This is a genomic window from Devosia sp. Leaf64 (assembly GCF_001421945.1).
Taxonomy (GTDB): domain Bacteria; phylum Pseudomonadota; class Alphaproteobacteria; order Rhizobiales; family Devosiaceae; genus Devosia.
In genome coordinates this window covers 197,976-254,306 of record NZ_LMLO01000024.1, presented here as the reverse complement: position 1 = coordinate 254,306, position 56,331 = coordinate 197,976, and the positions used below count along the sequence as shown (strand labels likewise).

Sequence of the window (56,331 nt, the reverse complement as noted above, 5' to 3'; positions counted from 1 at the left end):
CATATCGAGTTCAATTGGCTGACCTCGGGCCAGATGGACTATTCCTTCGACGGCGGCCCCATCACCGTTGGTGCCAACCGCCTCGTCGCCTTCTGGGCTGGCATTCCCCACCAGACCGTAGCCCTTCACGACGTCGCCGATGCGCGTCAGCTCAATATCTATCTGCCGATGGACGCCTTCCTCGAAATGCCCCATCTCGGCCGCCTCACCGAAACCCTGATGGGCGGCGGCGTCATCCAGCTCACGCCCGAATGCATCGGTCTCGACACGCTCGAACGCTGGCATGCCGATTATCGCAGCGGCAATTCGCTCCGCGCCGACCTCGTCCGCACCGAAATCGGCACCATGTTCCGCCGCGCCGCCATCACCGGCTGGGATACTCTCCTCCCCGCCTGGCTCGAAAAATCCGGCATCCGCACGCGCACCACGACGCCAGTGCGCTACGTCGTCCGCATGGTCCGCCATATAGTTGAAAACATTACCGATCCCCTCTCCGCCGAGGACATCGCCAAGGTTGTCGGGCTCCACCCCAATTACGCGACCAACTTATTCACCAAGGTGATGCACATCTCGGTCCAGAAATTCGTCACCCGCATGCGCCTCATCCGCGCCCGCTCCCTCCTCTTCGACGGCAGCCTCTCCATCGCCAACGTCGCCTTCCAGTCCGGCTTCGTCAGCCAGACCCAGTTCTACGAACATTTTCGCAAAGCGTATGGGATGACCCCGAGCCAGATGCGGAAAGACACTATCGAGGGCTAGGGCCCGTCCCGCAGGGCGGGCAGCTCTCGCGCTGCGCCAGTCTCACACTCGATTGTCACCCCGGCCTTGAGCCGGGGCCCATCCTGAGATCTCAAAATGGATCCCGGCTCAACGCCGGGATGACATCCGCTTAGCAATCAACTCTCCGGCGTCTGCTGCCGAAACCGCAGCGGCGAGACCCCCATCCGACGCTTGAACCGTTGCGAAAAGTAGAACTGGCTCTCAAACCCGGCACTCGCCGCCACCTGCTTGATCGGAAAACTCGTCCGCCGCAGCAAATCCGCCGCCAGCTGCATCCGCCGGGCCTCGATATGTCCCTGCACCGTCTCCCCTGTTTCCTCCCGAAACAGATGCGCCAATCGCGACGCCGACAAGCCCACCGCCTCAGCCACATCATCGATAAGCAGCTTCTCAGTCAGCCGATCTTGGATGAAATCCAGTGCCTTGCGCACGCGCCCATCGCCCGCCTGATCCTTCCGCCCATTATAGGCGTCACACCCGAGCAACACCGCCTCCAGCGCATTGAACGCGAGCGCCTCCCGCCGCCGCTGTGAACCACTGAGCATCGCATGCACTGCCGCAAACTGTGCCGCCAAACCGGCGTCCTCGATCCGTAAATGCATCAGCCCACCCGACACGACCGGCCAAACGAGCCAGTCCAGCCATTCCGTCCGCGGTTGAAAATGCGCCCAGACTAACTCCCATCGTTCGAGCGTCGCCTCGACCCCATAGTCATGCGGCGTTCCCGGTCGCAAAAGCACCCAGTCTCCCGCCTCGGCGATCAATTCACCACCGGCATACCCAAACCGCCCACGCCCACCCGTCGTCTGCACCAGCAGCCAATCGCTCACACCGCGCCGCCGAACGGCGCGATAGCCCGATGTCTCATCAAAATGCCCCGTAAGAAGCCGCCGCGCCGACTGATACGGGCTTTCTGCCATTTCGCTCATAGCAGGATATTACATATCATCGGCAGCATGTTCCATGGCCAGCAGCCTGCTCTCGGCCTAATCTTCCTCAAAAAGGGAGGTCGGAATGACACATGCTTTTCTCAATGACACGCAGGCAGCGCAGTTCGAACGCGACGGCTTCCTCGCCGTCCGCGGCCTGATCACCCCCGAGGAAATCGCCGAAATCCGTGAGGCCTTCATGGACGCCGCAGCCGATGGCCCCGTCCCTGGCCTATCCGACACGCCGCGCGGCAACACGCCCAACGACCCGCTCAGCCGCTATCCCCGCATGATGCATCCGCACAAGCACCCCGACAAAGAGGTCGGCCAGCTTGCCATGCGCTACATGCTCGATCCGCGTTTGCAGCCAGTCCTTACCGATCTCTTCGGCGAAGAACCTTTTGCCTGCCAGTCCATGTTCTACTTCAAGCCCCCCGGCGCCCGCGGCCAGGATCTACACCAGGACAATTTCTACCTGCGCGTAAAACCCGGCACCTGCATGGCCGCTTGGATCGCCGTCGACGACGCCGATGCCGACAATGGCGGCATGATGTGCGTACCCCAAACGTCCATGCTCGACATCGCCTGCCCCGAACCGTCAGACCCCACCCGGTTCTTCACCACCGAACACGTCGAGCCCCCACCGGGCCTCGAACCGCAAATGATGCAGCTCAAAGCCGGAGACGTGCTCTTCTTCAACGGCAGCGTCATCCACGGCTCGACGCCCAACACCAGCCCCGACCGCTTCCGCCGCTCGCTGATTTTCCACTACATCCCAGCCAGCACCAAAGAGATCAGCCACTGGTACGAAGCCCTCAGCTTTGCCGGCGACAAACAAGACATCGCCATCAACATGGACGGCGGCCCCTGCGGCACCAACCAGCCGGCAATGGGCCCGCACTAAACCAGCGCGAGCCGGTGGGTCGCGTGCCCACCGCACTCAAGTGGCACAAACCCCATGCGCTCGTAGAAGGCAAAAGCCGTCTCGGGCGCATTGGTATTGAGATAGTCAAAATGCTCGGCGGCGCCGTCCCGGATCGCCGAAATCAGCGCCCGTCCAACACCATCCCGCCGGGCCCTCTGGGCCACATAGAGATGACGCACCCGCCCCGCTCGCTCGTCATCGTCATAGGGATCAACATTCCGCCCGCAGACGCCAACAAGCCTATCGCCTGACCAGGCGCCGAGCATGATTTCACCGGGAAACGCAAAACGATTGGACCCATTGGCCCAATTTTCGGCAAGTCGCAAAAGCATGCGATGCCCTTCGCCCTGGCTCTCGGCCAGCAGAGCGGAAAAGCCGGCCGCACCCGGATCGAATGCGGCCAGCCTGATCATCAGGTATTAAACTTGAACAGCATCACGTCGCCATCCTTGACGACATATTCCTTGCCTTCATCGCGCGCCTTGCCCGCTTCCTTCGCCGGAACTTCGCCGCCGAGGGTGACAAAGTCATCAAAGCCAATCGTCTGCGCTCGAATAAAGCCGCGCTCGAAATCCGTATGGATGACGCCTGCCGCCGCCGGCGCCTTGTCGCCCTTGTGGATGGTCCACGCGCGCGTTTCCTTCGGCCCAACCGTAAAATAGGTCTGCAGCCCCAGGAGGTCATAGGCCTCGCGGATCATGCGGTTGAGGCCCGGCTCATGCAGCCCCAGCGATTCCAGATATTCGGCCTGCTCGGCATCCGGCAACTGCGCCAGCTGCGATTCAATCTCGGCCGAAATGATCACGACACCAGCATCATTCGCCTTGGCATAAGCCTCAACCAGCTTGCTCATCGCATTGCCGTTTTCAGCCGACCCTTCGTCGACATTGCAAACGTAAAGCACCGGCTTCGACGTCAGCAACTGCAGCTCCTGAAACGCCTTCTCTTCCTCGGCGGACCGCTCGACAAAGCGCGCCGACTTACCATCGCGCAGCAGCACGAGCGACCGATCGATCAGGTCGAGCGTGACCTTGGCGTCCTTGTCATTGCCCTTGGCCTTCTTTTCCACGCCATTGCGGCGCTTCTCGAGGCTTTCGAGATCGGCCAGCATCAGCTCGGTCTCGACGACTTCCGCGTCCGCCAGCGGGTCGACCTTGTTGGCAACGTGGATGATATTGCCGTCTTCAAAGCAGCGAAGCACATAGGCGATGGCGTCGCATTCGCGGATATTGGCAAGGAACTGGTTGCCCAGCCCTTCACCCTTAGACGCGCCCTTCACGAGGCCCGCAATATCCACAAAGCTCATGCGCGCCGGCAGGATCGTCGCCGATTTGCCGATCGTCGCCAGCTTCTGCAGCCGCGCATCAGGCACCGGCACATCGCCCACATTGGGCTCGATGGTGCAGAACGGGAAATTGGCAGCAGCCGCCGCAGCGGTGCGGGTCAGCGCATTGAATAGCGTCGACTTGCCGACATTCGGCAGGCCGACGATGCCCATCTTAAAGCCCATGGGAAACTCCGGGAAATTGTTGGGTTTCAATTGGGTCGGTTTGAGGTGGATGTCAATGCTTCGAGGTGCCCCACAGGGTAAAGCGCCCCGGTGGAGCGCTTTAAGGCGAGAAGGCCATGAGAACTACGCTCGAAAGGCACGACGCCCGAGAGTCCCCCTCACCCGTCTCGCTCTGCGGGCGATCCACCCTCTCCCCGATGGGGCGAGGAATAAGGGGCACCCTGCCTACGCAAGCACCGATCCATTCTTCTCCCCCTCGGGGAGAAGGTGGCCCAAAGGGCCGGATGAGGGGGATGCTAGTGGCTGGCGCGATACCTACCTTCTCTGCTCAGCCCAAAAACTGAAGCGTCTGCACCGCCAACACCGTCCCGAACACCGCCAGCGCAACCGCAGTAATCTGCTCCACCCGCGCCGAGTTCAGCCACCCCGCCGCCCCGCGTTGCGCCAGCGCCCCCAGCGACATCCACCCAATCGCCGTCCCAATGACGAGCGCCGCGAACACGGCGTCATAGGGCAATCGCTCGACAAACCCCACGCCCGGAAAAATCGCAAAAGCAAACACCAGCGCCTTGGGATTAATCAGCGTCGTCGCGAACACCCGCGAGAGCGTAATTCCCCGCGCGCCCAAATCCGCCCGCCCCGCATTCCGCCAAAGCTTCCAGGCCGACCACAGCAAAAACGCCACGGCAATCAGCTTTGCGGCGACTGCCACCATCGGCTCTCGCGCCGCCACCGCTCCCACAACCTCGATCCAAACCGTGATCGCAATCGCGTAACCCCCGAGCTCCCCAACCAGCAAATGCAGCGATTGCCGCACGCCTCGTTGCGCCCCGCTTGCCGCCATCAGCGTATTTGTCGGCCCCGGCACGGCCAGCAATCCCAGCACGGCCAGGACAAACCCCGTCCAATCGCTCACGCCATGCCCTGCACGATATCCAAAAATTCCCGATGTCCCAGCGCCTGGTTCGCGGCCGCCCGATATTCCCTCACAAGGCCATCAAATGTCTGCTGCGCAAAGCGCCTGAGCTTTGGATCAGCCGCCATCTCCCTGCGCGCCAAGTTCTGGTCCAGGAGCCCCAGCCCATTCAGCACCGGATAATGCAGCTGCGTCTCGATATGCGGCAGGCCACCAAGATAGTTCGGAAAATCCCCATGCCGCGGCATCTGCTTTTGCCAGCGCGCCAGCCGCTCCTTAGTCTCGAGGTGGATGCGATTGGCCCGCACCTCACGCCAAAACGGCGTATCGTCTCGCTCGGTCATGTAGTGCGTATTGACGAACGTCCGGAAATCATCGACCTGCCGCCCTACCCGCGCGTTATAATCGTCCCGCGCCTTTTGGCTGATCTTGCTCGGCTGATCCATATAGCGCTGCGCAAACAGCATCATCTGCACGATGGTCCCATGGATCGACGTCGATTCCAGCGGCTCCAAAAAACTCGAACTCAGCCCGACCGCAACACAGTTCCCGATCCACGCCTTTTCCAGCCGCCCGATCTGGAACCGAATATCGCTCCGCACCTCGATCTCGTGGCCCAGCACCCGCTCGACCTCTTCCTTGGCCTGTTCCGGCGTCGAAAACTCATCGGAATAAACATAGCCGCAGCCAAAGCGTGTACGCGTCGGGATCTGCCACATCCAGCCCGAACTCTGTGCCCAGGCGCGCGTGTAATTGGGAAGCTCCTCCCCCTCCTTCACATCGATCCAGAACGGCAGCGCCCGATTGACCGGCAGTTCATGCGCATAGCTCTTCCAAGGGGCATCGAGCGCCTTGACGATGATCTGCTTTCGGAAACCCGTCGCGTCGATAAAGAAGTCGCCCTCAAGCCGCGAATTGTCGTCCAGCACCAGCGCGGAAATATCCCCGCTCTCGCCATCTCGCTCGACCCCGGCCACCAGCGCATCGACCTTCTCGACACCTTTCGATTTGCTGGCAAAAAACTTCCCCACCAGTGCCTGATCGAAATGATAGGCGTGGTGAAATGGCCCGAGCGGAATGAGCGACCCATCGGCCTTCAGCGCATATGGCGCCTTCTTCTGCTCCAGCAGCGGCTGGAACATATGCATTTCCTGCACCCCCCTGCCGGCCGCCACCGCATAGACATTGAGATAATCCGAAGGCGTCCCCGGCGGCGCCTGGATCACCTGATGCGGATCATCGATCGGCCCATAATAGGTGTAGCCTTTCCGCCGCCAGTCCTCATGCTTGATCCCGAGCTTGAAGCTGGCATCGGTCTTGCGGAAGAATTCGAACTCATCGATCCCAAAGTGCTTGAGGAGAACACGAAAAGCCGCCGTCGTCGCTTCGCCGACTCCAACAGTTGGAATCTTCGAGCTCTCAACCACCGAAATCCTGAAATCAAACCCGCGCCGCCGCGCCTCATCCTGAATGATGAACGCCGCGATCCACCCGGCCGTCCCCCCGCCCACAACCACAAAATGCGCTGGCTTTGCCATGTGTTAGTTCTCCCAAGTGAGAGGCTATGTGGCAACAGGCAAGCGGGCAAGTCGGACAAAGAAAACGCCAAGCGTTTTCTTGGAAAGCAGGAAGAAAGTCCGTGATGAGCGGACACGGCGCCTTATGGAGAACCGATCTCTCGCTGGTGTCGTATTGCGACGACATAAACCGTTTCCGTCGAAGGGTCGTACCGATATCGCGCCAGATAGCCACCATCGCCAAACGGGATAAGAATTTCTCGAAAGGGATCCAGATTTGGCACCGGACGCCCGGCCTGGGGTGTCTCAGTGACCGCGATGAGCCGATCGCGAATGGCAGCCACCGCCCGCTGGGCAGCACGCGGATTTTTATCAATCAGGAAGCGCCTCAGGCGGCTAAGATCAGCGATGGCCGCGTCGGTGAGCCTCAGGTGTGGCAAGGCGGAGCGTCCGTTTCCTCATCGGTACCCCATGTCTCCATCCACGCAAAAACCTCTTCGCCTGTCAGATGCAGACCAGTCTCCTGATAATCTTTCCAAGACGCCAGCGTCGCTTCATCCAAGCCAAGTCGCGCCTCTTCCTTCTCAACATAGGTGCGGATAGCCTCACGCATGACCCAGTGCGCAGAGCGCTGCTTGCTGTCTGCCAGCGACTGGATGCGCTCCCGCATCTCATCATCAAGTTTGACTGAAACCGCCATGGCGACCTCCGGTAGTACCTTTCGATACCATACACCCGTCAGGGCCTTCAGCAAACGCTGAAAAATACGTACACACCCTCAACGAAAATGGCCCCAGCTTTCGCCGGGGCCAAAATGACGCTTGGGAGGTCGCGTCAAACTTGATGGAGGCTAGTGGTGTGCGCCGCTCATTTCGCGGAGTTCTTCCACCGAGCGAACCTTCTTGCGGGCAGCACCTTCCCAGTCGCGCGTCTTGACCGTCGACTTGGCCACGCGCTCCTGGGCCGCCGGCACGGCGTCGGCATATTGCGGCAGCCACTTGGCTTGAGCGACCACCATCTCGTCGACCATGGCCCAGACTTCGTCCGGGGTGCAGATCGCCCCGACCAGTGGGTCGTGCAATACGGCAAGCTTGAGCGTATCGAGATTGCCCGTCATCGCAGCCTCGACCGAAAGACGCTGCACCGAAACCGAAACCGAGCACGTAGCGGCGCAAGCCGTCGGCAGGGTAATGCCCTCGATCATGTTGATCCCGAAGCGGTCGACATAGCCCGGGCTTTCGATGATCGCATCATCGGGCAGGTTGGTGATGATGCCATTGTTGCGGCGGTTGAAATGCCCGCGATAGGGCCGCCCGGTTTCCAGCGCTTCGATGATGTAGCTTGCGTGTTCGCTGGTCCGCTTGTGTTCGGACAGCGGCTTGTTCGCCTGCTCCTTGAACATCGGAAAATCGGTCTCGAACCAGTTCCGGCGCTCGGTCGAATAGCGCAGATAACCGCCCGTCTCGCCATGAATCCAGTCGCTCATGTCGATCCAGCGATTGATCTCGTCCGGACGCTTCCGGTACCAGGGCAGGTATTCGGAAAGGTGCCCGTTCGACTCGGTCGAATAGACGCCAAACCGCTTCAGCACGTCGATGCGCACCTTTTCGGTCTTGGAATAGATCGGGTGCTTCTCAAAGCCCGCGATCAGTTCTTCCTTCTCGATCTTCCGGCCCTTGGCGCGAATATCGATATACCAGGTCTGGTGATTGATGCCGGAGCAGACATAGTCGAGCTCGTCATCCCTCACCCCCAGCACCTCGGCAATCTGGTGTGCGCCATGCTGCACGCCATGGCAGAGGCCCACCACATTTACGCCGCCATAGAGATCGGCCGCCCAGGTGTTCATCGCCATCGGGTTGGCATAGTTGAGGAACAGCGCGCCCGGCTCGGCGACTTCGCGGATATCCTTGCAGAAGTCGAGGATCACCGGAATGTTGCGCTGGCCATACAAAATGCCGCCGGCACAGATGGTATCGCCCACGCACTGGTCGACGCCATATTTCAGCGGAATGGAAATGTCGGTCGCGAATGCCTCAAGTCCGCCGACGCGCACGCAGCTCATGATGTAGCGCGCGCCAGTCAGCGCTTCGCGACGATCGGTGGTCGCCGTCACCTTGGCCGGCAGATTGTTCACCGACACGATCGTCTCGATGATCTGCTTGACCATATCGAGGTTGTGCGGATTGAGGTCGGTCAGCGCAAATTCGCAACCGACAAATTCCGGCACCTTCAGCAAGTCCGAAATCAGCGTTTTGGTGAAGCCGACCGACCCAGCGCCGATCACAGCAACCTTGAATGACATATTTCCTCCCGTGCACCGCTCAACGGTAACGTAATGTTACCAATAGCTAGCTGCTGCGCACCCATTGGTGTAGAGAAAGCTTGTGCCATCATGGGTAATTTTGTGCTCTCCCAGCTTCTCGACCACGGCCACGATATTCGCTCGCTCAATCTGCCACGCAGTGCCGCGCCGCTGCATTGCATGAGTGTCAGCGCTGGTTACGAGCAGCGACGTAACGAGGTCTATTCCTGGGATGGCACCAAGCGCGGCACCGCCCCTTTCCTCGTTCTTCAGCACACGACCCTGGGCGAAGGCCGCCTTGATTATGCGGGCACGCGGCACCGGCTAACTCCCGGAAAAACCATGATAATCACCATCCCCCACGCGCACCGCTATTGGCTGGAGCGCGGTGGTGAATGGGAATATTTCTGGCTGCTGCTCAATGGCCGCGAAGCCCTGCGTCTTGCCCGCGAAATCATCGAAACCGCCGGCCCAGTCCTCGAACCCGCCACAGCGCAAGTCGACCGGCTAGCTGCCGCCTGTCTCGACGTCCTCGAAATGACCGACCCGTCACCCGGCCTCGCGTCAAACGCCGCCTATGCCGCCATGACCAGTCTCCACGACACCGTTTTCGGTAGTAGGCCGCCGGCGGAAAAGTCTTTTCCCTCAAGCGTTTCGCGCGTTCTCTCTCACATCGAAACCCACATTGCGGCCCCTCTCCCCATCGAGCGCCTCGCGGCAATAGCCGAGCTCAGCCGCGCCCATTTCGTCCGCATGTTCAGTGCCGAAATGGGTCTCGCACCCTCCGATTACGTCCTCGAAAAACGCCTAGAACGCGTCGAGCGCCTCCTCCTCGCGACCGAAATGTCAGTGGCCGAAATTGCTGGCGCAACTGGCTTTTCGGACGGCAATTATCTCGCTAAAGTACTGCGACGCCGCCGCGGTCTTGCACCGCTGGAATTCAGGGCGGCCGGCCGCCAGGCAAGTCTTTAGACCGCTCCCTGGTGGAAGTTGCGCATAAATACGATAGACACGGATCACCGCCCGTTAAGCCTGTAGTGATGAAGTTGTGGACCTTAACGGGTCTTAAGAACTCCCATTGCAATCTGGGGATGACAGAGGAACTCTTCCATGACTCTATTTCGTCTTCTTGCAGCATTCGGACTTGCCGCTTTCGCGGCCGCAGCCACGCCCTCCATGGCCCAGGATCTGCCCACCCTGACCGTGGTTGGCCCAGCAGGCACAGTCACTTACGACCGCAACGAGCTTGAGGCCATGGGCCTCGTCTCCGTCAAGACAAAGACCCCCTGGAATGAGGGCGTGGTCGATTTCGAAGGCGTGCCGATCGCGAAAATCCTTGAAGCCGCCAAGGCCGAAGGCACCACCGCCACGGTCGTTGCGCTCAACGACTACAGCGTTGATATCCCGACCTCGGATTTCACAGATTTCGGCACGATTCTCGCTGTTAAACGCAATGGCGACTATATGCCTGTCGACGATCAGGGCCCATTCTTCGTCATCTATCCATTTGATTCGGATACCAAATTGCAGGGACAACCCTATTACGGGCGCGCGGTTTGGCAGGTTAAGGAGATCGACGTCGAATAGGCAGAACGCCGTCTGACGCGACATTACACCATGGGATAAAGTCGCTCACCATGCGCTTCCTTCGCATAGCGCTGACCGTTGTGATCCTGGGCTTTCTGGCCTCGGCGATCTACATTTCCGCGCTATTTTTCCAGCGGCAAGCTGCGCTCGAAAGCGTTGGCCTGAACAATGTCACCTGGACCATTGCCCAGGTGCCAAGCGAATTCGCTCGCCTCCAGCAACGCGTCAGCGCCTATGGCATGGGCGACCCTGCAATCACCGAAGCCGAGGTGAAGCTCCGCTTCGACATCGTCGTTAACCGCATCAAGACTTTGCGCGATGTCGCCGTTCAGGAACTGATCCGCACAGACGATCGAGCCGCGAAAATCCTTGCCGATCTGAGCACGGCCATCGAGACGGTGCGGCCGCTGATCACGACGATCTCGGCACCGGACGCGCCTGCGCAAATCTCCACCATCCTAGAGCCGGTTTATCCCAAGCTGGTTCGTCTATCGACCGACGCCAACGTCTGGAACATCGATCGCATCGAGGCGGCACGCGCTGAGCTTTTCACCCTGCAGCAGGCTCTCGCATACGTTGCTCTGGGCATGTTCGTTTGCGGTTGCGCTCTGATTGCGCTTTTGCTGGTCCACAATGGCTTGTTGGGCCGCGCTCAGAAAGTACTTGAGCAAAGCGAGAGCAGTCTGGCGCTACAAAACGCGCGCTTCGACGCTGCGCTCGATGCCATGTCCCTCGGCCTCTGCCTCATCGATGGGCAAGAGCGCGTCATCGTCTGCAACCCGCAATTTCTCAGCCTATTCGGCCTGACCGAGGCGGAAGCCGCGCCTGGAATGGCCCTCCGCAACCTTATCGATTCCGATCTGCTGACAGACTCGGTCCATGAGCCCGGCGCCGCTGCCCGCGGCGACATTGCGCTTCTCAACGACCACACGCACCACCTGCCCAATGGCACGGTGCTGGTGGTCTCCCGTGAGCCGACCTCCGAAGGCGGTTGGGTCTGCACCTTTGAGGATGTCACTGAGCGCCATCGCGCACAAAACCGCATCTTCCATATGGCGCACCATGACAATCTGACGGGCATGCCAAACCGCCTGCTGTTCTGGGAGAACATCACCCAGGCGGTGCACGCCCTCTCCAAGAACCAGAAGCACTTCGCTGTGCTTTATCTCGATCTCGACCGCTTCAAGGAAGTCAACGATACCCTGGGTCACCCGGTCGGCGACGTCCTGCTGCGCCAGGTGGCTGAACGCCTGCGCCACGCGGCCTCAGAGCGCGACATCGTCGCCCGGCTCGGCGGCGACGAGTTCGCCGTGCTGCACTATTGCGAGAACAACACGACTGAGAGCACCGAAACGCTGGCGCATGCGATCATTGCGAGCATCGGCCAGCCATATCACGTCGATCAGAATGAGATCATCATCAGCACCAGCGTCGGCATCGCGTTAGCGCCCAAGGACGGTGTCGAGACCGACCATTTGATGAAGAATGCCGATCTCGCGCTCTATAGTGCCAAGAGCGAAGGCAAGAGCACTTATCGCTTCTTCTCGTCCAAGATGGATGAGGACATGCAATACCGGCGCCAGCTCGAAACCGATCTGCGGCGCAGTATCAAGCTTGGCCAGTTCCAGCTCTATTATCAGCCGCTGATCAGGCTCGACACCGGCCGCATCGTTGCCGGCGAAGCCCTAATGCGCTGGCGCCATCCCGACCATGGCATGATCTCGCCCGCTCAGTTCATCCCGCTCGCCGAGGAAACCGGCGCCATCGAAGTCCTTGGCGAATGGGCGCTCCATCAGGCCTGCCAGGACGCGCTGAACTGGCCTGAGCATGTTCGCGTTTCGGTCAATCTCTCGCCGGTCCAGTTCCGGCGCCCTGGCCTCATCGACATCGTCAAAGCTGTCCTTGCCACCAGCGAGCTCGATGCGCGGCGCCTCGAACTCGAAATCACCGAATCCGTCCTGCTCCAAAACAATGCCGTCAATCTTGAAGCGCTGCACCAGCTTCGCGCCCTCGGCCTCACCATTGCGCTCGACGATTTCGGCACTGGCTATTCCTCCCTGAGCTATCTGCAGCGCTTCCCCTTCGACAAACTCAAGATCGATCAGAGCTTCGTGCGCGATCTCGAAAATCGCCCCGATAGCCTCTCGATCGTTCAGTCGATTGCGACCCTCGGACGCAATCTTCGTATGCGCACCACGGCCGAAGGCGTCGAAACACTCGCCCAACTCGAAACCATCACCGCCGCAGGCTGCACCGAAGCGCAGGGTTATTATTTCGGCAAACCCATGCCGGAAGCCGAGTTCCGCAGACTTCTGACCGAGGATATGCGCGTCAAGGCAGACGCCTGAACCGCGACTGCTGCACCCTTGCCCATACGCCAGCGTCATGCGAAAAGGCGGTTGACGTATAGGGAAAGACGATGACCAATCCTGTCACGCGCGACCGGCGGCATTTTGAAGACCTGACCGTTGGCGAGATCATCACCCTTGGCCATGTGACCGTGACCAAGCAGATGATTTTCGATTTCGCCCACGAGTTCGATCCCCTGCCCTTCCACATCGATGAAAAGGCCGCCAAGGCAAGTCTCCTCGGTGGTTTGGCCTCAAGCGGCTGGCAGACGGGTGCCCTCAGCCTTTGCATGCTGGTGGATAGTTTTCTGGGCAACGTTGCCTCGGCCGGCGGACTGGGATTTGAAAATCTCAAATGGAAGAACCCCTTCATGGTTGGGGACACCATCGGCGGCAAAGTCACCATTGCCGAATTGCGCCGCTCCACCAGCCATCCGCAATGGGGCATCGTCACGCTCGATTTCGATATCCGCAATCAGAAGGACAAGCCGGTGATGACCATGCGCTTGGCCAATCTGGTGGAATGCCGCGAGGCCCTCGCATGACGCGTTGGTTCGAAGATATCGTCATCGACGAAATGTTTCCGCTCGGCAGCCACACCTTTAGCGAAGAGGAAATCATCCGCTTCGCCAAACTCTACGACCCTCAATATTTCCACGTTGATCCGGACCAGGCACGCCATAGCCACTTCGGCGGTCTCGTCGCGAGCGGCTGGCACACCGTCAGCGTCGGCCACCGCAAGATGGTCGATGCTCTCTTTGACGAGGCCGAACGTTTGCGCGGACTGGGGCAGGAGCCTGGGGTTTCAGGCCCGTCGCCCGGCGTCAATTCCATGGAATTCAAAGTGCCAGTACGCCCCGGCGACACCGTCACTTATGAATTGATCGTGACCGACAAGCGACCATCCAATTCGCTTCCGGGTTGGGGCCTCCTCTTCAATCGTTTGACCGCCCGGAACCAGCGCGACGAAATAGTTTATCGCGCTGAAATCGTTGGCTTTTCGAAGCTCCGGGATTACCGCATGCCCATGAAGCTGAAAGTGTTGCTGGCACTCACCAGCTTGCCCATCATCGGACCCAGATTGCGGCGCAGCACTTGAATATGGCTTAGGCCATCGGCACTCTCACGGCATGCGCCGATTCGCCCTTGCCCTATTGCTGTTCCCCGCCCTGTCCGTGCCATCGATGGCGCAGATCTACCAAGGCAATTGGAGTTGCCGCGACGCATCGACCAATCGCGTCGGCATCCTGACCATCTATGGCAGCGTCTACGGCTGGGCCTCGCGCACCGCCGGCGACCCCAATTCCGGAACCGGGACACTGACGCCCTACGAAGACGGCGCCGGTCTCAATGATGGCAATCTCCGCGGCAATGCCGGCATCCAGACAGCCCGCACCGTAAATGACCCGGTCAACGGCGTTGCGGTCCAGCTCGAAACAGCCGACGCCATTGTGATGCTCTGCACGCCGCGCTGAGCGCCGGCTGTTCCTTGCCAAGATTTCATCTGCCGGTAGCCATCCTGTCAGGCGCTGGCGGGTAGTTGAATTGCAGATCAAGGCATAGACCTTGACTGTATCAATGGCCCCACGGACAGGATCCCGAAGATGATCCATGACCACGACGACCACGATCTCGGCTTCCGGCACGATCTTCCGCGCCTTGTCAGCCGCCGAAGCCTACTGGCCCTTTTTGGTGGCGTTGGTGCCGTTGCGCTCACCGGTCTTCCCGCCTCCGCTTTGGAATGCATCGCCCTGCCATGGGAAACGGCGGGGCCCTACCCCGCCGATGGCTCCAATGTCCGCAGCGGCCAGGTGGTCAATGCCCTGACGCAAGAAGGCGTCATCCGCACTGATCTCCGCCCATCGTTCGGCACGTTGACGCCCGTTGCTGAAGGCGTCCAGCTCGATCTTGAGCTGACCTTGGTCAATGCCGACGGCTGCACGCCGCTCGCCAATCACGCCATCTACATCTGGCACTGCGATACGACCGGCCTCTATTCGCTCTACGACACACCCGATGCCAACTATCTTCGCGGCGTGGGCATTTCCGATGCCGAAGGCAAGGTGCGATTTACGACGATCTTCCCCGGTTGCTATGACGGGCGCTGGCCACATATCCACTTCGAAGTCTTTGAAAATGCGGAGAAAGCCGTTTCCGGCGATGCTTCTCTTCTCACCGCCCAAATCGCCTTGCCGCACGACATCTCGGCTGACGTCTATGCAGCCGACAGCCGCTACAGCAACGGCACCAGCAACCTCGGTCGCATCACCATCGCGACGGATATGGTGTTTCGGGATAATTCCGAAGCGGAAGTCGCCCAGCAGACGCTCGCGATCACGGGTAGCCCGACTGGTCCGCTCGCTGGAACGGTGACGATTCCAGTCGACCTCACCGCGACCAGAAGCACGTCTGGCGGCAGGCCGGCGGGTGCACCGCCGAGCGGCAATCCGCCGCCCATGCCCGGAAATTAAGGCGTTCAGCGCATTTACAGGCCCCCTCACAAGGGGGCTTGAACTTTTCTACGGTTTGAGCATTTTAGAGGGGCAGCGCCGGGCCCCTCTGGTCATGGTCCCCCATGACGATGTCGGAGCTGCTCCAACTTTCACATGGAGAAGGTCCGGCGAAATGGATTCGCTTCTTGCCGCCCTGACGGGCGAGTTCCTCGGTACACCCATCTATTTCTGGGTTGCCTTTATCACTATCGTTATAGCTCTGCTTGTTTTCGACCTCGGCATCCTGCACAAGGACGAGCACGAGATCGAAGCCAAGGAGAGCCTGCTGCTCTATGGCTTTTACGTTGCAATTGCCCTCGCCTTCGGCGGCTGGGTATGGTGGCAGCGCGGCGCGACCGCGGGCCTCGAATTCTACACCGGCTACCTGCTCGAACAGAGCCTGGCGATGGACAATATGTTCGTCATCGCCACGATCTTCGGCTTCCTCGGCATCCCCCGTCTCTATCAGCACCGCGTGCTGTTCTGGGGCATTCTGGGCGTCATTCTCTTCCGCGCCGTGCTCATCGGTGTCGGTGCCGCGCTCGTCAATCAGTTCAGCTGGATTTTGCTCGGCTTCGGTGCCTTTCTGGTGTTCACCGGCATCCGCATGTTCAAGCATCAGGACGAAGAACCGAACCTGGAAGAGAACAAGGTCTACCAGTTCATCTCCAAGCGCTTCCGCGTCACCAAGAAGCTGCATGGCCGAAATTTCACGGTCAAGGAGCCCGATCCCAAGACCGGCAAGATCGTCACCTTCCTGACCCCGCTTGCCGTGGCCTTGATCATGGTCGAAGTCGTCGATCTGATCTTCGCCGTCGACTCGGTTCCGGCCGTGTTTGCAGTCACCCAGGACACGTTCATCGTCTATACATCGAACATCTTCGCCATCCTTGGCCTGCGTTCGCTGTACTTCGCCCTTGCGGCGGCGATGAACCGCTTCCGGTACCTGCAGACATCGCTCGCCATCATCCTCGTGCTGGTCGGCATCAAGATCTCGCTCGTGCCGTTCCACATCCATATCGACACGCTGCTCTCGCTCACGGTCACCATCGCGATCCTGGCCGGCGGCATCCTGTTCTCGCTGTGGAAGACCCGCAACGAGCCTAATGTCAGCGCTCAGGAAGACCCCACCCAGGGTCAGCTCGAGCCTTGATCTAAAGCGTCGACAATCAAATCAGGACGGCCCGGTTGACCCGGGCCGTTTTCTTTTTGTAGACTCCGTCCTGCAATCGCCCAGGAGGCCCCGTCCAGAAATGAACATCTGAACCCGCACACCGGACGCTACTGACCGCTCTTGGCGCCCTCGCATCGAGGTCCCGCCGGTCATGTTTGCGCGTGTTGCGACGGATGATTTTCGGACGGCTTTGCTCTTCCCCTAATCCCAACTTTCCGCGCTGACGGCGTCGTCACTTCATTTCACTCGCGTTTGGTCTTCTGCACGCTTTGCACGTCTTCAACTGCCTTTGGCTTTCGCCGAGGCGGACAGGATTACTCATGCCTAAAAACCAATTCCAGCGCCCCCAGCCGATCAATCACACCCACAATGTGCCGCGGCATGGCCAACAACAGCCGCGGCCACCACAGCGCCCAAGCAGCAAGACCAGCGCGCAGACCCCGCCGACCGGCCTGCCCTCGCTTGGACAACTGCTGCACACCGATAAACGCCACTAACCAATCGGGCCCGGCGCATCAGCGCCGGGCTCTACTACAGCGACAATCGTTCAGCAGCAGGGCCAAACACCCGCGCTCTAAACTTGCCGCATTTGCTGTCTAACCCGAGAGAGACAACGACAAAGGATAAACGCAAATGGGTGTGATCCACGAGATCGTCTTCGATTGCGACAAGCCCGCCGTTCTGGCTCAGTTCTGGGCTAAAATTCTCGATGGCTATGACGTTCGTGCCTATGACGAAGACGAAATTGCGCGCCTCGCCGCCCTTGGCCTGACGCCCGAGACTGACACGACTGTCATGATTGATGGCCCCGGTCCGTCAATCTGCTTTCAGAATGTCGATGGGCGCGTCTTCGACAACAATCGCGTCCATCTCGATATTGAAGTCACCGATCGCGGCGCCGAAGTCGAGCGCCTCAAGGAAGCCGGCGCGACGGTCGATCGCGTCCTCCCCACCTATACGGTCATGCGCGATCCCGAAGGCAACCAGTTCTGTCTCGTCGACCCACGCGTCGTTCTACAGGCGGCTGCAGCTTAGGACGGTACTGACAGAGGCTGTCAGCGTCCGTGTCTAAGGTTTTCTCACCCTAGAGGAGATCCATCATGTCACTGACCGCGTCCTGCCATTGTGGCGCCACCCGCATCACCCTGCCCCGCATACCGACCGAGGCAAAAACCTGCAATTGCAGCTTCTGCCAGCGGACCGGTGCGGTATGGGCCTATTTCGAGGAGGGCGAACTCGGTTTCGATCAACTCAATGGCGACACGACCTATTCGGCCAGTGGCGGCATGAACCAGCACCACTTCTGCAGCCATTGCGGCATTCAGACTTGGGGTAGCTCTCCCGATTGGGCCTCGGCATATAATGCTGACGGCACTCCCAAGGGCGAACCCGGCGTCGTCCCCGAACGCCGCACCTATGCCATCAATCTCAACACGATCAATGAGCTTGATTGGTCCAAGGTCAGGGTCGAAAAGATGGATGGCCGCAGCAACTGGTAGCCGAAATAAAAATCCCCGCTTTCGCGGGGATTGTTTTGCGCAGTCTAGTTGGCCTTAGTGCCCGTCAAAGGCCATCAGCGAGCTAACCGCAACCTTCTCGGCCTGCAGTTTCGCCGCCCCGCCCAGTGCCGGCAGATCGATGACGAAGGCAGCGTTGTCGCAGGTGGCGCCGGTTCGACGGATCAGGCTGACGGCCGCAATTGCCGTCCCGCCCGTCGCGATCAGGTCGTCGACGATAAGCACCTTATGGCCGGCATGAAGCACGTCGGCATGGATCTCGATCGTGTCGACACCATATTCGAGCGCATAATTCTGGCCGATGGTTGTGCCAGGCAGCTTGCCGCGCTTGCGGACGGGCACAAAGCCGACGCCAAGGGCGATAGCCACCCCTGCCCCGAAAATGAAGCCGCGGGCTTCGATACCGGCAACATGGGTGAACCCCATGCCGCGATGGGCCGCCGCGATTTGCTCGACGCTTTCCTTAAAGCCTTCCGGATGCTCGATCAGCGTAGTGATGTCACGGAACAGGATACCCGGCTTGGGATAGTCCGGAATAGTCCGGACGAGCGACTTGAGGTCGATCGACATGGAAGGCCTTCAAAGAGAGAATGGGCTCAGGGGGTGCGGCGGCCGGCAATATGGCGGGCAATGACGCCGGCATTGTAGGCTGCCGAGCGCGTCGCGCTGATCGCAGCATCGCGCGCCTTCGGATTATTCGCCACGGCGTGAATGCCGGCGCGAACAACGGGATGGCGGCTGATGGTCATGGCAGCGGACACGACGGTGACAGCCAGGCGAATGGCGGACAAGGCAACCTCCTCCAAAGAACCGGTACGGTTCCATATTGCGGCTGACGGCGGGAATGACAAGACCCTTGCGTCGATGTGAGAGAAAAAGCCGCGCCATCGCCTCAAAAAGAAAGGGCTCCCGGAGGAGCCCTTAATCGCTAATCGCGGTGTCGAACTTAGTGCTCGATACCAGCCCAGATCTTGCGCTTTGTGCCATACATCAGGCCGGCAAACAGCACGAGGAAGATCAGCACCGCAAAGCCCGTCTGCTTGCGCGACACGAGGTGCGGTTCCGCAACCCACATCATGAAAGCGGCAACGTCGGTCGAGTACTGCTCGAGCGTCTCGGGAACAGCAGTGCCATTCTCGGCTTCGGCATAGTCGACAACACCATCGGCGAGCGGCGGAGCCATGCCGATAGCGTGGCCGGGGAAGTAGTCGTTGTAATGCTTGCCTTCAGGCAGCTGGAACGGCGTGCCGTCGCTGCTGTGCGGCGCATCTTCCGGCACTTCCTCGTGGTAGCCATTGAGCAGCGCGTGGATGTAATCCGGGCCGCCTTCCTGGTACGCGGTGAAGTAGTTGAAGATCCAGGTCGGGAACGGATCCTTGACGCCACGGGCCTTGGCAAGCACCGAGAAGTCTGGCGGCAGCGCGCCACCGTTTGCGTCGCGGGCTTCCTGATCGCTGGCGAAAGGCGAAGGCCAACGGTCGGCCGGCACCGCCGGACGGCGGCCACCATCAGCCGTCGCATCGTTCACTTCATATTCGAGCGCAAGCGCACGAACCTGAGCTTCGGAAAATTCCGGGCCGCCCTCATCCATCAGGTTACGGAAAGCGAGGAGGTGCGCACTGTGGCAGCTCGAGCAGACTTCCCGGAAAACCTGGAAGCCGCGCTGGAGCTGATTGGTGTCATAGGTGCCGAAGATACCGCCAAACGACCAGGCCTGACGTTCCGGGTGCGGGCCCGCTTCTGCTGCCTGGGCAACAGGAGCCATGGCAAGACCTGCGACAAGCGCGGCAGCGGCAATGATGAGCTTATGCATGTTCATGTTACCGGCCCCGATCACGCGTGTGCCTTGTTTCCGAGAACGCTCTCGGAAATGCTGGTTGGCAGCGGCTTTGGCGTCTCGATCCGCGAGAGCACCGGCAGAATGACCAGGAAGTAGAGGAAATAGAAGGCGGTGCAGACCTTGGCGAGCGTGGTGTAGGGCTCAGCTGCTTCCTGCGCACCGAGATACATCAGCGCGATGAAGTTGATCACGAAGAGACCGTAGAACCAGCGGAACATCGGACGGAACACACCCGAACGTACCTTCGAGGTGTCGAGCCACGGCACGACCAGAAGGCAGGCCATCGCACCACCCATGGCGATCACGCCGCCAAGCTTGGAGTCGATGAAGAGGATGTTGAAGTCGATGGCGCGGAGGATCGTGTAGAACGGCAAGAGGTACCATTCCGGAACGATGTGGGACGGCGTCACCTGGCTGTTGGCCATGATGTAGTTGTCGGGGTGGCCGAGGATATCGGGCGCAAAGAACACGAACCACGCAAACGGGATCATGAACAGCACCATCCCGAACAGATCCTTCATCGTGTAGTACGGATGGAAAGGAACGGTATCGCGGCTATCCTTGACGTCGACGCCGATCGGGTTGTTGTTGCCCGGAACGTGCAGCGCCCAGATGTGGAGCGCGACGACGGCTGCGATGATGAACGGCAGCAGATAGTGCAGCGAGAAGAAGCGGTTCAGCGTCGGGTTACCCACGGCAAACCCACCGAGAACGAGCTGCTTGATGCTGTCGCCGACGAGCGGAATAGCCGAGAAGATGTTCGAGATAACCGTCGCACCCCAGAACGACATCTGGCCCCAGGGCAGGATGTAGCCCATGAACGCGGTCGCGGTGGTGAGCAGGAAGATCACGACGCCGAGGATCCAAAGGATTTCGCGCGGCGCCTTGTAGGAGCCGTAGAAAAGACCGCGGAACATATGGATGTAAAGCGCGACGAAGAACATCGAAGCGCCAACGGCGTGGGTGGCCTGGATGACGCGGCCGCCGCTGATATCTCGACGGATATGCTCGACCGAGTCGAAGGCCAGCGCCACATTTGGCACATAATGCATGGCAAGGATGATGCCGGTGACGATTTGCACGCCAAGGCACATCACGAGAATGGCGCCGAAGGTCCACCAGTAGTTGAGGTTCTTCGGCGTCGGGAAGTCCATGAGATGTTCTTTGGCGAAACGCACCACCGGCAGGCGGTCGTCCAGCCACTTCTCAACGGCAGTTCCCGGAACGTAAGTCGAATGTTCTGACATCGGAAATGCCCCCACTAACCGATCTGGACCAGCGTATCGCTGAGGAATTCATATGGCGGCACGACCAGATTCTTGGGCGCGGGACCGCGACGGATACGGCCGGCAGAGTCGTAGTGCGAACCATGGCATGGGCAGAACCAGCCATCGAAATCACCGGACTGACCAACAGGGATACAGCCCAGATGCGTGCAGTTGGCGATCATGATCAGCCACTGTTCGTGGCCCGGCTTGGTGCGGGCCTCATCGGTTTCCGGATCCTTGAGGTCGGCCATCGGAACGGCTTTGGCCTCTTCGATTTCCTTGGGTGTACGGTGACGCACGAAAACCGGCAGGCCGCGCCATGTGATCGTGACCGACTGGCCCTCTTCGATCGGCGCGATATTGTACTGAATGCTGGCGAGCGCCAGCGTCGATGCGTCGGGATTGAGCTGATTGATCAGCGGCCATACCACCGCGGCAGCACCGACGGCGCCGACTGCGCCGGTGGCGATATAAAGAAAATCCCGCCGGTTTGTGGATGAGTGTTCTGCTTGCGTGGACAAGTCCGTTTCCCCGTACGAATGCATAAATGACGGAGCCGGCACCAGCCTACGACTACATAAGCAGAATCGATAGCCGGCCGCCCTCAAGCGGTCCGTCAGTTGCGGTTCTTTTTGCACTCTCGGCTGGCCTTGTCCAGTGTGCGCCCGATGACAGTTTGCCTTCGCGCAACTATATCTCTGCGCCAGACATGTTCACTGGACCCGGCGACGGCCGGGAATGATGCCCTTGCCCATCGATCTCGCGCTCTATCAGCCTGATATCCCTCAAAATACGGGGACGCTCATCCGGCTGGGCGCCTGCATGGGCATCACCGTCCACATTATCCACCCGGCAGGCTTTCCGATCACGCCCAAGGGCCTTGCCCGTGCGGGCCTCGATTATATCGAGCACGCCAGCATGCGCGAGCACGACAGCTTCTCCCAGTTCGAAGAGTGGCGCGCCGCCGAGGGCCGGAGATTGGTGCTTCTGACCACCAAAGCCAGTCAGTCTGCCTATGACGCGGCCTATGAGGACACCGACATTCTCCTTCTCGGGCGCGAAAGTGCCGGCGTCCCTGATTCTGTTGCCGAGCGCGCCGACCTCCGCGTCCGCATTCCCATGCGTCCCGGCTTGCGCTCGATCAATGTCGCCCTAGCGGGAAGCATGATCATAGGGGAGGCCATGAGACAGATTGGCCGCTTTACAGAGCTGAGTTAAAGGTCCATTTCCCCCGCCATGACCCTTCCTGCCGATATAGAAACCAAGAAAACCGCAGCCTCCGCCTGGTTCCGGAGTATTCGCGACCAGATCTGCCAGTCGCTCGAAGATCTCGAAACTGCGGTCAGTGGCCCCAACGCCAAAATGGCACCGGGGCGCTTCGAACGCACGCCTTGGGATCGCGCGGCCGGGGGCGGCGGCGAAATGTCGATGCTCCATGGTCGCGTCTTCGAAAAGGCCGGCGTCCATATCTCGACCGTCCACGGCAATTTCTCCGAGGATTTCGCGAAGCAAATGCCCGGCACCGAAGCGGGCACCGGTTTCTGGAGCTCCGGCATCTCGCTGATCATCCACCCCTGGAACCCCCACGTTCCGGCGGTGCACATGAACACGCGCATGATCGTCACTGGAAAGCAGTGGTGGGGCGGCGGCGCCGACCTGACCCCCGTGCTCGACCGTCGGCGGACGCAGGACGATCCCGACACGATCGATTTTCACGCCGCCATGCGCGCAGCCTGCGAAACCGCTCCAGGCGCGGATTACGACCGCTTCAAAGCCTGGTGCGACGAGTATTTCTACCTGCCCCACCGCAAGGAACACCGCGGCGTTGGCGGCATCTTCTATGACCAGTTCAACTCCGGAGATTGGGACGCCGACTTCGCCTTCACGCGCTCCGTCGGCGAAGCGTTCCGCACCATCTATCCGGAAATCGTCCGCCGCAACTTCGAAACACCTTGGACCGAGGCCGATCGCGACGAACAGCTTGTGCGCCGCGGCCGCTATGTCGAGTTCAACCTGCTCTACGATCGCGGCACGACCTTTGGTCTCAAGACCGGCGGCAATGTGAATTCGATTCTCTCCTCCATGCCGCCCGCGGTGAAGTGGCCCTGACATGACCCTCGCGGCGCTAGAGATCATCGGTTATCGATCGGTGCGCCGCATCCGTTTCCCCCTGCGCCAATTGACCGTCCTCGTCGGCGGCAATGGCGTCGGGAAAACAAATCTCTACCGCTCGCTCGAATTGCTGCAGAGCGCCGCCAAGGGCACGCTGGCCGACGAATTGGCCCGCGAAGGCGGCCTCTCCTCGGTCTTTTGGGCGGGCGGCAAAAACCTCACGGAAGACGGCAGTTTCGACCCCAAATTCCGCACCGACGGCTATCGCTCCGGCGAGCCCCAACGGCTGGCGCTCGAAGCGGAATTCAGCGAACTCGATGGCTTCCCGGACGGTTTGAACTACCGGCTCGAGGTCGGTTTCGCACCCGCCGAAAGCGCCGCGGCCTTCCCCAATGAAGCGCAGGTGAAAACCGAACTGGCGACGATGCGCCATCGGGGCAAGCCGGTCATGCTGATGGAGCGCAAGGGCAACATCGCCTGGGCGCGCGACGCCGATGGACGCCGGGAAGTCGCCGATGAAGACTTGCTGCCCAGCGAACCTGCCCTCTCCCGCCTGGGCGGACGTCCTGAAATCGCCCGGCTGCGCGACGCCATCCTCGGCTGGCGCTTCTTTCACGGCTTCCGCACCGACCCCGATTCGGCACTGCGCCGCCCCGCCCGCGCCGTGACCTCCCCGACCCTCGCCCCGGACGGCAGCAATCTCGGCGCCGTCTTCGCCACCCTCCGCCACATTCGGCAGGACACCACCGACCTCGACCGCGCCATCGCCGATGCCTTCCCCGGCGTCGCGCTCGAAGTCCCCCCAGTCGGCGAGCACGCGACCTTCGGCCTCCGCTATCCCGAAATGCCCAAGCGGGTGTTTCTGCCCCACGAACTCTCCGACGGCACGCTGCAGTTTCTCGCGCTCGCCGGCGCCTTGCTGTCCTATCGCCTCCCGCCCCTCATCGCCCTCAATGAACCCGAAACCAGCCTCCACCCGTCTTTGCTGCCGATCCTTGCGCGCATGATCGTCAAGGCCGCCGAGCGCAGCCAGATTTGGGTGGTGACGCATGACCGCGACCTGGCCGAATCCATCGCTCAGGAAAGCGGCGTCCTCAGCCGCGAAGTCATCCGCAACGACGACGGCACCTGGATCGACGGCCTCAACATCCTCGGCGAGTTCACCGACGACTAGGTGCGCCGCTGCAACCTATAAGTTTCTGAACCGTTTACCTTCTCCAATAGAGACGAAGGAGAAAACGACATGAAACGTTTTGAATCCGGTACGCTCATTCCCGGCTCAACCTGGAAAGCCGAGGCCGAAAGCGAAGCCGAAGTTGTGCGCCGCGCGGTCGAAAACCTGAAAAATTACCACGGCGAAACCGAAGTGCGACCCGACATGGTCGAGCGCATCAAGGAGCGCATCGTGGACGTTGATAGTGCCTGGGACACCAAGCACTAAATTTGGACGAGCAACTCGTCCTTACTCAAACTGAAGCCGCTCTCGATCCAGAGCGTTTCAAGCCGAGCCAGGGTTTTTCCAACCTCTGGCCCGGCTTTTATGCCTGAATCCAAAAGGTCCTTTCCCGAAACTGGCATCGTCGGGTCAGGCAAACGCCCCAGTTCCCGCGCTGATTCCATCAACCGCTCGCGTGGCCAGTTTTCCCTCGCAGCGGCCACGGCCAGCGCCTCGATGGCATCTTCCCGAAACGCATAGACCGCTCTCGCGATTTGATCCGCCGACGCCAGGCTCGCTGCAGCGGCTATGCGCTTTGCCGTATCGACCACAGCGTTAGACAACCGCCACCGCTCCTGAAATGCATCGAGATCGCCACCGGCCACGATTGACAGCCGCGCCGCCGCCCCTGCCCCACCCAGCGCCTCATATCGCACCAAAGCCGCCAGCGTGTCTCGCGACAGTGCCAGCAACCCGATCTCGCTCATCACTGCCAGCGTCAGCGCCACCTTGGCCAATCCAAGCATGCGCCACATCTCGGCGCCCACCCGCTCGGCGGAAATATGATCGAGCCTGCCCGCCGCATCCTGGCACGCCGCCAACCCCTCCGGATCAAGCCGCTCGCCCCCATGGCTCGCCGTGAACCGAAAGAACCGGAACACCCGAAGGCCATCTTCCGCAATTCTTTCAGTGGCTTGGCCGATAAACCGGACTCTCCCATTGAGCGCATCGCCAGCGCCGCCCAATGGATCGAACAGCGCACCATCCGACCCGCAATAAAGCGCGTTCATCGTGAAATCGCGACGCTTGGCGTCTTCCGTCCAGTCCGTCCCGAACTGCACCTGCGCGTGCCGGCCATCGGTTTCGACATCGCGCCGCAGCGTCGTCACCTCGACACTGGTCTCATTGAGTCGCAGCGTCACGGTCCCATGCTCGATGCCGGTAGGATAGGCCGCAATGCCATGCGCCTTGGCCCGCTGCATCACCGCGACCGGCAGCAGCTCGGTTGCCATATCAATATCGGAATCCGGCCGTAGCCGCCCCATCAGCGTATCGCGCACGATACCGCCCACCGCCCGCGTCTTGCCCTCGGCTCCATCGAGCGCGGCAAAAATCTGCTGCGTCTCTGACCGCTCGAGCCATTCCGCCGCCGGCAATCGGTCCGGAATCACGCCGCAACCTCGCCCAGCACCAAGTCCCGGAATTTTCGCGTCAGGTTCGCCGTTATGCCCCAGATCACGTGCCCATCGTGGTCGATCTGCCAGGTCGAATGTTCCTTGCCGCCGCGGCTGATGCGAAAGCGGCCATAGCTGCCGGAATCCAAAATCCGCTGCAGCGGCACTTCGAACACCGAATGCACCTCACCCGGATTGGGCACGAATGGCCCCGTCGGCGTCACCTCGGCAATAACCGGCGTGATCAGATAATTGCTGCCGGTAAAATAGGGCTCCATATAGCCGAGCACCTTGGCTTCGGCGGGGTCGAGCCCGATCTCTTCATTGGCTTCCCGCAGCGCCGCAGCCCCGGCGTCTTCATCGTCCGCATCGACCTTGCCACCCGGAAAGGCCACCTGCCCCGAATGCGAACGCAGATCCGGCGAGCGCTCGGTATAAAGCACCGTATGCCCCTCTGGCCGCTTCACCAGTCCAATAAGAACCGCCGCCAAAACAGGCGGCCGCGAAAATGGTTCGAGCGGCGCCCAATCGGGCACGAGATCACGCCCCTGCGGCAGGCTCGGCGGCGACGGCAATAGCCGCCCCGCGAGCATTTGGGCAATTGGGGTATCAGAAGACAAAGGGACGTCCGGACAATTGTGCATCGCTGGCCGCAGCTTACGCGACGGTATCAGCCGATGCACCCGTTTTTGCGCTCTACTTGCCGGCGTCGAAGGCCGCGATCGAGCCCTTAAGCGTCGTCGCCAATTCAGGATCATCGGCCAGCAGCAAAACGCGGCTCGTATCGACCGGGCCAGGGAACTGGATATTGCCCGGGGTCGTCGGCACCCAGCCGAGTGGGCAGTAATAATCCTGATCACCAACCAGCAACACGAAGTGTCCCTCGCCCCGCGCCAGCGCCCGCTTGCTGACTTCCCGCGCCAAAAGCTTGCCGGCGCCCCGCTTGCGGAAATTGGGATGGGTCGCGAGCGGCCCAAGGAGATAGCCCTTCATGCCGCCGACGCTGATCGGGGTCATCCACACCGAACCGCAAGCGGTGCCGTCGACCTCTGAAATCAGGCTCAGGCTCTGATCGATCGGAAACCGTTCGCGCACACGAAATGCGGTCCGGGCAAACCGGCCAGGGCCGAAGGCAATGGCCTGCAGATCGTCGACGAAAACATCGTCGGCTGGCGTCGCGGGCCGCACGGTGAGTTGACCGGAAAGAGGGGCAGCAACGGCCTCAGCCGCAACAGGCGTGTTCATGGGTCTGATCCAGGAAAGATTTCGTGCAGAAGAACAAGCGGTAGCCCCTCGGACACCGCGCGAAAACGACCAACTAGGGTCGTCGGAACATCTGCAAAACCTTCACCATCCTGGACGCCTCCACGTCTGAATCCGCATTAGCACCAGCGTGGTCACGCGTAAATGGGAATATCTGCGTCATGGCCGAAATTCCTCTCTCCAATGGATCGGTGTATCCCAAATGCACAACGCATTGTTGCGCGCGCGGTGCCTTATCGTTGTTGCCCCCCGCCTTTAAGTATCGGCCAGACGCAACGATTACCCCCACATGAGCGTAGAAAACCGACAGCAAGATGACCGAAAGGGACCAAAGATGGGACAGTTGATCGACGGCGAATGGTCGGACAAATGGTACGACACGAGCAAGACGGGCGGCAAATTCGTCCGCTCCCAATCCGGCTTCCGCAATTGGGTCACGGCCGACGGCAGCCCTGGCCCGAGCGGTGAAGGCGGCTTTGCCGCCGAAGCCGGCCGCTATCACCTCTATGTCTCCCTCGCCTGCCCCTGGGCTCACCGCACCTTGATCTTCCCCAAGCTCAAGGAACTCGAGAGCCTGATCTCGGTCTCGATCGTCTCGCCCAAAATGCCCGACGAAACCGGATGGAGTTTCAAGACCGACGAAGGCTCGACCGGCGACACGCTGCTGAACAAGGATTATCTCTGGCAGGTCTATACCGAAGCCGATCCGCACTATACCGGCCGCGTCACCGTCCCTGTCCTCTGGGACAAGAAGACCAAGACCATCGTCTCTAATGAAAGTGCGGAAATCATCCGCATGTTCAATTCGGCTTTCAATGAGCTGACCGGCAACACCGACGACTACTATCCCGAAGCCCTGCGCGGCCGCATCGACGAGATCAATGCCCGCGTCTATGACGACATCAACAACGGCGTCTACAAAGCCGGCTTCGCGACCACTCAGGAAGCCTATCAGGAAGCAGCCAGGAAACTTTTCGACGCCCTCGATTGGGTCGAAGGCCTATTGGGCGACAATGCTTACCTGACCGGTGACAGCATCACGGAAGCCGATTGGCGCCTGTTCACGACGCTGGTGCGTTTCGACGCCGTCTATTTCGGCCACTTCAAATGCAATCTCAGGCAGATAGCGGATTATCCGAATCTCTCGCACTACCTGAAAGCGCTCTATGAAGTGCCGGGCGTCAAGGAAACTGTCGATATCGGCCATATCCAGACGCACTACTACTGGAGCCACACGACGATCAATCCACACCGGATTGTGCCCATTGGCCCCAAGCTGGCCTTCATGGACTAAGCCGAGTTCGAGAAAGGATCGTTTGCAGAAAAGGGACGTTGTGCCACCGACACTTTTTCGGAGCACACCCCCATGTTGCGGTCCTTTCTCATCGGTCTCGTCGCAGGACAGCGCGGCATTAGCCCGCTTGCGGCAATCGCCATTGCCACTAATCGCCAGGAAATCGACGCTAGCCTGCCGTTCCAGAAACTCTTCCGCAATCCGGTCGTCACCGCAGGCGCGACAGCCTTCGCTGCCGCAGAAATGGCCGGCGATAAGATGAAATCGGCCCCTGACCGAATTGTGCCCATTGGCCTAGCCGTCCGGAGCATCACCGCAGCCTATGCCGGTGCCGCCCTTGCTCCGAGAGATCAACGCACCACGGGCGCGGCCCTGGCTGTCGTTACCGCCCTTGCATCATCCTATGTCGGCTGGCGCATTCGCTGCGCCGCCATGGAGCGCTACGGCCAGACTAAGACCGGCTTGGTCGAAGACGCTATCGTTTTTGGCACGGGCCTCGCCGTGGCCAACCCAAGTCTCACGCAAACCAAGCGACTGCCCGGCCGCCGCTAAGCCTCAATAACCCCACACATCGCGCTTGGGCGCACCGTCGAAAACCTCGTCGATGCGCTGCGACGTCGCGGGGGTTACGCCGTCCGGCAGCTTTGTGATCTCGAACCAGCCGCATTCGGCGATTTCGTGGTCCTTCTTCCGCTCGAAGGCAAATTCATGCTGCCGGGCGATATAAAGCAGAACATGGTCGCGGTTCGTCACGACACTGGTGTTGTGATAGACGCCAAAGAGCTCCATCGGCCCCGTTACCCGATGCCCGGTTTCCTCCAGCGTCTCGCGCGCGGCCGAAGCCTCCGCCGTCTCCCCCGGCTCGATCCCTCCGCCCGGAAACTGCCATCCGGGAATGAGTGTATGCTTGATCAGAAAGACCTTATTGCCATCGATCAGCATCACCTTGGTGCCGATGGTCATATGGCGGATAATGCCGATAATCGTCAGAAACACCTTGGCACGGACGCGCTGGAATCGGGTCAGCATCGGCAGTCGTTCTCCTGAAAACTGATCGAGGGGTAGCGTTTCCAGCGCAAAAGTCGATAGTTCATTTTGCTGGCTGCCATGCAGCCAAGCGGTTTCCTCATGCGTTTGCGCCGCATGATCCAAGTGGATAAAGCCGATTTGTCCTGAATTTCCCGCCCCAGGTCCCGATTGACCGTTTCCCTGCTGCCCAGCATCTGGCAAAACCCCATTCGATGATTACGCTCGCGCACATTTCGGACCTCCACCTGTCTCCTATGCCCGAAGTGGGTCTCAAGGACTTGGTGGGAAAACGCATCACCGGCTACCTCAATTGGAAGCTGAAGCGCCACGGTGAGCTTAATGCCGAAACGCTCTCGCGCCTCGTTGCCCATATGCAGGAGCAGAACGCCGATTTCACCGCCGTCACCGGTGACATGACCAACCTCGCTCTGCCCACCGAAGTACGCCGCGCTGGCGATTGGCTCAAAGCACTTGGCGGTTCCGATAAGGTTGCCGTCTGCCCTGGCAATCACGACGCCTATGTGCCCGGAGCCCTCGAAAATGCCCGAGAAGAATGGGGCAGCTATCTCGAAGGCGAAACGCTCGAGGGCGAAACCTACCCCTTCGTCCGCCGCGTCGGCGATCTCGCCATCGTCTCCTGCTCGAGCGCCGTCCCCACCGCTCCATTCCTCGCCATCGGCCGCTTCGAAGAAAAGCAGGCTGCGCGGCTCGATCGAATGCTCAAACTCCTCGGCGATGCCGGTTATTTCCGCGTCGTCATGATCCATCATCCGCCCAATCCCGAGCTGCAGCACCCCTCATTCGGCCTCAAGGGCCACCGCATCTTCCGCAAGGTGATTGCCGAACGCGGTGCCGAATTGATCCTCCACGGCCACACGCATCGCTCCTCGATCCACCACATCCCCGGCAACGAGCACGAAGTGCCCGTCATCGGCGTCGCAGCAGCGAGCGCCGCGCAGGGCGGCACGCTCGACGATCCGGCGCGCTACAATCTCTTCCGCATCGAAAAAGCCGGCAATGGCTGGTCCTGCACCATGCGCGAATACGGCTTCCAGCGCATCGGCACCGATATCGTCATGCGCATGCAGATGCGTATCTACTAAGGGCATGCGGAGATTCAGGTCAGGGCAGAGCGAAAACGGCGGTTTTCGAGAACCGGAACGGAGCGTACATTTGGGTACGTGAGTACCGGAAGCGCAGAAAATCGCAGTTTGCAGCCTGCCATCACCTGAATACCCACATGCCCTAAAGGGCCCACTCCCACCGTGGTCACAAATCACCTATATGAGTGGCCAAAGCCGCGTGAGTTGCCCGTGACCGAATCCTTCTTCATCGACCGTCCCAGTTTTGACCATCAAAGCGGCGAAGCTCGCTTCAGCTACCGGCTGAACGATCTCAGCTTCACCGAAGTTCTGGGTCTGCCCTCCGGCGCCGATGCCGCGAAGGCGCAAACACCGGCTTTCCGCAAACTTCTCGATCTGACGGCTTTCGTCCTCGGCGTGAGCTACTTCAAACTCCGCGCACCCTTTGAAATCGCTGCGCCCGACATCAAGCTGACCGAAGCCGAAAAGGCCTTCGTCATCGATGTCTATGAAAACGGCCTCGGCGAATTCTACGCCCGCAACGATCTCGCCCGCTTTGGCCGCCTGACGCTGACGACCGCACTCGACCCCGAAACGCAGAAACCGACGGTGTCCCTGCCCGAGCGCACCCTGCTCCCAATTGGGGGCGGCAAGGACTCCCTCGTCAGCGTCGAACTGCTCAGCCATGTCGGCGTCGACTTCACGCCCTTTGCCGTCAATCCCAAGGGGCCGATCCTTACCTCGGTCGATGCCATAGGCCGCGCGCCGCTCTACGTCACGCGCACCCTCGACGCCGAAATGATTCGGCTCGGCAAAGAACCCGGCTATTACAACGGCCACGTCCCCTCGACCGCGATCAATTCCATGATCGCCTCGCTTTGCGCCCTGTTGTTCGGCTACGATCAGATCGTTCTCAGCAACGAACGCTCGGCCAGCGAAGGCAATATCGAATTCGACGGTCGCGAGACCAATCACCAATATTCGAAATCCCTTGGCTTCGAGCTGCTGATCGCCGACGTGCTCTCGAATGCCACCGGCGGCGCCCTCAAGTATTTCTCGCTGCTCCGCCCCTATTCGGAAGCCCGCATCGCCTCGCTATTCACCCAGGGCGGTCGCTTCGATTCCGTCTTTTCGAGCTGCAATCGCAATTTCCGCCTCAACGGCAACGACGGCCCGCTCTGGTGCGGCGAATGCCCAAAGTGCCACTTCGTCTTCCTGATCTTCGCGCCCTTTATGGCCAAGGACCGCTTGCTGAAAATCTTCGGCAAGAACCTCCTCGATGAGCCCGCCAACGAACATTCCTTCCGCGAACTCTCCGGCCTCACCGGCCAAAAACCCTGGGAATGTGTGGGCGAAATCCTCGAAGCCGCCGCCTGCTTTTACACCCTCACCCGCCACGCCGATTGGCATCAGGATGCCGTGGTCCGCGGCATAAAGGCGGACCTTTTCGCCCAATATGGCGAGGAGCAATTGCAGCGCGCCATGGCCGAATGCCTGACCGATAGCCACGACCACCACATCCCGCCCGCCGTTGCAGCAAAGGTGGCGGCCCATGCGGTTTGATGCCCCGGTCCTCCTCTATGGCGCCGGCCGCGAGGCCAATTCCACCCGCCAGTTTCTAAAGCGCCTGCAGCCCGATCTTTCAGTCTTCGTCACCGTCGATAGCGGCACCGCCGATATCCCTGACACCCAAGCGATCACCCCCTCAGATCTCCCGGCCGCCATCGCCGAGCGCCGCTTCGGCACCATCGTGAAAAGCCCAGGCGTCTCCCGATACAAGCCGATCTTCGAAACCGCCCGCGCAGCCGGCATCGAGATCACTTCCAACCTCAATCTCTGGGGCGCCACTTATCGCCGGGGCCGCACGGTCATCGCCATCACGGGCACCAAGGGCAAATCGACCACCGCGACCCTTGTCCACTTGATGCTCGCGCGCTCCGGCCTCGATGCTGGCCTCGCCGGCAATGTCGGCCTCGCCCCCCTCGAAATCGCTGACAAACATGCCATCGTCGTCTTCGAGCTCTCAAGTTATCAAACCGCCGACATGGCTTTCACGCCCGATGTCGCCGCGATCACCAACCTTTATCCCGAACATGTCGACTGGCACGGCTCTGTCGAGCGCTATTACGCCGACAAGCTCAATCTCGTTGATCGCGACGGCAGTTTCGCCGTCGCCCTCGGCAAGGCGGCCGCGCCCAACGCGCTGGTCGCCAAAGCCGTCCGCGACCATCGCCGCCTGGTCAAATCCCTCAGCGAAGCCGAAGCGCGCGCGCTCGAAAGCGCCGTGTCGCGATCGCGCCTGAAGGGCGCCCATAATCTCGACAATGCCCAGCTTGCCGCCGAGATCTCTCTGGCCGTCGGCGCCAGCATGGATGGCATTATCGCGGGTATCGCCGCCTTCCGCCCGCTGCCCCATCGCCTTGAAGAGCACCGCCTCGGCGATCTGACAATCGTAAACGACTCGATCTCGACTACCCCCGAAGCCACCAAAGCGGCTCTTGCCGCCTATCCAGGCCGCCGCATCGCGCTCATCGCCGGCGGCCACGAGCGCGAGCAAGATTATGCCAAGCTCGCCAGCCTCCTCGCTCTGCGCGGTGTAACAACGCTGATCACGCTCCCGGTCACAGGCACGCGCCTCGCCAGCGCGACCCGGAAGATCGCGCCCAACATCAGCGTAACCGAAACGGAAAACCTCGAAAGCGGCATCGCCACGCTAGCGACCCAGCGCGATCGCTTCGATACGGTCATTCTGTCCCCCGGCGCCCCGTCCTATAATCAGTTCAAGAATTTCGAAGAACGCGGCACGCGCTTCGTCGAACTCTGCAAGACGACTTTTGCGGACCCCGCATCATGAATGGCGCCGCCTATCTCGCGATAGCCATTGTCGGCGAAGTCATCGCGACCTCCTTCCTCCGCGCCTCCATGGGTTTCACCCAACTCGTTCCCTCGATTGTTGTCGTCGTGGGCTATTGCATCACCTTCTACTTTTTCTCGCTGGCGCTGCAGACCATTCCCGTTGGCATCGGCTACGCCATCTGGTCCGGTGTCGGCATCATCCTCGTCTCGATCATCGCCTATTTCGCCTATGGCCAATCGCTCGATCTGCCTGCTCTGATCGGCATCGGCCTGATCCTCTCCGGCGTCCTCGTGATCAACCTCTTCAGCCACTCGAGCGGCCACTGATCAGAACGCGGTCACCAGCGACATTTGCGGCACGCCCGCTTCGGCCAGGCCCATCCGGATTCGATCGAGCAAAGCCGTGTCGGTGATCCGCCGACGCAATTGGGTAATGATGCCCCCCGCCCGGAACGACGGCACCTCCAAAACCCGCGGCAATTCCCTGGCCACTTGCTCCTCGTCGCCCTGACCTTGAGCGGCCAAGATCGCCAATATCGGCCCCACTTCCCGATCCGCCCGCGCATAGGTGTCGGCAAACTGCTCGGCTTGCGAGAAATCGCCGGTTTCCAATGCCGCAAGCGCTGGCACTCCATAATACCAATCTGGAATTGTCATCGGCCCGGACAGCGATCTTTCGGCAAGTGGCTCAGCCTGATCGAGCCGGCCAATAAACGCCAGATGCCGCGCATGCGCCGCCACCGCATCGAGATTGGCCGGGTTGGTCTGTAAAGCCGTGCCATAGGCAGCTTCTGCCAAGGCGTGTTCCGCCATGGCCTCATAAAGCCGTGCGCGCTGTTCCCAGACGAAACTGCTGGTCGGCAGCGCCTGCACGGCCTGCACCAACATATCGCCGGCCTCGCGATATCGGCCAAGCCGAGCTGCTGGAGTAACATCGCGATTGCCCGGGGCTTCCGCAATGATGCTCGCCACCGCCGCCAGAGCGATGCCGTTGTTCTGATCCTGTTCGGGCAAGGCTGCGTAACACGCCTGCGTCCGATCAGCCGCCGCCGCTGTCATGGTCTCGCGGTAAATGCTGAACATGATCCGGCAAACATAGGGGCTTTCGCCACCGGTCGGCGCGCCTTGCATCAGAAGATGTCGCGCCCGCGCATGAAGCGGGCCGCGCGCACTACCCAGGACCGACGTGATGTCGATGGAAAGCGCCTCGATCCGATTCGTGTCCGCAAGCTGGGAGCCGCTGACCACCATTGTACGATTCCAGATGACATTATTGGTCGCGACCTCGGTAACGAGCACGCTGTACTGGTAATTTACCTGGGTTGCTGGATCACGGCGCACGATTCCCGTCAGCGTATAGCCGTCCTTGGGCAGGCCCTGCCCGCCGATCTCCCCGCGCCCGCCATAATCCACATTGAGGAAATTGAGCGTCTGCATGCGATCGACGAGATCGACCGCCAGTCCCGCCACCGCGGCGGTAATCGTCGGGTCATCCGTCAGGTTCTGAAATTCCATGATGCGGATGCTGGGCTGCTGAATCGCCCCGTTGCGCGCGACCTGCTGGTCTTGCCGCGGCCCCCAGGTCGAAAGCGAGTAGGCAAGCGCTGCGGCGCCGATCGCAATGACCAGCAGAACGAGCCAGGAAACCGTGACATGTCCACGCCGCGATGCAGGTGGCGTCAGGTCGGGCTCGCTGCCCTCTTCATCCACGACACCTGCTGGCTCAACCACATGCTCAATAAAATCAGGCACATATCGTCCAACTGGCAACACGATACGAACCGTATCCTCTGCTCCCGGTCCTGCATAATATTGGTCGAAAAGCTGCCGCATCCGCCGCGCCTGCACGCGTACGATGGGATCGCTCTGCGGGTCGAAATCGGCTGAGCGGCCAAAGACATCGACGGCGATCGAATAGGCTTTGATGGATTGAATATCGTCATCGAGTCGATGTCTGACGATATAATCAAGGAAGCGGACGATCTGCGGCGACCGCGCCATATCGGGCCAAGCCGATAGCCGATCGAGTGCCGCAAGCACTTCTTCCCTCGTGACGCCGTCCTCGGCCATTTTACCCCCCCCTGGACGTTAATAGTGCCGCGTTACATGTAAAAAGCAAGCGCTACTTACCTGCACTTTACCCGGTGTTGCCTAGCGGCGCAGCGTCGACCCAGACATATGCCGGATGTCGGTGCAGTTCTCCCGGCTTGTTCCCTGTGGCTCTCGCCCCTGGAACGCGTTACGACCACCACAGTAGTGATTTCTAAACGGCATACAGCGCGGCGCTTCATGCCTGTCCAAGAGTAGCTTTGCCCGGAGCGGCGCCGGGCAAGAGGTAGCGTGTGTCCCTTTCAATCAAGCATTCACCCTTCATTGGGCTGATCGATGACGACTGCCATTCGGCACGTCTCTTCATGCGGATGCTTGCTGAAAACGGCGGCCCTGCAGTTTGTCACTTCGGCGATGGCGCAATCGGCCTTCAGGGTCTAACCCGCGTTTTGGAAGATCCTCTGGCGCAATGGCCGGATTTTCTGGTCATCGACCTGAAGGATCATAGCAGGGCGACCTTGGAATTTGTTCGTAGCCACCACGGCTGGCTTCGCCAAAAAGGCGTCGACATCGTGGTGATGGTCCCCCCGACAGATCGGGCGGGCCGATCCAGTTACCTTGAAGCCGGCGCGGCAGCCGTCTTCTTTCGCCAGCCCGAACTCGACGCCTATCGTTGGGAGCTTGATGGCATAGCGGAATTCTGGGTGCGCAATGAGCGCCTGGACGCCGTTGGCATGTAACTCCTGCGTCCACAGGTTACATGCCTCGACGGGAAGCAGAGCGGCCGGGCTGACTATCGCCCGGTATTTCCCAAGCCCTGCTTCCCGTCCTCGAATACGGGCGTCGATCTGCACCATCGACGTCTGGACGCCGGTTCAGCTCCAAGTGAACTGGCGAGGGGGCACGGTTGCGATACCTCCCGATCGCAACCGTACGGGGGGAGAAGTATCCGCCGGCAGCACATTGTCCCTCAATGCTGCCTGGCGACTAATATGCTTCTCCCCGCGGCCCGTCAGCGATTCAGATATCGCCAGGCAAAACCGGTCCATCCTTCTTGACCATCTGGTGGGACACGGCCCGCAGCGCGGCCAATACGATGACCGCCAACAGCGTTGTCCCCGCAGCAATCGTGTAAAAGCCAAGCGCGCAGGCGACGCCCACAGCCCCAGCAAGCCACATCCCTGCCCCCGTCGTCAGGCCCTGCACGGTGCCGCCTGATCGGAAAATGGCCCCAGCGCCCAGAAAGGCTATCCCGGCCGTAACGGCTTCGACCGCACGAATGGGATCGGCCTGCGTTCCCTCTCCCGTGCCGATGGTGTGGAAAATCTCGAACGCCAAGATGGTGAAGAGCGCGGCTGCCACCGACACCAGGATATGTGTCCTCAGCCCGGCCTCGGCCGTCCTGATCTGCCGCTCGAAGCCGATCACCGCGCCGCAGATCGACGCGATGATCAGCCTGATCGCAATAATATGCTCGGGGAGATAAGTGTCTGTCAGCCCGAAGCTATTACCGGTATCCATGCCCGCAATGTCCGAAAGTGACGCTTAGGTGACAATCTGCCGGACTTTGTTTGGTTCCGAAACCTAGCGCTCGAAGCGGATCTGCAGTTTGACATCGTCCGGGCGTGCTTCCACTGCCCGGTCGAATGCCGCCTTGGAAGCTTCGAAGGCAAACGTTTCGGAAATGAGCGGCTTGAGGTCCACCTTGCCCGAGGCAATCAGCGCGATGGCGCGGTCATATTGATGGGCATAGCGGAAGACATTTTCGATCCGCAATTCCTTTGTCGAGGCGCCGGCAATGTCGACCTTGACCGGCTCGACAGGCAAACCGACGACGACGATCGCGCCGCCCGGCCGCGGCAGGTCCATGATCGTTTCCCAAGCCTTGGGCGATCCTGAGCATTCGAAGACAACGTCCGCGCCCCATCCATCGGTGATCTCGCTGACCTTCTCGGCGATATTGGCGTTGCGGATATTGACCGGAATGATCCCCTGATACTGCGCCGCGATATCAAGCTTTGGCTGCGCCAGATCGGCAATGATCACGCGGGCACACCCACCTGCCAATGCCGCCAATGCCACCATCGTGCCGATTGGTCCCGCGCCAAGAACGACCGCGGTATCTCCGGGCGTGATCTTGGCCTTGGCCGCCGCCTGCATGCCGACTGCGAATGGTTCAACCATCGCGCCTTCGGCAAAACTGACATTGTCCGGCAGTTTGAACGTGTAATTTGCAGGATGCACGACTTCAGCCGTCAGTACGCCGTGGATTGGCGGGGTCGCCCAGAAGCGGACAGCGGGATCGACATTATACATGCCCAGCCGGCTCGCCCGCGAATTGGCGTCAGGAATGCCAGGCTCCATGCAGACGCGATCGCCCACCTTGAGGTGATCGACGCCCTGCCCGACCTCGACCACTGTCCCCGATGCCTCATGGCCGAGAACCATCGGCTCATTGACGACAAAAGGCCCGATCCGGCCATGCGTATAATAGTGCACGTCCGACCCGCAAACCCCGACCGTATGGATCGCGATCCGCACCATGCCCGGACCAACCTTGAGCGGCATGTCGATATCGCGCAGGGCGAGTTCGTGTTGACGTTCAAGCACCAGTGCACGGACCATAGCCATGGATCATCCTCCTCTATTCCCAGACAGATTTACTTGATCACTCGGGCGAGGAACAGACCGCAAACTTCTCCCAGGCGTCGCGGAAACCGTTGATTAACGCAAGTTACAATCTCTGATCACGATTCATCCTCCACTCATCGTCCTCACATAGATTTCTCAGTGCCTGACTGGAGCGCGCTATGTCGGTCAAAGACCGTTCGCATTTTTCGACCCGCTTTCTGTTGCTGCTGTTTGCGGTCGCGGTGATTGCGCTCGTCGGTCTCGGCAGCTTTCTGGTCTGGTCCGCCCAGCGGATCGATGCGGATGCCTATGGGCATGAAAGTGAACTGCTGAAACGCGGAATTGCTGAACTCGCGGTCAATATGAAAACCGCGCAGCAAGATATTGCCGTCTGGGATGAAGCCGTGTCTGCCTATGAACGCGGAGACAGCGCCTGGCTTGCCGAAAACCTCGGCAATTACGCCTATCAGACCTATGGCCACAACCGCCTTTACCTCGTCGATTCCGAGCATAACCCCGTCATGGCGGTGCACGAAGGCGGTCATGTCGCGCCAGAAACCTCCGTCGATACCATCGATCGGCTGAAGCCCCTCCTCCAGCAGTTGCGCACCCTCGACGTTCAGGCCGCCATTTCCGCCTTCAACGAGGGCAATACCGAAACGCCGCCCAACATCGTTGAATTCACCCTGGTCGACGGTCACCCGGCCTTGGTCGGCGCCATGCCTCTCCTGTCGTTGAGCGGCTCCAATCCATCCGAACTGGGGTCCGAAGCCATCTTCATCTCCGTCGTGCTGCTCGATGCCGAAATGGCGAACTACATGGGGACGGAATATCTCGTCGACAACCCGGCCTTCACCCTCGAAAAACCGGCAGGCACCACTGCCGTTCCCGTCGTCGACGGTTCAGGCCAGACGATCGCCTGGCTCGATTGGAATGCCTCCCGTCCGGGCTCTCATCTGATCAGCGACACTCTTCCCGCGCTCGTCGCCGGGGTGCTGATCATGGCGCTGATCATCGTGCAGCTCCTGCGCAGCCTGCGTCGCGTCCTCAAACAACTGCAGGCCGAACGCGAAGAAGCCCACGAACGCGCCCTGCGCGATCCGCTGACCGGCCTCGGCAATCGCAGCATGTTCCGCGCCACGCTCGAAAGCTGCTTTGCCCCGCCGAACGACAATCAGCCCCGTCTAGCGCTTCTTGCCCTTGATCTCGATCACTTCAAGGAGGTGAACGACAGCATGGGCCACGCAGCAGGCGACGAATTGCTCACCCTCGTCGCCCGACGCCTCGCACCCTTGCTGTCGCCCAACGATACCCTCATCCGGCTAGGCGGCGACGAATTCGCCGTGATCCAGCCGGGCATTTTCAGCCATGACGAGCCGATCGAGCTTGCAAAAAAGATCGTCGCTGAATTGTCCAAGCCCATGGAACTGTCCAGCGGCTCGGCAACCATCGGAGTCAGCGTCGGCATCGCGACGGCCTGGGATGTCGCCAAAAATGCGGAAGATCTGGAGCGCTTCGCCGATGATGCGCTGTATCGCGCCAAAAACAGCGGCCGCAACCGCTACTGCCTATACGGCCCCACGGAAATCAACGAGCCATCACGGCAGCAAAATGAATTGCGCGGCGCCTTCAGCACGCGCCGCGCCTGAAATGCCTCAGGTGGTCGGCGCAGGCATCATCATGTTGTAGATGATGAGAATAACCGCAAAAGCAATCACCACGCCGATAAGAGACACAACCAGCACGCGCATGTTCATCTTGCGCGGGCTTGCCTGCCGAACCTCGGTGGCGTTCTTGTTCGGATCGTAGGTTTCCATGCGTCAGCTCCCGAATGTGTTGATGATTCCAACGTCTTGCGCACATCAGGGTTCCTTTTGAGAGGGCTTGACGCAGCGCGCCGCCCGACCGACCCTCCCATATGACCACAAGAGAGCCTTTGCCGATGACCTCCCCTGCCCTCGTGACCCGCATGATCATGGCTGGACAGGGCAAGGAACCGGCCGACCTCGTCATTCGCAATGTCGGCATGATTGACGTCATCACCGGTGCGGTCACCGTCACGGATATCGCCGTCGTCGCCGACCGCATCGTCGGCACCCATGCCCGCTACGAAGGCAAGACCGAGATCGACGGCACCGGCCGCTTCGCCGTCCCCGGCTTTATCGATACCCATCTCCACATCGAATCCTCGCTCGTCACCCCGCTCGAATTCGACCGCTGCGTCCTCCCCCACGGCGTCACCACCGCCCTCTGTGATCCCCACGAAATCGCCAATGTTCTCGGCGCCGAAGGCATCCGATATTTCCTCGATAGCGCTGAGCGCACTGTCATGGATGTGCGGGTAAACCTTTCCTCTTGCGTGCCCGCCACTCCTTTCGAAACCGCCGGCGCCCAGCTCGAAATCGAAGACCTGCTGCCCTTCCGCAGTCACCCCAAGGCCCTTGGCCTCGCCGAGATGATGAATTTCCCCGGCGTCCTCAACGCCGATCCCGGGATTCTCGCTAAACTCGTTGCCTATCAGGACGGTCACATCGACGGCCACGCCCCCCTCCTCCTCGGCCAGGCGCTCAATGGCTATCTCGCGGCCGGCATTCGCACCGACCACGAAGCGACAAGCGCTGCGGAAGCGCGTGAAAAGCTCGCCAAAGGCATGGCGATCTTGATCCGCGAAGGCTCAGTCTCGAAGGACCTGAAAGCCCTCGCCGAAATCCTCGACGAAAACACCTCGAGCTTCGTCGCGCTCTGCACCGACGATCGCAATCCTCTCGACATCGAAGAAGAGGGGCACCTCGACAGTTCCATCCGCCGCCTGATCGCCATGGGACGCCCCCTTCACCATGTCTATCGCGCCGCAAGCCACTCGGCTGCGCGCATCTTCGGTCTCCGCGATCGCGGCCTCCTCGGCTCGGGCTGGCGCGCGGACATCGTCCTCGTCGATAGCCTAGAAGACTGCCGCGTGTCCGACGTCATCGCTGCCGGACGCCATGTCACGCCTGCCCTCTTCGACACGCGCAGCCATGTGGAGCCGGTTGGCCTCCTCTCCGTCAAAGCCAAGCCTGTTGCCGCCGAGACGTTCATCACCGAGGCCAAGCCCGGCCAAAATCGCGTACCGGTTATCGGCGTCAAACCCGGTCTCATCCTGACCTTCCGCGAGGAAGCGACACTCGCCACCACAGAAACCGGCCTCCAGCCCGATCTTGCCGCCGATGTCATCAAGGTCGCCGTCGTCGAGCGCCATGGCAAAAATGGCAATATCGGCCGCGCCTTCGTCACTGGCTTTGGCCTCAAGCGCGGCGCCATCGCCTCGTCAGTCGGCCACGATAGCCACAACATCACCGTCGTCGGCGCCACCGACAAAGATATGGCGGTTGCAGTCAATCGGTTGATCGAGCTGCGTGGCGGCTTCGTCGTCGCCGATGGTGGCAAGGTCACGGCCGAACTTGCCCTGCCGATTGCCGGCCTCATGAGCCTCAAAACCTTTGAAGATGTTGCGCACGATCTCCATATCCTCCGCGATGCGGCCAAGGATTTGGGCTGTGTCCTGCCCGAACCCTTCCTTCAGGTTTCGTTCCTCGCGCTGCCAGTCATCCCGCATCTCAAGATGACCGACCGCGGGCTATTCGATGTCGACAAGTTCGACTTCGTGAGCTGAGCCCATGAGCCTCTCTTCACTCTATTTGGCCTGGCTGGAAGATCTTCCGCCACGGCTCAATGGAGTAAAGAAAACGCGCGGCATTTCCGTGCCGATGGACGATGGCGTCCTCCTCAAGACAGACCATTACGCTCCCCGCGCCGATGGCCCGCACCCGACAATCCTCATGCGGCTCCCTTATGGCCGTCGCGGCTTTGGCGCCATTTGCGAGGCCTATGCCGAACGCGGTTTCCATGTGGTCATCCAGGCCTGCCGCGGCACCGAGCTTTCCGGTGGCGATTTCGACCCCTTCGCCAATGAACGCGCCGATGGTCTTGCGACACTCAAGTGGCTCGAGCAACAGCCCTGGTACGACGGCCGCATAGGCCTCACAGGTCCATCTTATCTCGGCTATGCGCAGTGGGCTATTTCCGACGCTCTTCCGCCCATTTCAGCCATGGCCACCAAGGTCACCACCTCCAATTTCCAGCCCGTCGTCTTTCCCTCTGGCGCTTTCCACCTCAATCTCTGGTTGTCCTGGGTGCAGGTCATCGAGGGTCTGCGGACCAATCCACTGGCAACTGCGGCTCGCATGTTCTCCGGTGACATCGAGCGCCGCACCGAGCGCGCTGCGAGCGTCCTGCCCCTGATCGACGCCGATATTGCTGCCGTGGGCCACCAGATCCCATTTTGGCGCTATTGGTTCGACCATGCCATTGGCAATGCCGGCTTCTGGAAAGAGATCGACCACAGCCACCGCCTATCCAAATCGACACCACCGGTCCATTTCATCTCCGGCTGGTACGACTTCATGGTCGATCCACTCTTGGCCGACTATCAGCGCCTCGTCGAACTCGGCCACACGCCATTTCTGACGGTCGGCACCTGGTTCCACATCGCCGAAGAACTGCAACGCGACAACCTCCGCGAAACGCTGATCTGGATGCGCTCCAAGCTTCTCGGCGATGCCTCTGGTCTTCGCAAAAATCCTGTCCGGCTTCACATCTCAGGTGAAAATGCCTGGCACGAGTTCGACCGCTATCCACCAGGTCCGCCGACCCCAGTCACTTACGCAATCGCGTCGGACAAGCGCCTTCTGGAGCGCCCAGAACCGTCAGCCGGTAGCGACAGCTATCGCTACGATCCCAACGACCCAACGCCCAATATTGGCGGCGCAATCTTTGCTTTTACCGGCGCCGGATCAGTCGACAATGCCCCTCTTGAAGCGCGCAGCGATGTCCTCGTCTATACAGGCCCGGTTTTGCTCCAGAAGCTGACAGTGATCGGCCAATGCCAGGTCAACCTCAGCATCAAGGCCGAGCATCCCAATGTCGATCTTTTCGTCCGCCTGAACGATGTCGGGCCCGATGGCATCTCGCGCAACATCTGCGACGGTCTCCTCCACATCACCCCGGACGGTTCATCCCATCCGGGAGGCGCACCCAAGCTGCACCTGAAATTGCATGCCACCGCGCACACGTTCCTCCCCGGCCATCGCCTGCGCCTTCTCATCGCCTCGGGCGCCCACCCGCGCTACGCCCGCAATCCCGGCACCGGTGAGCCGATAAATACCTCGGTCAATCTGGTCGCTAACACGGTGGAGGTTTTCCATGATGGCACCAATATCATCCTCCCGACCCATATAATCTGACATTGACGATCATCATTTCCTGACATAGTTCCGGCATCAACTTCGAGGGACATGTCATGGAAGAAAAAACACTGCTCCAGCCGACCGATGCCGCAGCATCGCGCCAGGCTAAGGACTTGATCCGAACCGCGCGCCACGGCGCGCTCGCAACGCTAGATCCGGCAAACGGCGCGCCGCAAGTGACGCGGGTCGGTGTCTCGACCGATTTTGACGGGGCTCCTGTACTTTTGATTTCGGGCCTCGCCGCTCATTTTCCCGCGCTCAAAGCCGATGGCCGCTGTTCGCTCCTTCTCGGCGAGCCGGGCAAAGGCGATCCCCTCGCCTATCCACGAATCTCCATTGCCGCCAATGCGACGATCCTCGACCGAGAAGCACCCGATAGCCTCCGCATCGCTGCGCGCTATCTGGCCCACCAGCCCAAGGCAAAGCTCTATGCCGACCTCGGCGACTTCCGCTTCGTGCGGCTCGACCCCATATCCGCCAGCTTCAATGCGGGCTTCGGCAAAGCCTATGCGCTGACCTCGGCCGATCTACTTTCCAATGCCGACCCGGCCTTGGCCGCTGCCGAGGCGCACGCCCTCGAACACATGAACGAAGACCACGCCGACGCGGTCGATCTCTACGCTCAACACTACGCCAAAGCCCCCAGCGGCAAATGGCTTCTCGCCGGCGTCGACGCAGAAGGCATCGACATCGCCCACGGCGACGACATCCGCCGCATCTGGTTCGAAAAGCCCATCAGCGTTCCGCAAGACATGCACATGGTTCTGGTGCAGATGGCGAAGGCGGCACGCTTGGCGTTGATGGAAGTCTAGGCCACTACCCATTAACCGTAGTCATTGCCGGGCTTGTCCCGGCAATCCATCTCACCTCCGCATGGACCACCGGGACAAGCCCGGTGGTGACGACGAATGAGGGGATGCGACCCTACTTCCCGTCCCGCGCCTTGACCTTGCGCCGCGCCGCATGCAGCAGCGGTTCCGTATACCCGCTCGGCTGATCCGCCCCCTTCAGCGCCAAATCCAGCGCCGCCTGAAACGCGACAGACTGGTAGTTCTCCGCCATCGGCCGATAGATCGGATCGCCCTCGTTCTGGCTATCGACCACCTTGGCCATGCGCTCGAAGACCGAGGTCACCTCATCGCGGCTCACCAGACCATGCCGCAGCCAGTTCGCCACCGCCTGGGAAGAGATACGGCAAGTCGCACGATCTTCCATCAGCCCGACATTGTTGATGTCCGGCACCTTTGAGCAGCCAACACCCTGCTGCACCCAACGTACCACATAGCCCAAAATGCCCTGAGCATTGTTCTCAAGCTCACGCGTGATCTCTTCGCGGCTCAACGAATAGGGCACCTGTGCCGGCATCGAGAAGAGGTCCGACAGTCCCGGCACTGCTTGATTATGCCGACGGCTCTGCGCCTCGAACACGTTGACCTGGTGATAGTGCAGCGCATGCAGCGTTGCCGCCGTCGGCGATGGCACCCATGCCGTATTGGCGCCAGCGTTTGGATGCCCGATCTTGGCATTCATCATCGCCGCCATATCATCCGGCCGGGCCCACATGCCCTTGCCGATCTGCGCGCGACCCGAAAAGCCGCAAGCCAGCCCGATCAGCACATTGCGATCTTCATAAGAGCTGATCCAGCGCTCGGACTTGATCTCGTCCTTGCGCAGCACCGCGCCTGCTTCCATCGACGTATGGATCTCGTCACCGGTCCGATCGAGGAAGCCGGTATTGATAAAGAACACACGGCTCCGCGCCTCATAGATCGCGGCCTTGAGGTTAGCCGAAGTCCGGCGCTCCTCATCCATGATACCGATCTTGATCGTGTTCGACTTGAGCCCCACGAAACCCTCGACCGACGCGAAAATCGCGCAGGCAAAGGCCACTTCTTCCGGCCCATGCATCTTGGGCTTCACGACATATATCGACCCGGTCCGCGAATTGTTGCCCTTGTCGTGCAACGCGCAAAGCGCCGTCACCGCAGCATCCATCAGCCCTTCGCCGATCGGCTTGCCATCCAGCAGCACCGCGTCGGTCGTCATCAGATGCCCGACATTGCGCACCAGCAGCAGCGAGCGCCCCTTGAGCACCAGTGGCTGGCCATTGGTGTCCTTATAGGTCCGGTCTGCCTTGAGCTTACGCGTGACGGACTGCCCGCCCTTCTCGAACGTGTCTTCGAGCGTGCCATCCATCAGGCCGAGCCAGTTGCGATAGACGCCGACCTTATCCTCCGCATCGACGGCAGCGACCGAATCCTCGCAATCCTGAATCGTCGTTAGCGCCGCCTCGACCACGACATCGGCAAGACCAGCCTTATGCGTCGATCCGATCTGGCTCTTTGGATCGATGACGAGGATCACGTGCAGCCCGTTATGCCGGAGCACGATCTCGCCCTGATCCTCGGTACCACCATAGCCGACAAAGCCGGATGGGTCGCGAAGCCCCGTGCGCCCCGCCGCCGTATCGACTTGCAGGTGTCGCTGGCCCTCAACGTTAACGAGATGGTACCCGATCACATCCGAATGGCTGCCTGTTGCCAGCGGAAAACTCTCGTCCAGAAACTGCGCCGCCCGCGCCACGACAGCAGCCCCGCGCTCCGCATTATACCCCTTGCTCGGCGCCAAATCGCCATCGCGGGATATGACGTCGGTGCCATAAAGCGCATCATAAAGGCTGCCCCAACGCGCATTTGCGGCATTGAGCGCATAGCGCGCATTGGACACGGGAACAACCAGCTGCGGCCCGCAAAGGCTCGATATTTCAGGATCGAGATTGTCCGTCTCAATCGTAAAATCCTGAGGCTCTGGAACGACATAGCCAATTTCGCGCAGAAAGAACTCATAGCCCTGCGGATTGTTGGCGACCGGCCCATATTTGTGGTGCCATTCGTCGATCTGGCTCTGCAGCTCATCCCGCTTGGCCAAAAGCAGAGCATTGGTCGGCGCATGCTCGCGCACCAGAGCAGTCAACCCATCCCAAAACTGATCGGCCGATACGCCAAGCCCGGCAAGCGCCTCTTTCTCGACGAAATCCACCAGCAAAGGATGGACGGACAAGCCGGATTTCGTCAGGTAGTCGCTCATGCCTGGAACCTCTCGATAACAGTTTGGCGACAGCTTTAGGCCATCGCAGGCGGCGTCACAACCCGCCTAAAGTGGACTTCGCCCTTGCGCCTGCCACATAGACTTCGGCGATCGCGCGGTCGTCGCCCAGCGTTTGCAGGACGAACATTTCCTCGACCAGCGTCTCGACACTCCCCATCCGCATCCGCATAGTCGGCGTCGCTCGCGCATCGAGCACAACTAAATCAGCCGCCCGCCCCGGCGCCACACTGCCGATTTTCTCTGCCAATCCAAGCGCCTCCGCATTGCCGCGCGTCGCCAGATGAAACGACGCCAGCGGATTAAAACTCTGCTTCCGCAACTGCAAAATCTTGAAGGCTTCGTCCATGGTCTTCAGCATGGAAAAGCTGGTCCCTGCCCCAATGTCGGTCGCAAGCCCAATGCGCACGCCATGCTTGAGGAGCCGCTCGCGGTCAAAAAGCCCCGAGCCGAGGAACAGATTCGACGTCGGGCAAAATACCGCCACCGACCCGGTCTCAGCAATCACTGCTGTCTCACGATGATTGAGATGGATCGAGTGGCCTAGAAGCGTTTTGGATCCCAGAAGCCCATAGCGCTCATAAATTCCAGTATAGTCCGGTGCCTCGGGAAAGAGCTCCATCGAATAGGAGATTTCGGCGTCGTTTTCGCTAAGATGGGTCTGCACGTAAGTGTCGCCGTGTTCAGCAACGAGCGCCTGCGCCATCTCCAACTGCGCAGGCGTCGAAGTGATCGCAAAGCGCGGCGAGATAGCATAGAGCCCCCTGCCCCGCCCATGCCAGCGCGCGATCAGCGCCTTGGTGTCGTCATAGCCAGACTGCGCCGTGTCGAGCAGATCGTCCGGCGCATTGCGATCCATCATCACCTTGCCGCCAACCATCAGCATATTACGCCGTTGCGCTTCGGCAAAGAAGGCGTCGACCGAACGCGGATGGCTTGAGCAATAAGCGACAGCCGTCGTCGTCCCATGCCGGATCAGCGCGTCATAAAAATCGACCGCAACCGCGTCCGCATGCCCCTGCTGGGAAAACTTCTGTTCCTCGATGAAGGTATAGGTATTGAGCCAATCGAGCAGCGACCCGGCATAAGACGCCATCATCTGGCTCTGCACATAATGGAGGTGCATGTCGATGAAGCCGGCCATGATCAGGTTCGGCCGATGGTCGACGATCACTGATCCAGCCGTATCGGCTTCGGCAAAATCACCGACGGCAATGATGGCGCCATTCTGGATGCTGACCGCGCCGTCTTCGAGATAAAGATAGCTACCCGTATCGTCGATGCCTTCGGGCGCCCGATGAAAACTGAGGACCCGCCCACGCAGGATCGTACGGCTCACGAGCCCGAACCCTCACGGAACCACTGAACGAGAATAGCCCTCTCCTCAGGCGTCATCTCGGTGACATTGCCCGGCGGCATGGCATGGGCATAGCCCGCCTGCATGGCGACATCCTTGGCATGGTTGGCAATGGCGATGTCATTATCGAGAATGACATTCTTCGGCGCCTCATAGACTCCTGGCCAAACCGGCTCGGCCGTATGGCACATGGAGCATCGCGTCTGAATTGTCTGGCTCGCCAGCTTGAAATGCTCAGTTGCCATGAACCGCTCGCCGGTCGCGCTGGCAACTGCTGGCGTATCGATGCCCGGCAATTTTGGCGCCGTCGAGAGCCAGGCAATGGTGATGAAGAGAATGACCGCAACAGCCCAGGTCCAGTGCGGATCGCCCTTCCGCGCGTGGCGGGTGTTGAAATAGTGCCGGATGACGACGCCGACGAGGAAGATCAGCGAGGCGATGATCCAGTTCCACTGCGTTGCAAAGGCCAGCGGATAGTGGGACGAGAGCATGAAGAAGATGACGGGCAGCGTCAGGTAATTATTGTGGAGTGAGCGCTGCTTGGCGATCTTGCCATATTTGGCGTCGGGCACCCGGCCCGCCTTCAAATCCGCCACCACGATCTTCTGATTGGGAATAATGATCATGGCCACGTTGGCCGCCATGATGGTCGCAGTAAACGCGCCCATGTGCAGCATCGCCGCGCGTCCGGTGAAGAGCTGCGTATAGCCCCAGCTTGCCGCGACGAGAATGGCGAACAGCACCAGCATCAGTCCGGTCGTCGATTGCCCGATCTTGGATTTGCAAAGCGCGTCGTAAAGCACCCAGCCTAGGACGATCGACCCGATCGAGAGCAGGATCGCGCCCCAGCTCGGAATGTCGAGCACATTGCGATCAACGAGATAGAGGTCGGCACCGACGTAGTAAATGAGCGCGAGCAGCGTGGCACCGCTCATCCAGGTCCAGTAGCTTTCCCATTTGAACCAGGTCAGGTGTTCGGGCAAAAACTCCGGCGCCACCAGATATTTGTTGATGTGATAAAACCCGCCCCCATGCACCTGCCACTCCTCGCCATGAGCCAGCGGCGGCAGGCTCGGCGTCTTGCGCAGGCCCAAGTCGAGCGCGATGAAATAGAACGAAGACCCGATCCAGGCGATGGCTGTAATGACGTGCAACCAACGCACGGCAAACATCAGCCACTCATAGAAAATTGCCAGATCGCCCATATTTCACCTCAACCACCGGGCCTCCCCTCGCCCCTTGTGGGAGAGGGTGGATCGCGCGCAGCGCGAGACGGGTGAGGGGTATACCTCAGCCATCGCAACCCCTCATCCGGCGCTACGCGCCACCTTCTCCCACATGGGGAGAAGGGAGAGGTCAGAGCGAGGGGCAGCACGCCGCCTCTCGCGATTCCAGCAAGACGTTACGCCGGCTGTTCGACGCCTTCGACATACCAGTCCATGCTCAGCAGCTCGGCGTCTGTCATGACGACGCCAGCGGCAACGCGCTCGGTGCCGGTGTTGTCCTTGATCGGGCCGGTGAAGATATGGAAGGAGCCGTCGATCTGCCCATTCTTGACCTCATCAGCGGCAGCGCGAACGTCTTCCGGCACCTTGGCGCCATATGGCCCCATCTGCACGACGTCTTCCTTGAGACCTTCCCAGGTATTGCCCGGCGTCCACGTCCCAGCCAGAACGGCTTCGGCGGAGGCAAGGTAATGCGGGCCCCAATGGTCGATGATCGCGGTAAGCTGGGTGTCGGGCGCAAAGGCCGACATGTCGGCACCCTGGCCGAAGCCACCAACGATCCCGCGCTCCGCAGCAACCTGCAGGGCTGCTGGGCCGTCGGTGTGCTGGGCAACGATATCGATGCCCTGGTCGATCATGGCGCGGGCCGCGTCAGCTTCCTTGGCCGGGTCGTTCCAGGTCGAGATATAGACCGGCTTGACGGTGAATTCTGGATTGATGCGACGGCCGCTCAGTGCCAGTGCGTTGATGCCCATGACCACTTCCGGGATCGGGAATGAGCCGATGTACCCGGCCTTTCCGGTCTTCGACATGTGGCCAGCGATCGTGCCGCAAACCGCACGACCTTCATAGAAGCGCGCATTGTATAGGCCGATATTCGGGCCGTTCATGTAGCCGGTGGCGTGCTCGAAAGCGATATCCGGGAACTGCGCAGCAACCTTGACCACCGAGTCACCGAAGCCGAAGCTCGTAGCGAAGATCAGCTGGCAGCCCTGCTGGGCCAGTTCGCGAAGGACTCGTTCGCAGTCCGGGCCTTCCGGCACGTTCTCGACGAATACGGTCTCGACCTTATCGCCGAGCTGTTCTTCGACGTAGATACGGCCCTGGTTGTGGGCATAGTTGTAGCCGTTGTCGTTGATCGAACCGACATAGATGAAGCCGATCTTGACCTTTTCGAGCTGCGCGAAGGCGCGCGAGCCCAAGAGCGGCAGCGCCAAGGCGGCGCCGCCGACTTTGACGAATGTACGACGCGAAAGTGTCATCTGATGTTTCTCCTGACTGACGTTCCTTGATCGAGATGATCGTTCCAATGTCATCTCAATTGGCGGGCAAGAACGGCTTGCCGAGGCAAGCCGGTGCATTGGTAGACGCATCGCGGCGGAGCGAAATCAGCACCAGCACGACGACGGTCGCGATATAGGGAAGAGCGGCCCAAAGCTCGGACGGCACGGCGCTCAGCGGCCCGCCGCCAGCCTTGGCATAAAGCTCGGTGGTCATGACAAGGCCGAAGAGATAAGCGCCACCCAATAGGCGGAAGGGTTTCCACGAGGCGAACACGACAAGCGCGACCGCAATCCAGCCGCGCCCCGCCGTCATCCGCTCAGCCCATTGCGGGGTGAGCAGCAGCGGGAAACAGGCTCCCGCGATACCGGCCATGGCGCCGCCAAACATGACGGCGAGATACCGTACCCCGATCACCGAATAGCCGATCGAATGCGCGGATTGGTCATTCTCACCGACGGCCCGCAGGATCAGGCCCGCGCGCGTTTTGTGGAGGAAATACCAGATGGCGACGACCATCACGAAGGAGAAGTAAACCGGGAACGAGTAGCCAAAGATGACGCGCCCGATTGGATTGGCATAGAATTCGGCAGGAAAGAGCGGCTGCATCAGCGTCACCGGACGCGCCGAATAGGACGATCCGGCAAGCGCCGAAAAGCCAGTCCCGAAAATCGTCAGAGCCAGCCCCGTTGCCGTCTGATTGGCCGAGAGCGAAAGCGTCAAAAAACCAAAGATCAGTGATGCCGCTGTCCCTGCCGCGGCGCCGCAGAGCAGCGCCAGGTATGGATTACCGGTGTGGAACTGCACGACAAAGCCAGCGATCGCGCCGATCAGCATCATGCCCTCGACGCCGAGATTGAGCACCCCTGCCTTCTCGACGACCAATTCGCCTAACGCTGCGATCAGAATGGGGGTCGATGCACCAACGACCGTGATCAGAATTGCGAGCGCCAGTTCCATTATGCCGCTCCCACTGATGGTTGCGGCGACACGCGACGCAACCGGTACTTGATCAGAATATCGCCGGCCAGAAGGAAGAACAGCATCATGGCCTGGAAAATACCGGTCGCCGCATTGGGCAGGCCAATGGTGGTCTGCGCGACTTCACCACCAACGAATGTGATGGCCAGCACAATGCCCGCAACGATGACACCCAGCGGATTGAGCCGTCCCAGGAACGCGACGATGATGGCGGTAAATCCGTAATTGGTCGGAAAGCCCGGCACCATGCGCTGGAAGGGACCCGCCACTTCCAGAACACCGGCGAGCCCGGCCAATCCGCCGCTCACCAGCATGGCGAGCCAAATGGTTTTGTTCTCGGAAAACCCGCCATAGCGCGCCGCATGAGGCGCAGCGCCAACGACGCGCATCCGATAGCCAAATACCGACCTCGTCATGATGAACCACGCGACGATCCCAACGAGAACTGAAATCGGTACGCCAAGATGCACAATTGTCCCCGGAATGATCGTCGGCAGGCGCGCCGCTTCCGAAAAAAGCCGCGTCTGCGGAAAGCCCATGCCCATGGGGTCCTTCCAGGGCGCGCGGATCAGATAATAGATCAACTGCACGGAAGCATAGGTGAGCATCAGGCTCGTCAGGATTTCGTTGACGTTGAGCCGTGTGCGCAGCAGCGCCGGGATAGCCGCATAAGCCATGCCCCCAAGCATGCCAGCCAGCACCATCAGCGGCAGGATCCACCAGCCGGTCATGCCATAGGTCAGGAGAGCGATGCCCGTGCCCGCTAGCCCACCAATAACATACTGCCCCTCGGCGCCGATGTTCCAGACATTGGCGCGATAGGCGATGGACAGGCCGACGCCGATGATGATCAGCGGCGCCGCCTTGATCCCCAGATCCTGCCACTTGTAGCTATTGGTCAGTGGCGTCAGGAAAATCTCGCGCACCGCTCCCATGCCATCATAGCCGATTAGCGAAAAGATCACCGCGCCGACGACCATGGTCAGGACCACGGCGACCACCGGCGTGATGTAGATCATAGCCTTGGACGGCTCGCGACGCTTCTCAAGCCGGAATTGCATGATCTGCCTCCGAGGCTCCGTGCACGCCACCCATCAGGAGACCAATCTCCTCTATGCTGAAATCCTTGACCGGCTTGGCGGCACTCAGATGTCCCATATTGATCACCGCCAGCGTGTCGCAGAGCGCCCGCAATTCATCGAGATCCTGGCTGATCACCACGATCGCCGAACCTGCCGAGGCGAGATCGACCAAAGCCTGGTGTATGGCCGCTGCCGCGCCCGCATCGACACCCCAGGTCGGCTGGCTCACCACCAGTACCGAAGGCTTCTGCAGAATTTCGCGGCCCATAATGTACTTCTGCAAGTTTCCGCCGGACAGCGATCCCGCCGTCGAACTCGGACCCAGCGCCTTGACGGCAAAATCGGCAATGACCTTGCCCGTATAGGTCTTGGCCGCGCCCGAATTGATCAGGCCCATGACGACCATGCCGAGCCGGTCGCGCGCCGTCAGCACCGAATTGTCCGCCAGCGAAAAATCACCCACCGCCGCATGACCATTGCGCTCTTCGGGCACCGCGCAAAGCCCGCGCTTGCGGCGCTCCGTCGTGTTCATCATCCCGATGCCAAAACCATCGATGGTGATGGCCTCGCGATCGTCGCCAATGATCTCGCCCGAAAGCGCATCGAGCAGCGCATTCTGCCCATTGCCCGCCACACCCGCGACCCCGAGGATTTCCCCGGCGCGAACGGTGAAGCTGACATTGTCGACAGGCACGTCGAAATGCCCTGTTTTATTGGTGCGTAGACGATTGACGACGAGCTTAGGCTGACCAAAGGCCCTGCCCTCTGCCTTGACGATATCCTTCAACCCGCTGCCGATCATCTTCTCGGCCATCGAGCGGCTAGTCTCCTGCTTGGGATCGCAGATATCAACCAGCTTGCCGCCGCGCAGGATCGTCGCCGTATCGCAGAGCACTTTGATTTCATGCAGCTTGTGCGAAATGTAGAGGATCGAACATCCTTCGGCTGCGAGCTTGCGCAAGACGGTGAAAAGCTGCTCCACCTCCTGCGGCGTCAGCACCGAAGTCGGCTCGTCCATGATCAGCAATTGCGGATTGAGCAGCAGCGCGCGGACGATTTCGATGCGCTGGCGTTCGCCGACCGAGAGTGTGGCAACTGTCCGGTGCGGATCGAGCACTAGCCCATAGGTTTGCATCACCTCGCGGATACGGCCCTCAAGCTCGCGCGAGGGAATTTTGGCATCCATGCCGAGTGCGATGTTCTCCAGCACCGTCAGCGCTTCGAACAGCGAGAAATGCTGAAACACCATGCCGATGCCAAGCTTTCGCGCGGCCTTGGGGTTGGGCACCACGATGGACTCGCCATTCCAGCGGATTTCGCCGGCGTCGGGCTGCATGATGCCATAGATCATCTTGACGAGGGTGGATTTGCCGGCGCCATTTTCGCCGAGGAGCGCGTGGATTTCGCCGGGTTTAACCGCGAACGATACCTGATCATTGGCCAAAACGCCGGGAAACTGCTTGGTAATGCCGGTCAGTTCGAGCCGATTGGGCATGTCAAAGTCCACTCACCACCCCCTGTTTTTCGGGGATAGGCACCTGCCCGTCCAAAGCTTCCCGTTGCCCAATTTGGACCATAATTTCGGCCGCCGCTAGTGCCGCAATGACGGATGGACGTTTATCCCCAAGCCCTTGTGCGCCTACGGGTAACACCAAGCGATCCAACGCAGCCCTGTCGCCCCCTTGCTCGAGAAACCAGCTCGCGAATTTCGCGCGCTTCGTCTTCGAGCCAACCATGCCGACATAGGGGCTGTCGAGCCGGCTGAGCGCCTCATTGGCGATCAAGAAATCGAGCGCATGGTCATGGGTCATGATCACAAAAGCGCTGCCGCGCGGCGCGGCGCGGACCACGGCCTCGGGCATCGCCACACGCCGATGCGCGATCCCGGGCGCCAAGAGATCAAGCTCCTCCTGTCGCGTATCGATCACCTCCATGCGGACCGGCAGCAGTGAAAGGATCTGCGCCAGCACCCGTCCAACGTGGCCAGCGCCAAAAACATAAACCTGAGGCGTCAGCGCATCCTCGGCCATCGTCCGCGCCACGACCTCCCGGCGGATCGCAGCATCCGCGAAGCGGAGAGACACCATGACCCGACCGCCGCAACACTGGCCAATCTCGGGCCCGAGCGGCACATCCATAGCTTCTTCGGCCCGCCCTTCGGCGATCAGCCGCCGCGCATGGTCGATGACCATATATTCTAGCGCCCCGCCACCGATGGTCCCGAAGATCGCGCCCAGGGCCACCAGCATAAATGTCCCCTGTTCGCGCGGCGAGGACCCGCGCACGGAGGTCAATTCGCAGGCGATGATGTCGGGGTTGGCAGCGAGGAAGGCTTCGAGGGCGGTGGAGGTCATGGCACGGCACCCTCAATCACCCACCGCGTCATTCCCGCGAAAGCGGGAATCTCGTAGCGGCAAATGGGATTCCCGCTTTCGCGGGAATGACGCTGAGACAGTTTAAATGTCGTGCGACGCCATTTACAAAAGCGCGATGCTGTCCCTCCCCCTACCAGGGGGAGGCTAGGTGGGGGTAAATCCACACGCACCGTTCTCACCCCCGCGCCTCCCGCTTCATCCGCTCGACGCCCATCAGCACCCGCTCCGGCGTCACCGGCATATCGAGCTGTGGCGCGACGGTGTAATCCGCCACACTCGCCACTGCCATGCCCAGCGCTTCGGGCACACTCATCGCCAACATGAAAGGCGGCTCGCCCACGGCCTTCGATCGCCCAATCGTCGGCTCCTTGTTCACGGACCACTCCGCCAGCTTCACATTGAAAATCGGCGGCACATCTGATGCCAGCGGGATCTTGTACGTCGAGGGCGCATGGGTCCGCAGTTGCCCCTTGGCATCCCAGACCAGCTCTTCCGTCGTCAACCACCCCATGCCCTGCACAAAGGCGCCCTCAACCTGGCCCAGATCGATCGCCGGGTTCAGCGACTTGCCGACATCATGCAAAATGTCGACGCGGTCGACGGTATATTCCCCCGTCAGCGTATCGATCGTCACTTCGCTGACCGAAGCGCCATAGGCAAAATAATAGAACGGATGCCCGCGACCCGTCGCCCGATCCCAGTGAATTTTCGGGGTCTGATAAAACCCAGCCGCCGAAAGCTGCACGCGGTTCATGAATGCCGACATGGCCAACTCGGCAAACGGCACGAATTTCGCGCCGGCCTGAAGGCCACCCTGCACCCATTCGCACTCGGCTTCGCTCACCTGATGCAATTTCGCGGCATGCGTCAGCAGCCGCTCCTTGATCTGCCGGCACGCGTCATAAGCCGCCGCACCATTGAGATCTGACCCCGACGAAGCCGCCGTCGCGGACGTGTTCGGCACCTTGCCCGTCGACGTCGCCATGATCTTGACCGTGTCGAGGTTCACCCCGAACGCATCGGCCACCACCTGTGCCACCTTGATATAGAGCCCCTGCCCCATCTCGGTGCCACCATGGCTCAGATGGATCGATCCATCTTTATAAACATGCACCAGCGCGCCGGCCTGATTGTACCAAGTCGCCGTAAAGGAAATGCCGAACTTCACCGGCGTCAGCGAAATGCCCTTCTTGAGCACCACATTGGTTTTGTTGAACTCCAGAATGGCCGCGCGGCGCGCAGAATAGTCCGATGACGCCTCAAGCTCATCCACGATCCGGTGGATGATATTGTCCTCCACCACCTGATGGTAAGGCGTCACATTGTCGGTATCGGTGCCATAGAAATTGGCCTTGCGAATATCGAGCGGATCCTTGCCCAGCGCATAGGCGATATCTTCGATCCAGCGCTCCGCCCCCACCATGCCCTGCGGCCCACCAAAGCCACGGAAAGCCGTATTGGAAACGGTATTGGTATAAAGCGGCTCCGACCGCGCTCGCACCGCTGGATACCAATAGGCATTGTCGCAATGGAATAGCGCGCGATCCGTCACCGGCCCCGACAGGTCCGACGAATACCCCGCGCGCGCGCCATAGACCGCATCCA

At 60.5% G+C, this 56,331-nt stretch carries 58 protein-coding genes (2 of these 58 running past the window's edge); 28 read left to right on the top strand and 30 right to left on the bottom strand.

The features are described from left to right. Nucleotides 1–759: the 3' portion of a helix-turn-helix domain-containing protein gene (locus ASE94_RS18865; RefSeq protein WP_162236121.1), read on the top strand. It extends 156 nt beyond the left edge of the window; only the last 759 of its 915 coding nucleotides appear in the window; its start codon lies off the left edge, out of view; its stop codon occupies nt 757–759. Nucleotides 760–896: 137 nt separating this feature from the next. Here ASE94_RS18865 and ASE94_RS18860 read toward each other — a convergent pair whose 3' ends face one another. Continuing rightward, nucleotides 897–1,709 carry a helix-turn-helix domain-containing protein gene (locus ASE94_RS18860; RefSeq protein ID WP_062631618.1) on the bottom strand — a complete coding sequence of 271 codons (813 nt, stop codon included), beginning with the start codon at nt 1,707–1,709 and terminating at the stop codon, nt 897–899. A gap of 85 nt (nt 1,710–1,794) precedes the next feature. Here ASE94_RS18860 and ASE94_RS18855 point away from each other — a divergent pair, with 85 nt between their 5' ends. Continuing rightward, a complete protein-coding gene (locus ASE94_RS18855) occupies nt 1,795–2,613 on the top strand; it encodes a phytanoyl-CoA dioxygenase family protein (RefSeq protein ID WP_062631617.1) in 819 nt (272 codons plus the stop codon). Here the strand turns inward: ASE94_RS18855 and ASE94_RS18850 are convergent. From ASE94_RS18850 to ASE94_RS18825, 7 genes are all read right to left on the bottom strand, one after another. Further along, nucleotides 2,610–3,047, bottom strand: a complete 438-nt coding sequence (locus ASE94_RS18850; protein WP_062631616.1) for a GNAT family N-acetyltransferase — start codon at nt 3,045–3,047, stop codon at nt 2,610–2,612. The two genes, ASE94_RS18855 and ASE94_RS18850, sit on opposite strands and share 4 nt — an antisense overlap. Continuing rightward, nucleotides 3,047–4,144 carry a redox-regulated ATPase YchF gene (ychF, locus tag ASE94_RS18845; protein WP_062631615.1) on the bottom strand — a complete coding sequence of 366 codons (1,098 nt, stop codon included), beginning with the start codon at nt 4,142–4,144 and terminating at the stop codon, nt 3,047–3,049. Before ychF ends, ASE94_RS18850 begins: the two co-directional genes overlap by 1 nt. Nucleotides 4,145–4,472: 328 nt before the next feature. Then, a complete protein-coding gene (locus tag ASE94_RS18840; RefSeq protein WP_062631614.1) occupies nt 4,473–5,060 on the bottom strand; it encodes a LysE family transporter in 588 nt (195 codons plus the stop codon). Beyond that, nucleotides 5,057–6,598 carry a tryptophan halogenase family protein gene (locus tag ASE94_RS18835; protein ID WP_062631613.1) on the bottom strand — a complete coding sequence of 514 codons (1,542 nt, stop codon included), beginning with the start codon at nt 6,596–6,598 and terminating at the stop codon, nt 5,057–5,059. Before ASE94_RS18835 ends, ASE94_RS18840 begins: the two co-directional genes overlap by 4 nt. 122 nt (nt 6,599–6,720) lie before the next feature. Continuing rightward, nucleotides 6,721–7,017: a type II toxin-antitoxin system RelE/ParE family toxin gene (locus tag ASE94_RS20760; protein ID WP_082461320.1), complete on the bottom strand. Its 297-nt coding sequence runs from the start codon at nt 7,015–7,017 to the stop codon at nt 6,721–6,723. After that, a complete protein-coding gene (locus ASE94_RS18830; RefSeq protein WP_062631827.1) occupies nt 7,005–7,277 on the bottom strand; it encodes a CopG family ribbon-helix-helix protein in 273 nt (90 codons plus the stop codon). Before ASE94_RS18830 ends, ASE94_RS20760 begins: the two co-directional genes overlap by 13 nt. A gap of 150 nt (nt 7,278–7,427) precedes the next feature. Next, complete coding sequence (locus ASE94_RS18825; protein ID WP_062631612.1) at nt 7,428–8,882, bottom strand: alpha-glucosidase/alpha-galactosidase; 1,455 nt, start codon at nt 8,880–8,882, stop codon at nt 7,428–7,430. Nucleotides 8,883–8,972: 90 nt separating this feature from the next. Here ASE94_RS18825 and ASE94_RS18820 point away from each other — a divergent pair, with 90 nt between their 5' ends. From ASE94_RS18820 to ASE94_RS18775, 11 genes are all read left to right on the top strand, one after another. Then, complete coding sequence (locus ASE94_RS18820) at nt 8,973–9,854, top strand: helix-turn-helix domain-containing protein (protein ID WP_062631611.1); 882 nt, start codon at nt 8,973–8,975, stop codon at nt 9,852–9,854. A gap of 138 nt (nt 9,855–9,992) precedes the next feature. Then, nucleotides 9,993–10,469: a molybdopterin-dependent oxidoreductase gene (locus ASE94_RS18815; protein WP_062631610.1), complete on the top strand. Its 477-nt coding sequence runs from the start codon at nt 9,993–9,995 to the stop codon at nt 10,467–10,469. Between the two features lie 50 nt (nt 10,470–10,519). Further along, nucleotides 10,520–12,817, top strand: coding sequence for an EAL domain-containing protein (locus ASE94_RS18810; protein WP_062631609.1), 2,298 nt, complete (start codon nt 10,520–10,522; stop codon nt 12,815–12,817). 71 nt (nt 12,818–12,888) lie between these two features. After that, nucleotides 12,889–13,362: a MaoC family dehydratase gene (locus ASE94_RS18805; protein WP_062631608.1), complete on the top strand. Its 474-nt coding sequence runs from the start codon at nt 12,889–12,891 to the stop codon at nt 13,360–13,362. Continuing rightward, entirely contained in the window at nt 13,359–13,916 is a 558-nt protein-coding gene (locus tag ASE94_RS18800) for a MaoC family dehydratase (protein ID WP_062631607.1), read from the top strand. Before ASE94_RS18805 ends, ASE94_RS18800 begins: the two co-directional genes overlap by 4 nt. Nucleotides 13,917–13,947: 31 nt before the next feature. Then, nucleotides 13,948–14,292, top strand: coding sequence for a hypothetical protein (locus ASE94_RS18795; RefSeq protein WP_156352223.1), 345 nt, complete (start codon nt 13,948–13,950; stop codon nt 14,290–14,292). Between the two features lie 129 nt (nt 14,293–14,421). Next, entirely contained in the window at nt 14,422–15,288 is an 867-nt protein-coding gene (locus ASE94_RS18790) for a hypothetical protein (RefSeq protein WP_062631605.1), read from the top strand. A gap of 154 nt (nt 15,289–15,442) precedes the next feature. Then, nucleotides 15,443–16,462, top strand: a complete 1,020-nt coding sequence (locus ASE94_RS18785) for a TerC family protein (protein ID WP_062631604.1) — start codon at nt 15,443–15,445, stop codon at nt 16,460–16,462. Between the two features lie 341 nt (nt 16,463–16,803). Next, the gene (locus ASE94_RS21070) at nt 16,804–16,980 is read left to right on the top strand and encodes a hypothetical protein (RefSeq protein WP_156352222.1); all 177 of its coding nucleotides are present in this window, start codon (nt 16,804–16,806) and stop codon (nt 16,978–16,980) included. A 136-nt stretch (nt 16,981–17,116) separates the two neighbouring features. Then, nucleotides 17,117–17,518: a VOC family protein gene (locus ASE94_RS18780; protein ID WP_062631603.1), complete on the top strand. Its 402-nt coding sequence runs from the start codon at nt 17,117–17,119 to the stop codon at nt 17,516–17,518. Nucleotides 17,519–17,583: 65 nt separating this feature from the next. Then, complete coding sequence (locus ASE94_RS18775; RefSeq protein WP_062631602.1) at nt 17,584–17,982, top strand: aldehyde-activating protein; 399 nt, start codon at nt 17,584–17,586, stop codon at nt 17,980–17,982. A gap of 54 nt (nt 17,983–18,036) precedes the next feature. Here ASE94_RS18775 and ASE94_RS18770 read toward each other — a convergent pair whose 3' ends face one another. The 5 genes from ASE94_RS18770 to petA form a co-directional block, all read right to left on the bottom strand. Next, a complete protein-coding gene (locus ASE94_RS18770; RefSeq protein WP_061910478.1) occupies nt 18,037–18,570 on the bottom strand; it encodes an adenine phosphoribosyltransferase in 534 nt (177 codons plus the stop codon). A gap of 26 nt (nt 18,571–18,596) precedes the next feature. Further along, nucleotides 18,597–18,791 carry a hypothetical protein gene (locus ASE94_RS18765; RefSeq protein ID WP_156352221.1) on the bottom strand — a complete coding sequence of 65 codons (195 nt, stop codon included), beginning with the start codon at nt 18,789–18,791 and terminating at the stop codon, nt 18,597–18,599. Between the two features lie 155 nt (nt 18,792–18,946). Next, on the bottom strand, nt 18,947–19,819 hold the full coding sequence (locus ASE94_RS18760) for a cytochrome c1 (RefSeq protein WP_320408926.1): 873 nt from the start codon (nt 19,817–19,819) through the stop codon (nt 18,947–18,949). A gap of 14 nt (nt 19,820–19,833) precedes the next feature. Then, nucleotides 19,834–21,087, bottom strand: coding sequence for a cytochrome b N-terminal domain-containing protein (locus ASE94_RS18755; RefSeq protein ID WP_061910474.1), 1,254 nt, complete (start codon nt 21,085–21,087; stop codon nt 19,834–19,836). A 14-nt stretch (nt 21,088–21,101) separates the two neighbouring features. Then, the gene (gene petA / locus ASE94_RS18750; RefSeq protein ID WP_082461317.1) at nt 21,102–21,653 is read right to left on the bottom strand and encodes a ubiquinol-cytochrome c reductase iron-sulfur subunit; all 552 of its coding nucleotides are present in this window, start codon (nt 21,651–21,653) and stop codon (nt 21,102–21,104) included. A gap of 208 nt (nt 21,654–21,861) precedes the next feature. Between petA and ASE94_RS18745 the strand changes: the two genes are divergently transcribed. The 4 genes from ASE94_RS18745 to ASE94_RS18730 all read left to right on the top strand — a co-directional run bounded on the left by ASE94_RS18745 (nt 21,862) and on the right by ASE94_RS18730 (nt 24,661). Then, on the top strand, nt 21,862–22,326 hold the full coding sequence (locus tag ASE94_RS18745; RefSeq protein ID WP_062631826.1) for a tRNA (cytidine(34)-2'-O)-methyltransferase: 465 nt from the start codon (nt 21,862–21,864) through the stop codon (nt 22,324–22,326). Nucleotides 22,327–22,344: 18 nt separating this feature from the next. Next, a complete protein-coding gene (gene hemF / locus ASE94_RS18740) occupies nt 22,345–23,217 on the top strand; it encodes an oxygen-dependent coproporphyrinogen oxidase (RefSeq protein ID WP_062631600.1) in 873 nt (290 codons plus the stop codon). A gap of 1 nt (nt 23,218) precedes the next feature. After that, the gene (locus ASE94_RS18735; protein WP_062631599.1) at nt 23,219–24,394 is read left to right on the top strand and encodes an AAA family ATPase; all 1,176 of its coding nucleotides are present in this window, start codon (nt 23,219–23,221) and stop codon (nt 24,392–24,394) included. Between the two features lie 69 nt (nt 24,395–24,463). Further along, a complete protein-coding gene (locus ASE94_RS18730) occupies nt 24,464–24,661 on the top strand; it encodes a DUF1059 domain-containing protein (protein ID WP_062631598.1) in 198 nt (65 codons plus the stop codon). Here ASE94_RS18730 and ASE94_RS18725 read toward each other — a convergent pair. The 3 genes from ASE94_RS18725 to ASE94_RS18715 all read right to left on the bottom strand — a co-directional run bounded on the left by ASE94_RS18725 (nt 24,658) and on the right by ASE94_RS18715 (nt 27,075). Further along, complete coding sequence (locus ASE94_RS18725; RefSeq protein WP_082461316.1) at nt 24,658–25,827, bottom strand: CCA tRNA nucleotidyltransferase; 1,170 nt, start codon at nt 25,825–25,827, stop codon at nt 24,658–24,660. The two genes, ASE94_RS18730 and ASE94_RS18725, sit on opposite strands and share 4 nt — an antisense overlap. Further along, nucleotides 25,824–26,450: a CoA pyrophosphatase gene (locus ASE94_RS18720; RefSeq protein ID WP_162236120.1), complete on the bottom strand. Its 627-nt coding sequence runs from the start codon at nt 26,448–26,450 to the stop codon at nt 25,824–25,826. Before ASE94_RS18720 ends, ASE94_RS18725 begins: the two co-directional genes overlap by 4 nt. A gap of 76 nt (nt 26,451–26,526) precedes the next feature. Further along, on the bottom strand, nt 26,527–27,075 hold the full coding sequence (locus tag ASE94_RS18715; RefSeq protein ID WP_082461314.1) for an N-acetyltransferase: 549 nt from the start codon (nt 27,073–27,075) through the stop codon (nt 26,527–26,529). Between the two features lie 352 nt (nt 27,076–27,427). Here ASE94_RS18715 and ASE94_RS18710 point away from each other — a divergent pair, with 352 nt between their 5' ends. Beyond that, on the top strand, nt 27,428–28,387 hold the full coding sequence (locus ASE94_RS18710) for a glutathione S-transferase family protein (protein ID WP_062631597.1): 960 nt from the start codon (nt 27,428–27,430) through the stop codon (nt 28,385–28,387). Nucleotides 28,388–28,459: 72 nt separating this feature from the next. After that, a complete protein-coding gene (locus tag ASE94_RS18705) occupies nt 28,460–28,939 on the top strand; it encodes a hypothetical protein (protein ID WP_061910460.1) in 480 nt (159 codons plus the stop codon). A 3-nt stretch (nt 28,940–28,942) separates the two neighbouring features. Here ASE94_RS18705 and ASE94_RS18700 read toward each other — a convergent pair whose 3' ends face one another. Further along, nucleotides 28,943–29,416, bottom strand: a complete 474-nt coding sequence (locus ASE94_RS18700) for an NUDIX domain-containing protein (RefSeq protein ID WP_156352220.1) — start codon at nt 29,414–29,416, stop codon at nt 28,943–28,945. 212 nt (nt 29,417–29,628) lie between these two features. Here ASE94_RS18700 and ASE94_RS18695 point away from each other — a divergent pair, with 212 nt between their 5' ends. From ASE94_RS18695 to ASE94_RS18680, 4 genes are all read left to right on the top strand, one after another. Next, on the top strand, nt 29,629–30,519 hold the full coding sequence (locus ASE94_RS18695) for a metallophosphoesterase (protein WP_061910456.1): 891 nt from the start codon (nt 29,629–29,631) through the stop codon (nt 30,517–30,519). Nucleotides 30,520–30,729: 210 nt separating this feature from the next. Continuing rightward, the gene (locus ASE94_RS18690; RefSeq protein ID WP_062631594.1) at nt 30,730–32,061 is read left to right on the top strand and encodes a hypothetical protein; all 1,332 of its coding nucleotides are present in this window, start codon (nt 30,730–30,732) and stop codon (nt 32,059–32,061) included. Continuing rightward, nucleotides 32,051–33,352, top strand: a complete 1,302-nt coding sequence (gene murD / locus ASE94_RS18685) for a UDP-N-acetylmuramoyl-L-alanine--D-glutamate ligase (RefSeq protein ID WP_062631593.1) — start codon at nt 32,051–32,053, stop codon at nt 33,350–33,352. The genes ASE94_RS18690 and murD overlap by 11 nt, the downstream gene beginning before the upstream one ends. Beyond that, a complete protein-coding gene (locus tag ASE94_RS18680) occupies nt 33,349–33,681 on the top strand; it encodes an SMR family transporter (RefSeq protein ID WP_062631592.1) in 333 nt (110 codons plus the stop codon). The genes murD and ASE94_RS18680 overlap by 4 nt, the downstream gene beginning before the upstream one ends. On the opposite strand, the gene ASE94_RS18675 is transcribed toward ASE94_RS18680, so the two are convergent. Continuing rightward, nucleotides 33,682–35,424, bottom strand: coding sequence for a hypothetical protein (locus ASE94_RS18675; protein WP_062631591.1), 1,743 nt, complete (start codon nt 35,422–35,424; stop codon nt 33,682–33,684). 272 nt (nt 35,425–35,696) lie between these two features. Between ASE94_RS18675 and ASE94_RS18670 the strand changes: the two genes are divergently transcribed. Next, nucleotides 35,697–36,143: a hypothetical protein gene (locus tag ASE94_RS18670; protein ID WP_061910446.1), complete on the top strand. Its 447-nt coding sequence runs from the start codon at nt 35,697–35,699 to the stop codon at nt 36,141–36,143. 280 nt (nt 36,144–36,423) lie between these two features. Here ASE94_RS18670 and ASE94_RS18665 read toward each other — a convergent pair whose 3' ends face one another. Both ASE94_RS18665 and ASE94_RS18660 read right to left on the bottom strand, forming a co-directional pair. Beyond that, a complete protein-coding gene (locus tag ASE94_RS18665) occupies nt 36,424–36,924 on the bottom strand; it encodes an MgtC/SapB family protein (protein ID WP_062631590.1) in 501 nt (166 codons plus the stop codon). 63 nt (nt 36,925–36,987) lie between these two features. Then, nucleotides 36,988–38,034: an NAD(P)-dependent alcohol dehydrogenase gene (locus ASE94_RS18660; protein WP_062631589.1), complete on the bottom strand. Its 1,047-nt coding sequence runs from the start codon at nt 38,032–38,034 to the stop codon at nt 36,988–36,990. 179 nt (nt 38,035–38,213) lie between these two features. Between ASE94_RS18660 and ASE94_RS18655 the strand changes: the two genes are divergently transcribed. Further along, the gene (locus ASE94_RS18655; RefSeq protein ID WP_062631588.1) at nt 38,214–39,683 is read left to right on the top strand and encodes a diguanylate cyclase; all 1,470 of its coding nucleotides are present in this window, start codon (nt 38,214–38,216) and stop codon (nt 39,681–39,683) included. 6 nt (nt 39,684–39,689) lie between these two features. Here the strand turns inward: ASE94_RS18655 and ASE94_RS21065 are convergent, their stop codons facing one another. After that, entirely contained in the window at nt 39,690–39,851 is a 162-nt protein-coding gene (locus ASE94_RS21065) for a hypothetical protein (protein WP_156352219.1), read from the bottom strand. A 125-nt stretch (nt 39,852–39,976) separates the two neighbouring features. Here ASE94_RS21065 and ade point away from each other — a divergent pair, with 125 nt between their 5' ends. Genes ade through ASE94_RS18640 form a run of 3 tightly spaced genes read left to right on the top strand, consistent with a single transcriptional unit; the run spans nt 39,977 to nt 44,131 of the window. Next, nucleotides 39,977–41,686, top strand: coding sequence for an adenine deaminase (ade, locus tag ASE94_RS18650; RefSeq protein ID WP_156352218.1), 1,710 nt, complete (start codon nt 39,977–39,979; stop codon nt 41,684–41,686). A gap of 4 nt (nt 41,687–41,690) precedes the next feature. Beyond that, nucleotides 41,691–43,316 (top strand): CocE/NonD family hydrolase, encoded by a 1,626-nt coding sequence (locus ASE94_RS18645; RefSeq protein WP_062631586.1) that lies wholly within the window; start codon nt 41,691–41,693, stop codon nt 43,314–43,316. A 56-nt stretch (nt 43,317–43,372) separates the two neighbouring features. After that, a complete protein-coding gene (locus tag ASE94_RS18640; protein WP_062631585.1) occupies nt 43,373–44,131 on the top strand; it encodes a DUF2470 domain-containing protein in 759 nt (252 codons plus the stop codon). A 112-nt stretch (nt 44,132–44,243) separates the two neighbouring features. Here ASE94_RS18640 and ASE94_RS18635 read toward each other — a convergent pair whose 3' ends face one another. The 9 genes from ASE94_RS18635 to xdhB all read right to left on the bottom strand — a co-directional run. Then, a complete protein-coding gene (locus ASE94_RS18635; protein WP_062631584.1) occupies nt 44,244–46,406 on the bottom strand; it encodes a malate synthase G in 2,163 nt (720 codons plus the stop codon). A gap of 55 nt (nt 46,407–46,461) precedes the next feature. Continuing rightward, on the bottom strand, nt 46,462–47,763 hold the full coding sequence (gene guaD / locus ASE94_RS18630; protein ID WP_062631583.1) for a guanine deaminase: 1,302 nt from the start codon (nt 47,761–47,763) through the stop codon (nt 46,462–46,464). Beyond that, nucleotides 47,760–48,986 carry a urate hydroxylase PuuD gene (locus ASE94_RS18625; protein ID WP_062631582.1) on the bottom strand — a complete coding sequence of 409 codons (1,227 nt, stop codon included), beginning with the start codon at nt 48,984–48,986 and terminating at the stop codon, nt 47,760–47,762. Before ASE94_RS18625 ends, guaD begins: the two co-directional genes overlap by 4 nt. A gap of 197 nt (nt 48,987–49,183) precedes the next feature. After that, entirely contained in the window at nt 49,184–50,269 is a 1,086-nt protein-coding gene (locus ASE94_RS18620) for a BMP family ABC transporter substrate-binding protein (RefSeq protein WP_062631581.1), read from the bottom strand. 55 nt (nt 50,270–50,324) lie between these two features. Then, nucleotides 50,325–51,248 (bottom strand): ABC transporter permease, encoded by a 924-nt coding sequence (locus ASE94_RS18615; protein ID WP_062631580.1) that lies wholly within the window; start codon nt 51,246–51,248, stop codon nt 50,325–50,327. Beyond that, the gene (locus ASE94_RS18610) at nt 51,248–52,330 is read right to left on the bottom strand and encodes an ABC transporter permease (protein ID WP_062631579.1); all 1,083 of its coding nucleotides are present in this window, start codon (nt 52,328–52,330) and stop codon (nt 51,248–51,250) included. The genes ASE94_RS18615 and ASE94_RS18610 overlap by 1 nt, the downstream gene beginning before the upstream one ends. Next, on the bottom strand, nt 52,314–53,846 hold the full coding sequence (locus tag ASE94_RS18605) for an ABC transporter ATP-binding protein (RefSeq protein ID WP_062631578.1): 1,533 nt from the start codon (nt 53,844–53,846) through the stop codon (nt 52,314–52,316). Before ASE94_RS18605 ends, ASE94_RS18610 begins: the two co-directional genes overlap by 17 nt. Before the next feature lies 1 nt (nt 53,847). Next, the gene (gene xdhC / locus ASE94_RS18600; RefSeq protein ID WP_062631577.1) at nt 53,848–54,705 is read right to left on the bottom strand and encodes a xanthine dehydrogenase accessory protein XdhC; all 858 of its coding nucleotides are present in this window, start codon (nt 54,703–54,705) and stop codon (nt 53,848–53,850) included. Nucleotides 54,706–54,901: 196 nt separating this feature from the next. Next, nucleotides 54,902–56,331: the 3' portion of a xanthine dehydrogenase molybdopterin binding subunit gene (gene xdhB, locus ASE94_RS18595; RefSeq protein ID WP_062631576.1), read on the bottom strand. Its footprint extends 901 nt past the window's final position; the window shows 1,430 of its 2,331 coding nt (coding positions 902–2,331); its start codon lies off the right edge, out of view; it ends in the stop codon at nt 54,902–54,904.

Excerpts from the sequence above, each read along its gene's own strand:
- ASE94_RS21070 (WP_156352222.1), top strand. The coding sequence starts at position 16,804 with ATGCCTAAAAACCAATTCCAGCGCCCCCAGCCGATCAATCACACCCAC.
- ASE94_RS18615 (WP_062631580.1), bottom strand. The coding sequence starts at position 51,248 with ATGGAACTGGCGCTCGCAATTCTGATCACGGTCGTTGGTGCATCGACC.
- ASE94_RS18675 (WP_062631591.1), bottom strand. The coding sequence starts at position 35,424 with ATGGCCGAGGACGGCGTCACGAGGGAAGAAGTGCTTGCGGCACTCGAT.
- ASE94_RS18800 (WP_062631607.1), top strand. The coding sequence starts at position 13,359 with ATGACGCGTTGGTTCGAAGATATCGTCATCGACGAAATGTTTCCGCTC.
- ASE94_RS18860 (WP_062631618.1), bottom strand. The coding sequence starts at position 1,709 with ATGAGCGAAATGGCAGAAAGCCCGTATCAGTCGGCGCGGCGGCTTCTT.
- xdhC (WP_062631577.1), bottom strand. The coding sequence starts at position 54,705 with ATGACCTCCACCGCCCTCGAAGCCTTCCTCGCTGCCAACCCCGACATC.
- ASE94_RS18770 (WP_061910478.1), bottom strand. The coding sequence starts at position 18,570 with ATGTCGATCGACCTCAAGTCGCTCGTCCGGACTATTCCGGACTATCCC.
- ASE94_RS18735 (WP_062631599.1), top strand. The coding sequence starts at position 23,219 with ATGACCCTCGCGGCGCTAGAGATCATCGGTTATCGATCGGTGCGCCGC.
- ASE94_RS18835 (WP_062631613.1), bottom strand. The coding sequence starts at position 6,598 with ATGGCAAAGCCAGCGCATTTTGTGGTTGTGGGCGGGGGGACGGCCGGG.
- ASE94_RS18680 (WP_062631592.1), top strand. The coding sequence starts at position 33,349 with ATGAATGGCGCCGCCTATCTCGCGATAGCCATTGTCGGCGAAGTCATC.
- ASE94_RS18795 (WP_156352223.1), top strand. The coding sequence starts at position 13,948 with ATGCGCCGATTCGCCCTTGCCCTATTGCTGTTCCCCGCCCTGTCCGTG.
- ASE94_RS18655 (WP_062631588.1), top strand. The coding sequence starts at position 38,214 with ATGTCGGTCAAAGACCGTTCGCATTTTTCGACCCGCTTTCTGTTGCTG.
- ASE94_RS18850 (WP_062631616.1), bottom strand. The coding sequence starts at position 3,047 with ATGATCAGGCTGGCCGCATTCGATCCGGGTGCGGCCGGCTTTTCCGCT.
- ASE94_RS18665 (WP_062631590.1), bottom strand. The coding sequence starts at position 36,924 with ATGGATACCGGTAATAGCTTCGGGCTGACAGACACTTATCTCCCCGAG.
- ASE94_RS18660 (WP_062631589.1), bottom strand. The coding sequence starts at position 38,034 with ATGGCTATGGTCCGTGCACTGGTGCTTGAACGTCAACACGAACTCGCC.
- ASE94_RS18715 (WP_082461314.1), bottom strand. The coding sequence starts at position 27,075 with ATGAACACGCCTGTTGCGGCTGAGGCCGTTGCTGCCCCTCTTTCCGGT.
- hemF (WP_062631600.1), top strand. The coding sequence starts at position 22,345 with ATGACCCTTCCTGCCGATATAGAAACCAAGAAAACCGCAGCCTCCGCC.
- ASE94_RS18710 (WP_062631597.1), top strand. The coding sequence starts at position 27,428 with ATGGGACAGTTGATCGACGGCGAATGGTCGGACAAATGGTACGACACG.
- ASE94_RS18790 (WP_062631605.1), top strand. The coding sequence starts at position 14,422 with ATGATCCATGACCACGACGACCACGATCTCGGCTTCCGGCACGATCTT.
- ASE94_RS18625 (WP_062631582.1), bottom strand. The coding sequence starts at position 48,986 with ATGGGCGATCTGGCAATTTTCTATGAGTGGCTGATGTTTGCCGTGCGT.
- ASE94_RS18815 (WP_062631610.1), top strand. The coding sequence starts at position 9,993 with ATGACTCTATTTCGTCTTCTTGCAGCATTCGGACTTGCCGCTTTCGCG.
- ASE94_RS18635 (WP_062631584.1), bottom strand. The coding sequence starts at position 46,406 with ATGAGCGACTACCTGACGAAATCCGGCTTGTCCGTCCATCCTTTGCTG.
- ASE94_RS18780 (WP_062631603.1), top strand. The coding sequence starts at position 17,117 with ATGGGTGTGATCCACGAGATCGTCTTCGATTGCGACAAGCCCGCCGTT.
- ASE94_RS18610 (WP_062631579.1), bottom strand. The coding sequence starts at position 52,330 with ATGCAATTCCGGCTTGAGAAGCGTCGCGAGCCGTCCAAGGCTATGATC.
- ASE94_RS18805 (WP_062631608.1), top strand. The coding sequence starts at position 12,889 with ATGACCAATCCTGTCACGCGCGACCGGCGGCATTTTGAAGACCTGACC.
- ASE94_RS18825 (WP_062631612.1), bottom strand. The coding sequence starts at position 8,882 with ATGTCATTCAAGGTTGCTGTGATCGGCGCTGGGTCGGTCGGCTTCACC.
- murD (WP_062631593.1), top strand. The coding sequence starts at position 32,051 with ATGCGGTTTGATGCCCCGGTCCTCCTCTATGGCGCCGGCCGCGAGGCC.
- ASE94_RS18855 (WP_062631617.1), top strand. The coding sequence starts at position 1,795 with ATGACACATGCTTTTCTCAATGACACGCAGGCAGCGCAGTTCGAACGC.
- ychF (WP_062631615.1), bottom strand. The coding sequence starts at position 4,144 with ATGGGCTTTAAGATGGGCATCGTCGGCCTGCCGAATGTCGGCAAGTCG.
- ade (WP_156352218.1), top strand. The coding sequence starts at position 39,977 with ATGACCTCCCCTGCCCTCGTGACCCGCATGATCATGGCTGGACAGGGC.
- ASE94_RS18730 (WP_062631598.1), top strand. The coding sequence starts at position 24,464 with ATGAAACGTTTTGAATCCGGTACGCTCATTCCCGGCTCAACCTGGAAA.
- ASE94_RS21065 (WP_156352219.1), bottom strand. The coding sequence starts at position 39,851 with ATGGAAACCTACGATCCGAACAAGAACGCCACCGAGGTTCGGCAGGCA.
- ASE94_RS18830 (WP_062631827.1), bottom strand. The coding sequence starts at position 7,277 with ATGGCGGTTTCAGTCAAACTTGATGATGAGATGCGGGAGCGCATCCAG.
- ASE94_RS18810 (WP_062631609.1), top strand. The coding sequence starts at position 10,520 with ATGCGCTTCCTTCGCATAGCGCTGACCGTTGTGATCCTGGGCTTTCTG.
- petA (WP_082461317.1), bottom strand. The coding sequence starts at position 21,653 with ATGCATTCGTACGGGGAAACGGACTTGTCCACGCAAGCAGAACACTCA.
- ASE94_RS18820 (WP_062631611.1), top strand. The coding sequence starts at position 8,973 with ATGGGTAATTTTGTGCTCTCCCAGCTTCTCGACCACGGCCACGATATT.
- ASE94_RS18700 (WP_156352220.1), bottom strand. The coding sequence starts at position 29,416 with ATGCTGACCCGATTCCAGCGCGTCCGTGCCAAGGTGTTTCTGACGATT.
- ASE94_RS18640 (WP_062631585.1), top strand. The coding sequence starts at position 43,373 with ATGGAAGAAAAAACACTGCTCCAGCCGACCGATGCCGCAGCATCGCGC.
- ASE94_RS18775 (WP_062631602.1), top strand. The coding sequence starts at position 17,584 with ATGTCACTGACCGCGTCCTGCCATTGTGGCGCCACCCGCATCACCCTG.
- ASE94_RS18605 (WP_062631578.1), bottom strand. The coding sequence starts at position 53,846 with ATGCCCAATCGGCTCGAACTGACCGGCATTACCAAGCAGTTTCCCGGC.
- ASE94_RS18785 (WP_062631604.1), top strand. The coding sequence starts at position 15,443 with ATGGATTCGCTTCTTGCCGCCCTGACGGGCGAGTTCCTCGGTACACCC.
- ASE94_RS18760 (WP_320408926.1), bottom strand. The coding sequence starts at position 19,819 with ATGAACATGCATAAGCTCATCATTGCCGCTGCCGCGCTTGTCGCAGGT.
- ASE94_RS18645 (WP_062631586.1), top strand. The coding sequence starts at position 41,691 with ATGAGCCTCTCTTCACTCTATTTGGCCTGGCTGGAAGATCTTCCGCCA.
- ASE94_RS18695 (WP_061910456.1), top strand. The coding sequence starts at position 29,629 with ATGATTACGCTCGCGCACATTTCGGACCTCCACCTGTCTCCTATGCCC.
- ASE94_RS18755 (WP_061910474.1), bottom strand. The coding sequence starts at position 21,087 with ATGTCAGAACATTCGACTTACGTTCCGGGAACTGCCGTTGAGAAGTGG.
- ASE94_RS18620 (WP_062631581.1), bottom strand. The coding sequence starts at position 50,269 with ATGACACTTTCGCGTCGTACATTCGTCAAAGTCGGCGGCGCCGCCTTG.
- ASE94_RS18705 (WP_061910460.1), top strand. The coding sequence starts at position 28,460 with ATGTTGCGGTCCTTTCTCATCGGTCTCGTCGCAGGACAGCGCGGCATT.